General features: G+C 65.4%; 54 protein-coding genes and 1 pseudogene (2 of these 55 running past the window's edge). 33 read left to right on the top strand and 22 right to left on the bottom strand.

Translation table 11 applies throughout. The features are described 5' to 3' along the window. From M3A49_RS05110 to M3A49_RS05100, 3 genes are all read left to right on the top strand, one after another. Positions 1 to 132: the end of an SDR family oxidoreductase gene (locus M3A49_RS05110; protein WP_266227708.1), read on the top strand. 651 nt of this gene lie to the left of the window's left edge; 132 of the gene's 783 nt are visible here — the last part of the coding sequence; the start codon falls outside the window, past its left edge; it ends in the stop codon at positions 130 to 132. 64 nt (positions 133 to 196) lie between these two features. Beyond that, complete coding sequence (locus tag M3A49_RS05105) at positions 197 to 1258, top strand: ABC transporter ATP-binding protein (RefSeq protein ID WP_266227707.1); 1062 nt, start codon at positions 197 to 199, stop codon at positions 1256 to 1258. A 76-nt stretch (positions 1259 to 1334) separates the two neighbouring features. After that, positions 1335 to 2246 (top strand): MurR/RpiR family transcriptional regulator, encoded by a 912-nt coding sequence (locus M3A49_RS05100; RefSeq protein WP_028202741.1) that lies wholly within the window; start codon positions 1335 to 1337, stop codon positions 2244 to 2246. A gap of 3 nt (positions 2247 to 2249) precedes the next feature. Here the strand turns inward: M3A49_RS05100 and M3A49_RS05095 are convergent, their stop codons facing one another. The 3 genes from M3A49_RS05095 to M3A49_RS05085 are packed head-to-tail and all read right to left on the bottom strand — an operon-like array spanning position 2250 to position 5488. Next, positions 2250 to 3698 carry a cytochrome P450 gene (locus M3A49_RS05095; RefSeq protein ID WP_266227706.1) on the bottom strand — a complete coding sequence of 483 codons (1449 nt, stop codon included), beginning with the start codon at positions 3696 to 3698 and terminating at the stop codon, positions 2250 to 2252. Positions 3699 to 3752: 54 nt separating this feature from the next. Next, a complete protein-coding gene (locus M3A49_RS05090; RefSeq protein WP_266227705.1) occupies positions 3753 to 4628 on the bottom strand; it encodes an IclR family transcriptional regulator in 876 nt (291 codons plus the stop codon). Next, on the bottom strand, positions 4616 to 5488 hold the full coding sequence (locus tag M3A49_RS05085; protein ID WP_266227704.1) for an IclR family transcriptional regulator: 873 nt from the start codon (positions 5486 to 5488) through the stop codon (positions 4616 to 4618). Before M3A49_RS05085 ends, M3A49_RS05090 begins: the two co-directional genes overlap by 13 nt. 282 nt (positions 5489 to 5770) lie before the next feature. On the opposite strand from M3A49_RS05085, the gene M3A49_RS05080 reads away from it, so the two are divergent. The 6 genes from M3A49_RS05080 (at position 5771) to M3A49_RS05055 (ending at position 11851) form a co-directional block, all read left to right on the top strand. Further along, positions 5771 to 6730: an MBL fold metallo-hydrolase gene (locus M3A49_RS05080; RefSeq protein WP_266227703.1), complete on the top strand. Its 960-nt coding sequence runs from the start codon at positions 5771 to 5773 to the stop codon at positions 6728 to 6730. Positions 6731 to 6861: 131 nt separating this feature from the next. Next, complete coding sequence (locus M3A49_RS05075) at positions 6862 to 8574, top strand: FAD-dependent oxidoreductase (protein ID WP_266227702.1); 1713 nt, start codon at positions 6862 to 6864, stop codon at positions 8572 to 8574. An 18-nt stretch (positions 8575 to 8592) separates the two neighbouring features. Further along, positions 8593 to 8823, top strand: a complete 231-nt coding sequence (locus M3A49_RS05070) for a DUF2783 domain-containing protein (RefSeq protein WP_028202735.1) — start codon at positions 8593 to 8595, stop codon at positions 8821 to 8823. A gap of 317 nt (positions 8824 to 9140) precedes the next feature. Beyond that, positions 9141 to 10364, top strand: a complete 1224-nt coding sequence (locus M3A49_RS05065; RefSeq protein ID WP_266227701.1) for a cyclic nucleotide-binding domain-containing protein — start codon at positions 9141 to 9143, stop codon at positions 10362 to 10364. Between the two features lie 14 nt (positions 10365 to 10378). Beyond that, complete coding sequence (locus tag M3A49_RS05060; protein ID WP_266227700.1) at positions 10379 to 11182, top strand: flagellar motor protein; 804 nt, start codon at positions 10379 to 10381, stop codon at positions 11180 to 11182. Positions 11183 to 11188: 6 nt separating this feature from the next. Next, positions 11189 to 11851, top strand: coding sequence for an OmpA/MotB family protein (locus tag M3A49_RS05055; RefSeq protein ID WP_266227699.1), 663 nt, complete (start codon positions 11189 to 11191; stop codon positions 11849 to 11851). A gap of 39 nt (positions 11852 to 11890) precedes the next feature. Here the strand turns inward: M3A49_RS05055 and M3A49_RS05050 are convergent, their stop codons facing one another. Continuing rightward, positions 11891 to 12373, bottom strand: coding sequence for an Lrp/AsnC family transcriptional regulator (locus tag M3A49_RS05050; RefSeq protein ID WP_028202732.1), 483 nt, complete (start codon positions 12371 to 12373; stop codon positions 11891 to 11893). Between the two features lie 405 nt (positions 12374 to 12778). On the opposite strand from M3A49_RS05050, the gene M3A49_RS05045 reads away from it, so the two are divergent. Continuing rightward, entirely contained in the window at positions 12779 to 13405 is a 627-nt protein-coding gene (locus M3A49_RS05045) for a LysE family translocator (protein ID WP_266227697.1), read from the top strand. Between the two features lie 15 nt (positions 13406 to 13420). On the opposite strand, the gene M3A49_RS05040 is transcribed toward M3A49_RS05045, so the two are convergent. Together M3A49_RS05040 and M3A49_RS05035 are read right to left on the bottom strand one after the other, a co-directional pair. Continuing rightward, positions 13421 to 14527, bottom strand: coding sequence for a DUF2242 domain-containing protein (locus M3A49_RS05040; protein ID WP_266227696.1), 1107 nt, complete (start codon positions 14525 to 14527; stop codon positions 13421 to 13423). 398 nt (positions 14528 to 14925) lie between these two features. Continuing rightward, on the bottom strand, positions 14926 to 16083 hold the full coding sequence (locus M3A49_RS05035; RefSeq protein WP_266227695.1) for a branched-chain amino acid ABC transporter substrate-binding protein: 1158 nt from the start codon (positions 16081 to 16083) through the stop codon (positions 14926 to 14928). A 384-nt stretch (positions 16084 to 16467) separates the two neighbouring features. On the opposite strand from M3A49_RS05035, the gene M3A49_RS05030 reads away from it, so the two are divergent. Then, on the top strand, positions 16468 to 17139 hold the full coding sequence (locus M3A49_RS05030; RefSeq protein WP_266227694.1) for a GntR family transcriptional regulator: 672 nt from the start codon (positions 16468 to 16470) through the stop codon (positions 17137 to 17139). A 97-nt stretch (positions 17140 to 17236) separates the two neighbouring features. Here M3A49_RS05030 and M3A49_RS05025 read toward each other — a convergent pair whose 3' ends face one another. Both M3A49_RS05025 and M3A49_RS05020 read right to left on the bottom strand, forming a co-directional pair. Next, on the bottom strand, positions 17237 to 18592 hold the full coding sequence (locus M3A49_RS05025) for an APC family permease (RefSeq protein WP_266227693.1): 1356 nt from the start codon (positions 18590 to 18592) through the stop codon (positions 17237 to 17239). A 132-nt stretch (positions 18593 to 18724) separates the two neighbouring features. Further along, entirely contained in the window at positions 18725 to 19555 is an 831-nt protein-coding gene (locus M3A49_RS05020) for a carbon-nitrogen hydrolase family protein (RefSeq protein ID WP_266227692.1), read from the bottom strand. A 118-nt stretch (positions 19556 to 19673) separates the two neighbouring features. On the opposite strand from M3A49_RS05020, the gene M3A49_RS05015 reads away from it, so the two are divergent. Continuing rightward, on the top strand, positions 19674 to 20540 hold the full coding sequence (locus M3A49_RS05015) for a helix-turn-helix transcriptional regulator (RefSeq protein WP_266227691.1): 867 nt from the start codon (positions 19674 to 19676) through the stop codon (positions 20538 to 20540). 26 nt (positions 20541 to 20566) lie between these two features. Here the strand turns inward: M3A49_RS05015 and M3A49_RS42495 are convergent, their stop codons facing one another. The 5 genes from M3A49_RS42495 to M3A49_RS04990 form a co-directional block, all read right to left on the bottom strand. After that, positions 20567 to 20983 carry a rubredoxin gene (locus tag M3A49_RS42495; protein WP_323183106.1) on the bottom strand — a complete coding sequence of 139 codons (417 nt, stop codon included), beginning with the start codon at positions 20981 to 20983 and terminating at the stop codon, positions 20567 to 20569. A gap of 40 nt (positions 20984 to 21023) precedes the next feature. Beyond that, positions 21024 to 21152 (bottom strand): hypothetical protein, encoded by a 129-nt coding sequence (locus tag M3A49_RS05005; protein WP_266227690.1) that lies wholly within the window; start codon positions 21150 to 21152, stop codon positions 21024 to 21026. A 266-nt stretch (positions 21153 to 21418) separates the two neighbouring features. After that, positions 21419 to 21976: an FUSC family protein gene (locus M3A49_RS05000; RefSeq protein ID WP_266227689.1), complete on the bottom strand. Its 558-nt coding sequence runs from the start codon at positions 21974 to 21976 to the stop codon at positions 21419 to 21421. A gap of 203 nt (positions 21977 to 22179) precedes the next feature. Further along, the gene (locus M3A49_RS04995; RefSeq protein ID WP_028202725.1) at positions 22180 to 22593 is read right to left on the bottom strand and encodes a DoxX family protein; all 414 of its coding nucleotides are present in this window, start codon (positions 22591 to 22593) and stop codon (positions 22180 to 22182) included. 132 nt (positions 22594 to 22725) lie between these two features. After that, the gene (locus tag M3A49_RS04990) at positions 22726 to 23451 is read right to left on the bottom strand and encodes a pirin family protein (protein ID WP_266227688.1); all 726 of its coding nucleotides are present in this window, start codon (positions 23449 to 23451) and stop codon (positions 22726 to 22728) included. A 126-nt stretch (positions 23452 to 23577) separates the two neighbouring features. On the opposite strand from M3A49_RS04990, the gene M3A49_RS04985 reads away from it, so the two are divergent. The 3 genes from M3A49_RS04985 to ahpF all read left to right on the top strand — a co-directional run bounded on the left by M3A49_RS04985 (position 23578) and on the right by ahpF (position 27152). Further along, positions 23578 to 24486, top strand: a complete 909-nt coding sequence (locus tag M3A49_RS04985; protein ID WP_028202723.1) for a LysR family transcriptional regulator — start codon at positions 23578 to 23580, stop codon at positions 24484 to 24486. Positions 24487 to 24798: 312 nt separating this feature from the next. Beyond that, positions 24799 to 25362, top strand: coding sequence for an alkyl hydroperoxide reductase subunit C (ahpC, locus tag M3A49_RS04980; RefSeq protein ID WP_028202722.1), 564 nt, complete (start codon positions 24799 to 24801; stop codon positions 25360 to 25362). A 188-nt stretch (positions 25363 to 25550) separates the two neighbouring features. Then, a complete protein-coding gene (gene ahpF, locus M3A49_RS04975; RefSeq protein WP_266227687.1) occupies positions 25551 to 27152 on the top strand; it encodes an alkyl hydroperoxide reductase subunit F in 1602 nt (533 codons plus the stop codon). A gap of 75 nt (positions 27153 to 27227) precedes the next feature. On the opposite strand, the gene oxlT (M3A49_RS04970) is transcribed toward ahpF, so the two are convergent. After that, the gene (oxlT, locus tag M3A49_RS04970) at positions 27228 to 28571 is read right to left on the bottom strand and encodes an oxalate/formate MFS antiporter (RefSeq protein ID WP_266227686.1); all 1344 of its coding nucleotides are present in this window, start codon (positions 28569 to 28571) and stop codon (positions 27228 to 27230) included. A gap of 480 nt (positions 28572 to 29051) precedes the next feature. Between oxlT (M3A49_RS04970) and M3A49_RS04965 the strand changes: the two genes are divergently transcribed. Beyond that, positions 29052 to 29315, top strand: a complete 264-nt coding sequence (locus M3A49_RS04965; protein ID WP_266227685.1) for a cupin domain-containing protein — start codon at positions 29052 to 29054, stop codon at positions 29313 to 29315. 13 nt (positions 29316 to 29328) lie between these two features. Here M3A49_RS04965 and M3A49_RS04960 read toward each other — a convergent pair whose 3' ends face one another. The 3 genes from M3A49_RS04960 to mprF all read right to left on the bottom strand — a co-directional run bounded on the left by M3A49_RS04960 (position 29329) and on the right by mprF (position 33557). After that, positions 29329 to 29547, bottom strand: a complete 219-nt coding sequence (locus M3A49_RS04960; RefSeq protein WP_323183105.1) for a HigA family addiction module antitoxin — start codon at positions 29545 to 29547, stop codon at positions 29329 to 29331. A gap of 30 nt (positions 29548 to 29577) precedes the next feature. Then, complete coding sequence (locus M3A49_RS04955; RefSeq protein ID WP_266227839.1) at positions 29578 to 30855, bottom strand: virulence factor family protein; 1278 nt, start codon at positions 30853 to 30855, stop codon at positions 29578 to 29580. Between the two features lie 92 nt (positions 30856 to 30947). Further along, on the bottom strand, positions 30948 to 33557 hold the full coding sequence (gene mprF / locus M3A49_RS04950) for a bifunctional lysylphosphatidylglycerol flippase/synthetase MprF (protein ID WP_266227684.1): 2610 nt from the start codon (positions 33555 to 33557) through the stop codon (positions 30948 to 30950). Between the two features lie 628 nt (positions 33558 to 34185). Here mprF and M3A49_RS04945 point away from each other — a divergent pair. Beyond that, positions 34186 to 35349: a porin gene (locus M3A49_RS04945; RefSeq protein WP_254353622.1), complete on the top strand. Its 1164-nt coding sequence runs from the start codon at positions 34186 to 34188 to the stop codon at positions 35347 to 35349. 115 nt (positions 35350 to 35464) lie between these two features. On the opposite strand, the gene M3A49_RS04940 is transcribed toward M3A49_RS04945, so the two are convergent. After that, complete coding sequence (locus tag M3A49_RS04940) at positions 35465 to 35890, bottom strand: DUF2917 domain-containing protein (protein ID WP_266227683.1); 426 nt, start codon at positions 35888 to 35890, stop codon at positions 35465 to 35467. 558 nt (positions 35891 to 36448) lie between these two features. Between M3A49_RS04940 and M3A49_RS04935 the strand changes: the two genes are divergently transcribed. From M3A49_RS04935 to M3A49_RS04915, 5 genes are all read left to right on the top strand, one after another. After that, positions 36449 to 36685: a hypothetical protein gene (locus tag M3A49_RS04935; RefSeq protein WP_266227682.1), complete on the top strand. Its 237-nt coding sequence runs from the start codon at positions 36449 to 36451 to the stop codon at positions 36683 to 36685. Next, complete coding sequence (locus tag M3A49_RS04930; RefSeq protein ID WP_266227681.1) at positions 36666 to 37394, top strand: GntR family transcriptional regulator; 729 nt, start codon at positions 36666 to 36668, stop codon at positions 37392 to 37394. Before M3A49_RS04935 ends, M3A49_RS04930 begins: the two co-directional genes overlap by 20 nt. Before the next feature lie 462 nt (positions 37395 to 37856). Beyond that, the gene (gene frc / locus M3A49_RS04925; RefSeq protein WP_266227680.1) at positions 37857 to 39104 is read left to right on the top strand and encodes a formyl-CoA transferase; all 1248 of its coding nucleotides are present in this window, start codon (positions 37857 to 37859) and stop codon (positions 39102 to 39104) included. 15 nt (positions 39105 to 39119) lie between these two features. After that, on the top strand, positions 39120 to 39932 hold the full coding sequence (locus M3A49_RS04920; protein WP_266227679.1) for a fumarylacetoacetate hydrolase family protein: 813 nt from the start codon (positions 39120 to 39122) through the stop codon (positions 39930 to 39932). A 51-nt stretch (positions 39933 to 39983) separates the two neighbouring features. Next, positions 39984 to 40958 (top strand): hypothetical protein, encoded by a 975-nt coding sequence (locus M3A49_RS04915; protein WP_266227678.1) that lies wholly within the window; start codon positions 39984 to 39986, stop codon positions 40956 to 40958. Between the two features lie 101 nt (positions 40959 to 41059). Here M3A49_RS04915 and M3A49_RS04910 read toward each other — a convergent pair whose 3' ends face one another. Next, entirely contained in the window at positions 41060 to 42004 is a 945-nt protein-coding gene (locus M3A49_RS04910; RefSeq protein WP_028202712.1) for a LysR family transcriptional regulator, read from the bottom strand. A 371-nt stretch (positions 42005 to 42375) separates the two neighbouring features. Between M3A49_RS04910 and oxlT (M3A49_RS04905) the strand changes: the two genes are divergently transcribed. Both oxlT (M3A49_RS04905) and M3A49_RS04900 read left to right on the top strand, forming a co-directional pair. Further along, positions 42376 to 43731, top strand: a complete 1356-nt coding sequence (gene oxlT / locus M3A49_RS04905) for an oxalate/formate MFS antiporter (RefSeq protein WP_266227677.1) — start codon at positions 42376 to 42378, stop codon at positions 43729 to 43731. 22 nt (positions 43732 to 43753) lie between these two features. Beyond that, entirely contained in the window at positions 43754 to 44890 is a 1137-nt protein-coding gene (locus M3A49_RS04900) for a LysR family transcriptional regulator (protein ID WP_266227837.1), read from the top strand. Positions 44891 to 45010: 120 nt separating this feature from the next. On the opposite strand, the gene M3A49_RS04895 is transcribed toward M3A49_RS04900, so the two are convergent. From M3A49_RS04895 to gltS, 3 genes are all read right to left on the bottom strand, one after another. Beyond that, the gene (locus tag M3A49_RS04895) at positions 45011 to 45988 is read right to left on the bottom strand and encodes a 2-dehydropantoate 2-reductase (RefSeq protein ID WP_266227676.1); all 978 of its coding nucleotides are present in this window, start codon (positions 45986 to 45988) and stop codon (positions 45011 to 45013) included. Positions 45989 to 46180: 192 nt separating this feature from the next. After that, entirely contained in the window at positions 46181 to 46801 is a 621-nt protein-coding gene (locus M3A49_RS04890) for a LysE family translocator (protein ID WP_266227675.1), read from the bottom strand. Positions 46802 to 46887: 86 nt separating this feature from the next. Next, a complete protein-coding gene (gltS, locus tag M3A49_RS04885) occupies positions 46888 to 48093 on the bottom strand; it encodes a sodium/glutamate symporter (RefSeq protein WP_266227674.1) in 1206 nt (401 codons plus the stop codon). Between the two features lie 260 nt (positions 48094 to 48353). Between gltS and M3A49_RS04880 the strand changes: the two genes are divergently transcribed. The 9 genes and pseudogenes from M3A49_RS04880 to gndA form a co-directional block, all read left to right on the top strand. Further along, a complete protein-coding gene (locus tag M3A49_RS04880) occupies positions 48354 to 49763 on the top strand; it encodes a DUF2252 domain-containing protein (RefSeq protein WP_266227673.1) in 1410 nt (469 codons plus the stop codon). 111 nt (positions 49764 to 49874) lie between these two features. Continuing rightward, positions 49875 to 50768, top strand: a complete 894-nt coding sequence (locus M3A49_RS04875) for a LysR family transcriptional regulator (protein ID WP_266227836.1) — start codon at positions 49875 to 49877, stop codon at positions 50766 to 50768. Between the two features lie 129 nt (positions 50769 to 50897). After that, positions 50898 to 51461, top strand: a pseudogene (locus tag M3A49_RS04870) (amino acid ABC transporter substrate-binding protein); the annotation flags it as partial. Between the two features lie 27 nt (positions 51462 to 51488). Further along, complete coding sequence (locus tag M3A49_RS04865; RefSeq protein WP_266227671.1) at positions 51489 to 52253, top strand: SDR family oxidoreductase; 765 nt, start codon at positions 51489 to 51491, stop codon at positions 52251 to 52253. 86 nt (positions 52254 to 52339) lie between these two features. Then, positions 52340 to 52606, top strand: a complete 267-nt coding sequence (locus M3A49_RS04860) for an oxidoreductase-like domain-containing protein (RefSeq protein WP_266227670.1) — start codon at positions 52340 to 52342, stop codon at positions 52604 to 52606. A gap of 21 nt (positions 52607 to 52627) precedes the next feature. Beyond that, entirely contained in the window at positions 52628 to 53494 is an 867-nt protein-coding gene (locus tag M3A49_RS04855) for an NAD-dependent protein deacetylase (RefSeq protein WP_266227669.1), read from the top strand. 28 nt (positions 53495 to 53522) lie between these two features. Further along, positions 53523 to 54140 carry a pyridoxamine 5'-phosphate oxidase family protein gene (locus M3A49_RS04850; RefSeq protein ID WP_028202701.1) on the top strand — a complete coding sequence of 206 codons (618 nt, stop codon included), beginning with the start codon at positions 53523 to 53525 and terminating at the stop codon, positions 54138 to 54140. 36 nt (positions 54141 to 54176) lie between these two features. Beyond that, positions 54177 to 54791 (top strand): DUF938 domain-containing protein, encoded by a 615-nt coding sequence (locus tag M3A49_RS04845; protein WP_266227668.1) that lies wholly within the window; start codon positions 54177 to 54179, stop codon positions 54789 to 54791. Between the two features lie 121 nt (positions 54792 to 54912). Continuing rightward, positions 54913 to 56144, top strand: the 5' portion of a protein-coding gene (gndA, locus tag M3A49_RS04840; RefSeq protein WP_266227667.1) for an NADP-dependent phosphogluconate dehydrogenase. It continues 178 nt past the right edge of the window; the window shows 1232 of its 1410 coding nt (coding positions 1-1232); it begins with the start codon at positions 54913 to 54915; the stop codon falls past the right edge of the window.

Here is a 56144-nt window from a genome sequence, read left to right as displayed (position 1 = left end):
ATTGCCGACGCCGTGCAGTTTCTCGCCTCGCCGCAGGCGCGCGTGATCACGGGCGTGGCACTACCCGTGGACGCGGGCCTCATGGCGGGCAACCGGATGATGGCGAACGAGCTGACGCTCGATCCGTTCTGAGGCGCGCACCCGGCCGCGCACCCGACATTTCGACCTGAAGAGACTTCACGCAAACGAGGACAGCATGGCAGCGGTACAACTGAACGGAATCTACAAGCGCTATGGCGACACCCAGGTCGTGCACGGCGTCGACCTCGATATCGAAGACGGCGAATTCGTCGTGCTCGTCGGCCCCTCGGGTTGCGGCAAGACCACGGTGATGCGCATGATCGCCGGCCTCGAAGACATCTCCGGCGGCGACCTGACCATCGGCGGCACGCGGGCGAACACGCTGCCGCCGCAGCAGCGCAACATCTCGATGGTGTTCCAGAGCTACGCGCTCTACCCGCATCTCTCGGTGTACGACAACATCGCGTTCGGTCCGCGCATTCGCAAGGAGCGCGAGAATGGTTTCAAGCCGCGCATCGAAGCTGCCGCGAAAATGCTCAACCTGTCGGGCTACCTGGAGCGCCTGCCGCGCGCGCTCTCGGGCGGCCAGCGCCAGCGGGTCGCCATGGGCCGCGCCGTGGTGCGCGAGCCCGCGCTGTTCCTCTTCGACGAGCCGCTTTCGAACCTCGACGCCAAGCTGCGCGTGCAGATGCGCACCGAAATCAAGGCGCTGCACCAGCGCCTGCGCAACACGGTGGTGTACGTCACGCACGACCAGATCGAGGCGATGACGATGGCGGACCGCATCGTCGTGATGAACGCGGGGCGCATCGAACAAATCGGCCGCCCGCTCGACCTTTACGACAAACCGGGCAACCTGTTCGTGGCGAGCTTCCTCGGCTCGCCTTCAATGAACTTCGCCGTTGGCACGGTGATGAGCGACGCGCGCGGCACGGCGCTCGTGCTCGAAGACGGCGTGCGTATCGCGCTTCCGGAAGGCAAGGCCCAGGCGGGCGCGCGCGTGACGCTCGGCGTGCGGCCCGAGCACATCGAGGCGGGCGGCGACGTGCCGTTCAACGTCGACGTGATCGAGCCGACTGGCGCGGAGACCCACTTGTACGGGAAAATAGGCGACACGACATGGTGCGTCACCACGCGCGCGCGCCCCGACGTTTCTCCGGGCCAGCGCATGACGCTAGGTTTGCCTTTGGCGCACCTGCATCTGTTCGATACTGAAAGCGGCAAGCGGCTCGATTGAAGCGGAAGCACGCATCGAAACTGGATAGCGGGCCCTCATGTGAGCAGACCCTAGTATCTTCCACGGGAAAAACAGCTTGCCGGTCTCCAACCTGATCCATCACATCCGCAATGTCGCGGAGTCGCTGCGTCCCGCCGAGCGCAAGGTCGCAGAGATGGTGCTTGCCGACATCGACTTCGCCATGCGCGCGAGCATCACCGAGCTCGCGTTGCGTGCGGACGTGTCCGAGCCCTCCGTCACGCGCTTTTGCCGGGCGGTGGGCGCGCACGGCCTGCGCGACTTCAAGATGCGGCTCGCGCAGAGCGCGGCGGGCAACGTGCCTTTCGCGCTCGCCACGGAGATGACGGGCGGCGAGGCGAGCGGCGCCGGGTGGGCCGGCGAGGTCGGCACCTTGCTCGACAAGGTGACGGAGTCGGTCGTGCAGGGCGTGACCCATGCGCGTGCTTCGCTCGATACGGCTGTGTTCGAGGCTGCCGTCGCGGCGCTGTCCAGCGCGCGGCGAGTATACTTTTTCGGCGTGGGCGCGGGGTCGGGGCTCGTTGCGCAAGACGCGGCGCTGCGCCTGCTGCGACTCGACATCGCCGCGAGTGCGTTCACGGATGCGCATTTGCAGCGCCTCTACGCGGCGCTGCTCGAACCGGGCGACGTGGCGTTCGCGATCTCGCAGTCGGGGCGCAGCGTGGAAGTGAACGAGAGCATTCAGATCGCCAAGGAGCGCGGCGCGACGACCATCGCGCTCACGAGTGCGGGTTCGCGTCTTGCGTGGGTGGTAGATATTCCACTGTTGCTGCGCGTGCCCGCCGCGAGCGATGCGCACGCGCCCGCCGTGGTGCGCATCGCGCATCTCGCGGTGCTCGATGCGCTCGCGCTGGGCGTGTCGCTCGGCCTCGGGCCCAAGGCGCTAGCCAAGATGCGCGACGCGCAGGCGCGCAGCGACGGCGCGCCCGACGATGCTTCCACGGTCGGCACACCCGAGGACGGCCGTTGACGCTTAGGCGAATGCGGCGCCTTCGCGCGGCTTGAGCTTTATCGGCATCGTATCCGGCACCATCGTAAACGCCTGCACTTCCTGAATCTTCGCAGGATCGATCGCCAGTTCGATCGTAAACGACTGCATCAGCATCGAGAGCGCGAGACGCATTTCCACCGTCGCGAGATGGCGGCCGGGACATACACGCGGTCCTGCGCCGAACTGCAGATAAGCGCGCACGTCATGGGCTTTTCCATCATCGGCTTCGCGTTCGCCGCGTTTCATCCAGCGCCACGGATCGTAGCGCTGCGGATCGGCAAAATGCCTGGCGTCGAGCATGGCAGGGCGCGCGACGAAGAACATGCGCGTGCCCTTCGGCAACGCCACGTTGTCCACCACCACGTCTTCCAGCGGCTCGAAGGAATGCACCGACGCCACCGGGCGCAGACGCGTGGCCTCGATACAGATCGCCTCGAAAATATCGAGGTCTTTCAACGTCGCGTAGTCGGGGCAGACCGTCGAACTGCCGAGCACGCGGGAGGCTTCGTCGCCGAGATGCTGCTGCAAAGCCGTATCCGCGGCGAGATAGGGCAGCGTCCACGCGATGGAATCGGCGGTCGTGTCTTCGCCCGCGATCAGGAGCGTGAGCACATTTGCACGGATCTGCGCGTCGCTGATGGACGTCCCGCCTGGCGCCTGCTGCTGCGCGAGCATCGCTTCGAGCAGATTGCGCGGCGCATCCGCTGGGTCGTCGCGCATGCGCTCGCGAGCGCGCGCCATCATCGCGCTCACATAGCGGTGCACTTCCTCGAGCGAGCGCTCGAGCTTGCGGTCCGCCGGCAGCTTGACATATCGCCAGTACGGAAAGAGCGCATTGGTGCGCCTCATCACGCCCGGCAGGATGCGCTCCAGGTGTTCCTGAATCACGCCGTGATCGCGCTCCAGCGTGCGCGGATCTTCGCCGAACGCGAGCGCGCTCGTCACGTCCACCGTGTAACGCTTGAGGTCGTCGGTCATCTCGACGGTTTCGCCGCGCTCGGCCGCACGTTGCCAGCGAGTGTGAAGGCGCTGCGTGATATCGGCCAGCGTGGGGTAGAACGCCTTGATGTTGGGTATCGAGAGCGCCTGCATCACGAGCTTGCGCTGCGGTTCCCACGCAACGCCTTCTGCCGAGAAAAGGCCGTTGAAGCCCATCTCCTCGAACACCGCTTCGATCGGCTGATAGCGGCGGAAGCGATGCGGGCGCTCGCGCATGATCTGCTGGATCAGCTCGGTATCGGTCCAGATCGTGATGGGGATGCCGCCCACCTGGAAGCGGTAGGGCGCGCCGAGTTCGGCGGCCCATTGCTCGAGGATCAAATGCAGACGCGGCGGCGAAAGCTGCAGCAGATTGCCGACGAGCGGCAGGCCGCGTGGGCACGGCAGGTCGGCGATCTGGCGCAACGCTTGTCCGGCGGATGCCGTGCTCATAGGCAGGTTCTCATTGGGTGGGCGTGCCGTTCTTGTATCACGCGAGGGAGGCGATTATAGCGGCGCGGCGGCCGCGCCTTCCATATAACCGAAGCGCCGCGAGAGGCGTTCCGCGGCGGCGATCAGCAGTTGCGCCGCCGTGCCTTCGCGGGCGATGTCGAGGCTGCCCGAAGGCCCCATCACCGCGAGCACGAGGCACACGCTGCCGGTGTGGTCGAACACGGGCGCGGTCACGGTGCTGATGCCGGGAATGGGCTTGTCGAGCGCCGTGTCCACGCCTTCGGCGCGAATGGCGGCGAGCCGCGCGAGGTAGGCGGGCGTGGCGCCCTCGCGCGGCTTCGCGCCCGCAAGCCGCAGTTCATCCTGAGCGAGGAGGGCTGCGCGCACGTCGTCGTCGACCCATGCGGCGAACACGCGTCCGATCGACGTGTTCACGAGCGACATCACCGTGCCGGGGCGCAGGCTCACATGCAGCGGCAACGCCGATTCTTCGAGACGCACGACGGTCGGACCGAGCGGCCCCGGCACCGCGAGCGCGACGCTCATCGCGGTGCCGGCGGCGAGGCCCACCAGCTCGGCATCGGCTTCGCGAACCGGCGAAAGACGCGCAAGGCCGATCAGGCCGAGTTCGAGACTGAGCGGTCCCGCTTCGTAGCGGCCCGCCGCGTCGCGCGCGAGCAGGCCGATCTTCTGCAGGCTCACGAGGTGCGGGAAGGCCTTGGCGGGCGCCATTCCCGCGGCTGCGGCGAGGTCGCGCAACGGCAAGGGCGTGCCCGCCGCGACGAGCGCGGCGAGCAGCTCGCCCGTGACATCGAGCGACTGGATGCCGCGTTGCGGCTTGTCGGCTTCGGCTGCAATGCCGGCTGCGGCGTCATCGCCGGCGGCTTGCGTTGCGTCGTCGCGCGGCGGCTTGGAACTTACTCGGGGCATGTCGGTGTCGATGAAAAAGCGGCGGCGGTGATCCCGGCAGCAGCGTCGCGCAGCGCTCGCACGACGGCGCCGTTCGCTCGCACGTCCAGCACTCCGCTTGCGCCGATAGCGGTGAGCGTGAGGCTCGGTTCGCGCCCAGGGCCGAGAACGGGCACGCACACGCTGCTTACGCCGGGGCTGGGCGCGTCGATGGCGAGTTCGTAGCCGCGCGCGCGGATGGCGTCGAGCGAGGCGAGGAACGCGGCATCGGGCGTGCTTTCCTGGGGCGCGCCCGCGGCACTGGCCACGTGGCTGGTGCCGCGCCACACCGGCTGCGCGGTTTGTGTGGCCCATGCGGCTTCGAGCGCTTCGGGCCCGAGGAACGCGCAGAACACGCGGCCCGTGGCCGTGGCGCGCAGCGACATCACCGTGCCGACATGCAGGTTCACGTGCAACGGCAGGCTCGCGTGCTCGTAGCGCACGATAGTCGGCCCCTGCGGCCCGGCAATGCATAGCGCGACGCTGCAGTTGAGCGCCTGCGCGAGCGCGGCGGCGCGCGGCACGGCCTCGCGCAGCGCGGGTTGCTGCGCGAGATGCAGCAGGCCGAGGCGCAGCGCGAGCGGGCCGGGCTCATAGCGCCCCGAAAGCGCGTCGCGCTTGATGAGTCCGAGGCGTGTCAGGCTCACGAGATAGGCGTGCGCCTGGCTCGACGGAATGTCGCCCTTCGCCGCGAGATCGGTGGCGCCAAGCGGCGCGCGCGCGTCGGCGAGGGCGCGCAGCAGGCGTCCGCCTACCTCCACGCTCTGAATGCCACGCTGCGTGCGGGCCGCCGTCGCGCTGCTTTCCGGCGCGGCCGCGGCGCTGTCGTTGCGACGTCTCATTGCGCTTTTCTCTGGCTGAAAAAGGGTCCATGTTAACTGAACAGCGGCAGCCGTTGGCAACCGCCGGGCTGCGGCGCTCTCTGCATAGAAATTAATCTATAGCAATATGATTCGCTATTGACAAATAAAAACGGGAAGACCATCATGGCCTCACCCCGGCACAACAGCGGTCCATTTCAATTTCAAGCGGGGCGAGACAACCCGGGCTGGCGCCCAATGCGCCCGGCCCCGCGCGCTTCGCCCTGCCCCGGCTTCAAGAGCCCCTCGATACGGAGACTCAACATGGCAAAGGCGTTCGCATCCCAGGCCGACCTCGAAGAAAAGAAGGTCACGTTCACGCAGCTCTCTGAAAACGCATACGCGTACACCACGGAAGGCGACCCCAACTCGGGAGTCATCATCGGCGACGACGGCGTGCTGATCGTCGACACCACGGCCACGCCCGCCATGGCGCAGGACCTCATCGCGAAGATCCGCACCGTCACCGACAAGCCCATCAAATACGTCGTGCTCTCGCACTATCACGCGGTGCGCGTGCTGGGCGCTTCGGCGTACTTCAAGGAAGGCGCGCAGCAGATCATCGCGAGCCGCGGCACGTATGAAATGATCGTCGAGCGCGGCGAAGCCGACATGAAGTCGGAAATCGAGCGCTTCCCGCGCCTGTTCGCGGGCGTCGAAACGGTGCCGGGCCTCACGTGGCCCACGCTCGTGTTCGAGAAGGAAATCACGCTGTTCCTCGGCAAGCTCGAAGTGAAGATCGCGCATCTCGGCTCGGGTCACACGAAGGGCGACACCGTGGTGTGGCTGCCGCAGCAGAAGGTGCTGTTCTCGGGCGACCTCGTCGAATACGACGCTGCGTGCTATTGCGGCGACGCCCAGCTCGCCGACTGGCCCGCCACGCTCGAAGCGCTGCGCTCGCTGGGCGCCGAGAAGCTCGTGCCGGGCCGCGGCCCCGCGCTGCTCAACCCCGCGGAAGTCAACAAGGGTCTCGACTACACGAAGGACTTCGTGACCACACTGCTCGCGCAAGGCCGCGCCGCCGTGGAACAGAAGCTCGACCTGAAGGGCGCGATGTCGCTCACGCGCGAGGCGATGGACCCGAAGTTCGGCCACGTGTTCATCTACGAGCACTGCCTGCCGTTCGACGTGACGCGCGCTTATGACGAGGCGAGCGGCATTACGCATCCGCGCATCTGGACGGCGCAGCGCGACAAGGAGATGTGGGACGCGCTGCAGGAATGAAGACTGCGTCGGGAAAGACGTGGAGCCTTGCCTGGGATCGCAGTAGGCGCTAAAGCGCCAACTGCGATCGACAGCGGCATGGGACCAGAGTAAGGCGCTAAAGCGCCAACCCTGGTCGACAGGAGACAAGAATGATCGACTATCAGACGCTGACCTTCGACTACGCGCGATGCAGCGAACAAACTCCGGACGCCGCCGCGTGCGTGCGTCCGGTCGTGGTGGTCGGCGCGGGGCCGGTGGGCCTCGCGACGGCCATCGACCTCGCGCGGCAAGGTGTGCCGGTGGTGCTCGTGGACGACGACTGCACGCTTTCCACGGGCTCGCGCGCCATCTGCTTTTCCAAGCGCTCGCTCGATATCTTCGACCGCCTCGGCTGCGGCGATCGCATGGTCGAAAAGGGCGTGAGCTGGAACGTGGGCAAGGTGTTCCGCAAGGACGAACTCGTCTACACGTTCAACCTGCTGCCCGAGAGCGGCCATCATCGGCCGGCTTTCGTGAATCTTCAGCAGTACTACGTGGAAGGCTACCTGCTCGAACGTGCGCAGGCATTGCCCAACCTCGAAATCCGCTGGAAAAGCAAGGTCACGGGCGTCGCGCAGCACGGCACGCCGGGCGCCGCCGATGCGCACGTCGCGCTCGAAATCGAAACGCCCGACGGCCCGTATACGCTGCTCGCGCGCTACGTGGTGGCCGCCGACGGTTCGCGCAGCCCGCTGCGCAAGCTGCTCGGCCTCGACAGCCACGGCCGCACGTTCAAGGACCGCTTCCTCATCGCCGACGTGAAGATGGAAGCCGACTTCCCCACCGAACGCTGGTTCTGGTTCGATCCGCCGTTCCATCCGAACCAGTCGGTGTTGCTGCATCGCCAGCCCGACAACGTCTGGCGCATCGACTTCCAGCTCGGCTGGGACGCCGACCCGGTGCTCGAGAAAACGCCCGAGCGCGTGATTCCGCGCGTGCGTGCGCTGCTCGGGCCCGACGTGAAGTTCGAGCTGGAGTGGGTGAGCATCTACACGTTCTCGTGTCTGCGCATGGACAGCTTCCGCCAGGGCAACGTGCTGTTCGCGGGCGACTCGGCGCATCTGGTTTCGCCGTTCGGCGCACGCGGTGCGAATAGCGGCTTCCAGGACGGCGAGAACCTCGCGTGGAAGCTCGCGATGGTGTTGGAGAACCATGCGCCCGACGCGCTGCTCGACACCTACGCGAGCGAGCGCGAATACGCAGCCGACGAAAACATCCGCAACTCCACGCGCTCGACCGACTTCATCACGCCGAAAAGCGCGGTGAGCCGCGTGTTCCGTGACGCCGTGCTCACGCTCGCTCGCGAGCACGCATTTGCGCGGCAACTCGTGAACAGCGGCCGGCTTTCCGTGCCGGCGGTGCTGCGCGAATCGACCTTGAACACGCCCGACGAAGAGACGTTCGACGGCCAGATGGAGCCGGGGGCTTCGTGCGCAGACGCGCCGGTGCGCAACGCAGCGGGTCACGAGAGCTGGCTGCTCGCGCATCTGGGCGACCAGTTCGCGGGGCTCGTTTTCAGCCGTGCGGGCTCGGCATTCGATACCGCGACGCTCGACACGCTGCAGGCGCTTTCGCACTGTCCGGTGCCGCTCAAGTTCGTGGTGATGCTCGAAGGCGATGCGGCTGTGCCCGCGGGTCTGCCAGCATCGACGGTGGTGTTGCGCGACATGCAAGGGCTGGCGGCGCAGCGCTACGGCGCGCAGGACGGCGCGTTCTATCTGATTCGTCCGGACCAGCACGTGAGCGCGCGCTGGCGGCGCGCCGATGCGGCGCGCGTGGAGCGTGCGCTCAAGCGAGCGCTTTGCGTGCAAGGCACGGCATAAAGGAACGAGGAGACAACCATGCTGAACACCCAACCGAATCTGGCAAGACCGGACGACTTTTACGAAGCGCTGATCGACATGCATCGCGATCTCGACGAGGCGCAGAGTCAATCGGCCAATGCGCAGCTGATCCTGCTGCTCGCGAACCACATAGGCGAGCACGAAACGCTGCTGCAAGCGCTTCGCTTCGCGCGCGCGGGCGTGAGTGCGCCGGCGAGCAACGGTGCGACGGGAAAACTTGCGGCATGAAAGACTGAAAGAGACTGATAGCGTTGACACATGCGGCCAGTGCGAACTGGCCGCATTCATTTGCCACACGCCATTTATCGCCCATTTGCAGCACTTCTCGCGCAAGCAATCGTTTGCGTTTGCAAAGCGCGCATGACACCCCGGCGCACAGGCTCGCGCCAACGGCTTTCGGCATGCTTTCCACGCGTGCCATCTATGCAAGCTGATTCAAGAACGCCTTGGGAAACGCCGTAAACGCGGCTCATAGCACTCACTTCGCACACGCATAAGATAGTCAGACAAATGCGGGCGATGGAATCGTTTTCCGGGGATAGAACTTGAATCGCAGTCAAACATGGTCGCGTACGGCGGCGCCGGGCGAGATCATTTATTCGGAAGGCTTTGCAGGCGAGCGATTGATCTTCGTGATCGCCGACGGCAAGGTCGAAATATCCACCCGCTGCGACGACAAGAAAGTCGTGATGGCCACGCTCGGACGCGGCGAATTTTTCGGCGAGACCGCACTGCTCGCCGCGGAACCGCGACCGAACACGGCGAAGGCGCTCAGCTTTTGCCAGCTGACCGTCGTGCCGGCGAGCCTCATCGAAGAGGAACTCGAACGCGTCACGCCGATGCTGCGCCACGTGGTGCGCACGCTCACGCGGCGCGTCAAGGCGAAGGACGACCTGCTCGCCACCTACACCCATGCCGACTTCATGCCGGGCGTACTGTCGTACGCGCACGTGCTCGCGCTGATCGCAGGCGCGGGCGATCGCGCCGAAAGCAGCGATACCTGGTCGCGGCACGGCGCGAGCGGCGCCGAAGTGAGCGTGCCGCTCGCCGACGTCGTGCAGAAATGCCGTGCCGTGGCCGGCCATTCGCGTCCGCATGTGATGGCCATGCTCCGGCGCATGGAAAAGCTCAATCTCGTCGCGATGCAAAGCGGGCAGGCCACGCACCTCGCCAATAACGCGGCAGCGGCAGAAGGCGCATTGGGCCGCCAGGTGGTGACGTTCGACCCCGTGCGCATCGTGGAGCGCGCGACGCAGGTCGCGGACAGCGATCTCGATGTGTCGATCAACAGCGAACTCGAACTGATCGAACTGGGCGATCTCGAAGCGCTGATCGGCGTGGAGCGCAAGGTCATTCTCAACAAGCTCTCGCACGCCGAAATCGCCGACGAGGTCTTTGCGTTCCGCAAGTCGAAGGTGCTCAACTTCGTCGAGCAAAAGGGCGTGGCGTATTTCTCGAAGCGCACGAACCGCGGCTCGGGCGAACTCAAGGCGCTCGACGATCTGTTGTTTGTCGATCAGCGCACGCTGTTCGAAGCCGTGAGCGCGCTCGATACCTACGATCTCGCGAAACTGCTCGCCTCGATCGAGGATCCGGCCGTATCCGAGCGCCTGCTCTCGGTGATGGCGGACGCACGCAAGAACGAAGTGTCGTGGGTCATGCGCCGCGACATCAAGATCGATCCCGTGGAAGTCGAGGACATCGAACAGCGCCTGCTTGAAGCGGTGCGTGCACTCAAGACGCCTGGCGCGCGCCAGGCGGATCGCTGAGTTGGGAGACACGCATGGATCTGCTTACCCTGATCGGTATCGCCATTGGCGCGCTCGCTATCGTCGCGGGCTTCTCGCTCGAAGGCGGCCATTTCGTCACGCTGCTCCAGCCCGAGGCGCTGGCCATCGTGCTGGGCGGCACGCTCGGCGCCGTGATGATCCAGAACACGTGGGCGCGCTTCTTCGACGCCGTGAAGCATTTGCGCACGGCCTTCGTGAAAGCGCCGCGCGTAGACGAAGCGAGCCTGGCCGCCGTGCTGGAGTGGGGCGATCAGGCCAAGCTCAATGGTCTGCTAGCCTTCGAGTCGATGGATCTGCAAGGCATTCATCCGTTCGCGCGGCGCGGGCTCGAACTGCTTGCGAGCGGTGTTTCGACCGCCGTGCTCGAAGATGCGCTCCAGCGCGAACTCGAAGCCTCCGGGCGCAAGCACATGGCGGCGGCGCGTGTGTGGCAGCAGGCGGGCGGCTATGCGCCTACATTCGGCATTCTCGGCTCGGTGCTCGGCCTGATCCAGGTCACGGGGCATCTGATCGAGCCTGCCGAACTCGGGCCCGGCATTGCCGTGGCCTTCGTCGCCACGCTTTACGGCCTTGCTTTCGCGAACCTCGTTTTTCTGCCGCTATATGGCAAGATGCGTGCGCATATCGAAAGCGAACTGCGCCTGCGCAAGCTCTATCTCGACGGCCTGCTTGCCATTTCGCGCAAGGAGTCGCCCCACACGATCGCCACGCGCCTCGCTGGCGAGGTGGGCGGCAAGAGCGGCGGTTTGCAGGGCGAAGCGAACGTGTGGGCGCTGGACACGACGCGCGCGAGTTGACCGCCCATGCCTGCCGATAAAGACCTGCCGCTCACGGCCCAATTCGACCACGACGAGGACGAAGGCGGCGAATCGAGTTCCGGCCGTTGGCTCCTTTCCTACGCGGACCTGATCACGACGCTGATGGTGCTGTTCCTCGCGCTCTATGCGATACAGCTCGCAAAGCATAAGGAATCCGAAGTACGCTCGGCGGCGCAACCTGCGAGCATTGCGGCAGCGGTCGGGAAAATGGCCGCCGTCGATCAGGCGCTGCTCGCCGCGCTCGAAACGCTGCGCGAGCGCGGCGAAATCACGATCGTGCCGGCGGCGCGCGGCGTGGAGATCGGTATCAACGCGAAGATTCTGTTCAGCGCGGGCGATGCCACACTGCTGCCCGAATCGCTTGGCGTGCTGGGCCGTATCGCCGAGGTGCTGCGCGCGGCGCCGGCGGGCAATATCCTCGTGGAAGGGCACACCGACAGCACGCCGATCTCGAACGCGAAATTCGCATCGAACTGGGAGCTCTCTTCGGCGCGCGCGGGCGCGGTGGTGCGCTATCTGGTCGAGCGCGGCATCGAGCCTCACCGGCTCGCCGCGATTGGCCGCGCCGACAACTTCCCGCTCGTGGCAGGCAACGACCCCGCGAGCCGCGCGCTGAACCGGCGCGTGACGTTGATCGTGCAGCGCTGACGCTCGCGCTCTTCGCGTGATCGCCAAGGCAAACGCGCGTCACACCTGCATGGACGGCACATCTTTCATGCAGCGCAAGGCGAACATCGACCGGCTGTGGCGAATGCTCGAGATGCGATAGAGCTTCTCGCGCAGGAAGCGCTCGTAGCCGGCGGTGCCGTCCACCGCCACCTTGATCCAGTAGTCGTACTCGCCGGAGACGAGATAGGCCTCCAGCACTTCGGGCAGCGCCGCAAGTTCGGCGCCGAAGCGCGCGAGCGCGTCGTCTTCGTGGCGGTCGAGCGTCACTTCCAGAATCACGATGTCGGCGTAGCCCAGCTTTTGCTGGTTCACGAGCGCGACATAGCCGTCGATATAGCCATCGGCTTCGAGCTGGCGCGTGCGGTTCCAGCACGCGGTGGTGGACATACCAACCTGCTCGGCCAGTTCGGCGTTCGAAAGTCGGGCGTTCTTTTGCAGGGCGCTGAGGATCTTGCGGTCCTGGTTGTCGAGCGCTTTGGGCGGGCGTTCACGAGGGCTCATGGCAAAAAAGAATCTTGTACAGGTAGAGGCGATTGTAGCGGAAGAAGATTCTGTCTATTGACGGTTTCCGCCTGAAAACCGGGAGCCTATACCGGCGATTCCCCGGTATATTTTCCACATGCCTTCTTGCCTGGCACGACCCACGCGGCCACCTCCCCGCAGTGGGGAGCGCCGCCGCAGCCACGAGCCGCGGTGGTCCGTCAGGGCCGTTTCCGTTGCACCCTGCGGCGGCTACCGGGCGTTGCGCGCGTTCACCACGCAGCCAGCAATGTCCGGTCAGGCAGATGGCATTTGAAAACCGCGCTTTCGCGCGGTTTTTTGTTGCCCGTTTTCGATACCCGCTTTCAATACCCTTCGCTACCTCGAGCGCCGTTCGTTACAACGTTTCTGTAAGCACGCCCCGCAATGTCGATCCAGCTGTATCTATCTTTTCTCGCCGCCGCGCTCGTCCTTGTCTACACGCCCGGTCCCGTCAACGTGCTCACCATGAGCCAGGCGCTCCACGCCGGCTGGCGCCGCGCGCTGCCCTGCGTCTGGGGCGGCACGCTCGCGGTGCTGCTCCAGCTCGCGCTGACGGCGCTGTGCCTCAATTCGCTGTTGCTCATTAGTGAGCATTCACTTACGTTGTTGCGCTGGCTGGGCGCGGCCTATCTGGTCTGGCTGGGCTGCAAGCAGTGGCGCAGCCGCTCTTTGACGGACACGGATGTGCCTGCCGAAGCCGAAGGTGCGAGCCGTCGCGATCTGTTCTGGCGCGGATTCGCGACCTCGGGGCTCAACCCGAAGACCTTGTTGTTCTTCCCTTCGTTTTTCCCGCAGTTCATGAGCGCCGATGCGCCCTGGAGCGCCAACCGTCAGTATTGGCTGCTGGCGGCGACGTTCGCGCTGCTGTTTGCGGGCGGCGTGGCGTCGATGGCGCTGTTTTCGCACCGGCTGCGCCACGTGCTGCAGCGGCCGAGGCGCATGCGCGCCGTGAATCGCCTGATGGGCAGCCTGCTCGTGGGACTGGGCGCGATGATGGCCGGCTTGCGCTGAGCGCGCAGGCGGCGCTTAAGGCGAGGGAGTGGAAGCGGCCGGCGCTGCAATCGGCGTGGCTGCGGCAACTGCCGGCGTTGCCGATTCCGCTGCCACGCTCTGGGTGCCGGAAGTCGTTGAGGCCGACGCGAGCGTTTGTGCCGTCGCCACGCTAGCCGACGCCGCCACGGCCGCAGACGCCGCCACGGGCGTCGCGGCATTGTGAGTGGTCACACTCGCCGCGAGCCCCGCAGCCTGTGGGTTTGCCGCAACCGTCGCTGGCACGCCGATGATCGCCGTCGCAGCCGCAGCGCCGTGGTCGACCGGTGCGGAGGCACTCGGAGCAGAAGCGGCGGGAGCGGGCGTCGCCGTGGCAGGCGCAGACGCAGGTGCAGGTGCAACCGATGGCGCTGTCACGACCGGCGCCGCCGGCAGCGTGCTGCCATGCAACACCGCCGCACCCGTCGCCGCGGCCGCTGCTGCGGCGGCCGGCGCGGCCGACCCCACCGTGGTCGCGGCGGGCGCGGCGCTTGCCGTGACCGGCTCGATAGGCGGCGGCAACGGCGAAATCTTGATCGCGCCGGCGCCCGGCACCGGCTCACTGCGCGCCGAAGCGTTCAAATACTTCCCCACCAGATCGAAGAATCGTGAATAAAACGGGCCAGATTGGATCGTCTCGCTCGAAATCTTCACCATTTCGTCGCTGTTCGAGCGAATAGGCAGAGAGACCGACCCCAGAATCGAGAGCCCGACGCTTGCCGAGGTATCGCTCTTCTTGAGCGCGTAGCCGTTCTGCACGGCGTTCACATACACCATGCTCGTATTGGTCGCGTCGCCCGGCGTGCAGACCACGTGCACCTCCACGACGATGTGTTGATCCATCGTCGGCTGGAAGTTCTTCGTGGCGTCGACGGTGTCGTTGCGCGTCATTGTCGTCATGTAGCCCTGGCTCAGCAGCGCGCGGCGCGACGACTCGCAGGCGTCAGCGCTCGCGTAACTGAAGCTGCGCGAGAACTGGCTGGGCGCCGTACTCAGCAACTGATCTTCCTGGAATCCGGGCTTGGGCGAGGAGCACGCGCCGAGCGCAGCGGCGAGCGTCACCGTGGTTACGGCGAGGACGGCGCTGCGAAGCGGGGCGGACAAACGAGGGACGACTTTCGGAAAACGGGACATATTCAGAGCAAACAGGGCAGCAATGCGGCATTGCATCGGACGGGATGCATTGTAGTTCGGTTCCGCTGCGCACGACCGAACGCTCGTTTTTTCGAGGGATTTCGAAAGCCGGACGAAGGCGTCTCGAAGCTTACATCCCACATGACGAAAAAAACGGGCTTCCGCCCAACGCGAAAGCCCGTGTCAACCCGGCGCCCGGGGCAGCGGGCGGAGAAGAGAACTCGCTGCCGTGCGCCGCAGCCGGGTACCGCCGGCTGTTCCTGTGCGCAATGCGCAAAATCGTCGGGCCACACTGGCCGCCGCGCCCGCAACGCGGCGTCAGTGTGGGCTCACTTTATCGGTTCACTTCGTCGACTGACTTCATCGACTTACTTCGTGCCGACCGTCGTGAGCGGCTGCCACTTGCCGTTCACGACCTTGTAGACCGTCACGCCGCCATATTTGAGGTCGCCGTACTGGTCGTAGCCCAGCTCGTTCGTGGTCACGCCCTTCATGTTGGTGGTCTTGAGCGAGGCGAGGTAGATGTGCGGATCGGTCGAGTTCGCCTTCTTCATGGCGGCAAACACGGCGCGCGTGCCGTCGTACGCGTACGGCGAGTACAGCTCGACCGGCTTGTTGAAGCGCTTCGTGTAGTGCTCGACGTAGCGCTTGCCGCCCGGCATCTGGTCGAGCGGGCTGCCGCCCGACGAAGCGAGCGCGCCTTCGGCCGCCGGACCGGCGATCTTGATGAGCTCGTCCGAATGCATCATGTCGGGGCCGATCAGCGTGGCCTTGATCGCGAGCGACTTCATTTGCTTGAGCATCGGCGCGGCCTGGGTGTCGGCGCCGCCGTAGAAGATCGCGTCGGCGTCGGCCGACTTGATGTGCGTGAGGATCGAGCGGAAGTCCACGGCCTTGTCGTTCGTGAACTCCTGCGCGACCACCGTGCCGCCCGCCGCCTTCACGGCCTTGCCGAACTCTTCGGCCACGCCTTGACCGTAGGCCGTGCGGTCGTCGATCACGGCGAAGCGCTTGAACTTCAGATCCTTCACCACGTACTCGCCGAGCACGCTGCCTTGCTGCGCGTCGGACGTGACGAGGCGGAACGTGGTGGGCAGGCCCTGGCGCGTATAGGTGGGCGCGGTGGCCGTGGCGATTTCGGGGATGCCGGCCTTCGCGTAGATCGGCGCGGCGGGAATGCTGGTGCCCGAGTTGAAGTGGCCGATCACGGCCGAAACGCCGTCGTCCACGAGCTTCTGCGCGACGGTCGTGCCGGTGCGCGGGTCGGCCTGGTCGTCGTAGGCGTCGAGCACGAAGCGCACCGGTTTGCCGCCGATGGTCGGGTTCGTGGCGTTCTCGTCGTCGATCGCCATTTGCACGCCGCTGCGGAAGTCCGCGCCGTAGTGAGCCTGGCCGCCCGTGAGCGGGGCGGCGAAGCCGATCTTGACGTCCGTGGCCTGGGCGAGCGCGCCGGCGCTCCACAGGGCCGCGACAGCAGCAAGAACAACGGGCGCGCGCAGGCGCAGCTGGTGTTTGCTTGGGTTCATTCTGGTTCTCTCCTCAGCGGTCTACGTTTTTCATGGGCGCAGCCGGGCCCGCACCGCGTTCGGAGCGCGCGGCGTGCCTTTTTGCGCAGGGGTGAAGCAAAAGAAACCGGCCGCCAGATGGCGGTTTGCCGGGCGAAACCGTTGCGCACGCAACAGCCTCGGGACGGCCCGATGGATACGCTAAAATTGCTTGGTTTTCAGATGCTTACAGAAACCTATACAGTCTCCAGACAAGGACACGGCACAGTGGGAATGGCTGGCGGATCCGTACTGCCAGTTTAAATATCCAGAAGCGATTGGATTGTATCCAATTCTGGCAGCAAAAATATTGACGACAACACTTTTTCGTCGGACGGCGTTCGTCCGCCCGGCGCCCACGAGCTCATGACGACAGTGCAGGCCAAGGAAGACCAGCGATCGCTGCCTCAAACGATCCGCGACCAGCTGCGCGACGAGATCTTGCGCGGCGTGCTGCCGCCCGGTGCGCAGCTGCGCCAGGAGAGCCTTGCGGAGCGCTTCGGCGCGAGCCGCATTCCCGTGCGCGAGGCGCTGCGCCAGCTCGAGGCCGAAGGGCTCGTGAGCTATCAGCTCAATCGCGGCGCGGTGGTGATCGCCATGTCCACGCAGGAGATCTGCGAGCTGCTCGACATTCGCGCGGCGCTGGAGACCTACGCGGCGAAGCTCGCGGTGCCGAACATGGTGGCGGGCGACATCGACGTGATGAAGCGCATTCTCGCGGCGTACGACGCCGCTTCGTCGCCCGCGGAGTGGGCCGAATGCAATCGCCAGTTCCATCTGGCGCTGTGCGCGCCCGCGAACAACTCGCGGCTGCGCAAGATGATCGAGGAGTACTGCCTGAGTACGACGAATCGATACACGCATCTGCGCATGTCGCTCGATACGGAGAAGAACGAAGTGCAAAGCGATCACTACGCGATCGTCGATGCTTGCAAGCGGCGCGCCGTGGATGAAGTGGTGGCGCTGATCGAGCGGCATATTCTCGATACCAGGCGCGAAGTGATGGCCGCGGCGCGGCTGGCTGGTCTGGATAACTAAGCGTTTTTTTCGCTGCGCAGGATGGAAAAACGGCGAGCGCCCCGTAAGGGACGCTCGCCGTTTTGCTTGAAGCGGACTTGAGTGTGATGCGCTGTGCTTACACGGCCATTTCCGGCGGCGCCTGGCGGAAGCACCGCGTGATCCAGCCGAGATAAACAAGGCCGAGCACGAACCAGATCACGCCGAGCACGATGGCGGTCTTTTCGAGGCTGCACAGCAGCCAGATGTCGGTCACGGCGCCGATCAGCGGGAACACCAGACCGCCGAGCAACCCGAAGCTACGCGTGCCCGCCGCGCCGCTGAAGTACTGGCGGATCACGCACAGGTTCACCGAAGTGAACGCGAGGAACGCGCCGAAGTTGATGAACGAGGTGGACGTGGCCACGTCGAGTTTCAGCGCGATCAGACCGACGACACCGGCAATCGCGATGTTGATCGCAGGCGTGCGAAAGCGCGGATGAATGTAGCCGAAGATCGACTTGGGCAGCACTTCATCGCGGCCCATCGCATAGAGCAGACGCCCCACGCTGGCCTGCGCCGAGATGCCCGAGGCGAACTGCGCGAGGATCAGGCCCGCGAGGAAAATCGTCACGAAGATATCGCCGCCCACCTTGCGCGCGATTTCGAACGCGGCCGAATCGGGGTCCTTGAAGACGGCGCCCGGATGCGCGAGCTGCAGCGTGTAAGCGGCGATCACGAAGATTGCGCCGCCCACCAGCGCGATCAGCACGATGGCGCGCGGAATGGTCTTTTCGGGCTCGATGGTTTCCTCGGTGAGCGTGGAAACGGCGTCGAAGCCGAGGTATGAATACGCGGCGATCGCAGCACCCGCCATCGTGGCCGAGAGCGGCACGTGCGGCTGGAAGAACGGCTGCGCCGCGATCAGGCCGCCCGGGCCCGCGGCTGCAGAGGCGTAGTGCAAGCACAGGACTACGAACATTGCCGCAATGCCGAGCTGCACGATCATGAGCACGATGTTGAAACGCGCCGCGAGTTCGATGCCAATGACGTTCAGCGCACTCGTGAGCACGATGAACGCGACGATCCAGATCCACGTGGGCACGCTCGGGAACGCCGCGCCAAGATACGCCGCGCCAATCAGCCAGATCACCATCGGCAGGAAGAAGTAATCGAGCAGCGTGGCCCAGCCGATCATGAAGCCCAGATGCGAATTGAAGCTCTTGCGCGTGTACGTGTAGGCCGAACCCGCCACCGGGAAAAGGCGCGCGAGCTTGCCGTAGCTGAACGCCGTGAACACGATTGCGACTAGCGCGATGAGATACGCGAGAGCGGCGGTGTCCTGGCTCGCGCCGGCGAGCACGCCATAGGTGCCGTAGACGATCAGCGGCGCCATATAGGCGAGGCCGAACAGGAGCACGGACGGCAGGCCGAGCGTGCGCTTCAGGTGAGGTTCTTGAGTGCCGCGTTCATGCGACGGCGAGGCTGGCTTCATGATGCAGTTGTCTCCTGGGTGCTGCGGTTCTGGCAGGCGTGGGCGAGCCGGGCGAGCCACGAGAAGCGGCTTGCCGGATCGCTGGTTGCCGGGCTTGTTACCGGGTCTTGCTGCTTGACGCTTGTAAGGGCTTTAGCGCGTGCGCGGGCGGATATTGAGCGAGCGACGGCCTTGCGCGTCGTTCTCGTCCGCGAGATTGAGCGCAATGCGTGCGTCGTGCAGATAGCTGTAGTGCTCGCGGCTTTGCGCGAGCAGCGTGCGATCCACCTTCGCGTGCAGCACCGCGTCTTCGTTCTTCAACTCGCAGAGCACGTCGCCGAACGGGCTCACGAGTGCTGTTTCGCCGGGGAACGTGAGGTTGTCGTCGCCGTTGCCGGTGCGGTTCACGAGCGCGGCGAACATCTGGTTCTCCATCGCGCGCGCGACGATCGCGCGGCGATGCACGGGGCCGAACGGATCCATATTGCCGTTCGTGACGACGAGCATTTCCGCGCCGAGCGAGGCCACGGCGCGCGCCGTTTCGGGAAACTCGATGTCGTAGCAGATCAAGAGACCCACGGTCGTGCCCTTGTATTCGCACACCTCATAGCGGTCGCCAGGCGTGAACACGCCCACGTCCGTGGCCCACAGGTGCGTCTTGCGGTAACGCAGCGCGATGTCGCCGCGTTCGTCGATCAGCACAGTCGTGTTGTAGAAGCGATCGCCGTCGCGCTCGGCGAGGCCCACGGCGACGCCGATCTGGGCCGCGCGTGCGGCGTCGCGCACTTTGGAGAGCGAGGGGCCTTCGAGCGATTCGGCCACGTTGCGCACGTTCTCGCGGGTGGGAAAGCCCGTGAGCGTGGCTTCGGGAAAGACGATGAGATCGCTGCCTTCGCGGCGCCTGGCCGTAGCGTCGAGTACGCGGGCGAGGTTGGGAGCGACTGCGCCGTCCACGATCGGGATCTGCGCGAGTTCGAGTTGCATGCCTGTCTCCATCCTTATGTATTACGTAAAGCACCGCGTGGGCGTCAGGAGCGGCTATTATCTCCACGTTATTTTTGTCGAGAAATTACCCTGCAGGGGTACCCTGATCGGAGGACCCATGGAGCCCCTCACGGAACTGGACTGGCAGGACCGCGCGTTCCATCACCATATCGCGACGCTGATCGACGCCCTCGACGGCCCCGACTTCTGGACCCGCATGACGCGTGTGATCGAGCGCTTCGTCGCGTTCGACAACTGGGTTGCGCTCGTCTTCCGGCGCGATCGCGCGCCGCTCGTGTGCGCCGAGTCGCCCATGCCCGACGGCACCGTGGATCTCTTGTTCCGCGCGTATCTGGAGGGGATGTACCTGCTCGATCCGTTCTATCTGAATGCGAGCGAGAAGCCGCGCGCGGGGCTCGTCACGCTCGCCGAAGTTGCGCCCGACAATTTCAGCATGACGGACTATTACCAGCGCTACTTCAAGAGCAACATCATCGGCGACGAAGTGCAGTTCAATGTGCCGCTGGACGAAGCGCGCACGCTGATTTTCTCGCTAGGCGCAAAGCACCATTACACGGAGCGCGATATTGCGTTGTTCGCGATGTTCGCGCCGTGGGTGGTCGCGCTCATGAAGCAGCGGCTTGCACATGAGACGTTTGCCGAGGGTGTCGCCGAGGCGGTCGCGTCGGATGCGGCTGCAGCCGACAGCGCGGCGCAGCAGGGGCAGTTGAGCGAGGCGGGCTTCGCGAGCCGCATCGAGGCGGTCACGCAGCAAAGCGGACGCGTGCCGCTCACCGCGCGCGAGATCGAAGTGGTGCGCTTGAGCCTGAGCGGCTTTTCCACGCGCGCGATTGCGGAGCGGCTCGAAATTTCGTTCGAGACCGTGCGCGCGCACAAGAAGCATATTTACGCGAAGCTCGGCGTGAGTTCGCAGTCGGAATTGTTTGCGCTCTTCTACGAGCCGCTCGGGCGCGTGGGCGCATGAGCGCCGCGCGCCTTTGGCGGCGCGCGTCAGAACTCGACGAGCGCGAAGTCTTCCTTGCCCACGTCGCAGAGCGGGCAGCGCCAGTCGTCGGCCACGTCGGCCCAGCGGGTGCCGGGAGCGAGGCCGTCGTCAGGGGCGCCTGCCGCTTCGTCATACACCCAGCCGCAGATCACGCAGACCCATTGTTTCAGGCCGTCGTCGGCGCTGGCCGCAGCCGTTGAAGCGCTTGCGGGCGCCTCGGGCGCGGCGCCTTCGGGCGGGGTGTCGAGCGCGACGACGAGCGGCGCTGCGGTGCTCTCGCGTTCAGCGAGCTTGCCTTGCAGCGTGGCGAGCAGCGCGGCGGCTTCGTCGGCGGTGAGGTCGATCCAGTACGGGTCGCCTGCGCCGTCATTCAGGCGAACGGGCGAGAACTGGATTTCGAGGGCGACGCCTTTCTTGTACATAAGCGAAAACGGTTGGCTTGATGCCCCGGACGCGCTGCGCTCACAGGAAGTAGCGGAACAGCAGCGAGGCCGCGATACCGCCAGCGGCGATCAGCGCGAGCATTTGCAGGAGCGTGATGGACTTGCTGGACTTGGCGTTCGAAGCGGCGGGACGGGTGGTGGTGTTCATAGGGTGATCTTGCGGCGGCGTGGGTTGCGGTCTCGATTGCGCCCCTTAAAGTCGCCATGGTCGGCATGACGGCGGCAGAGCGCGGCGGGGGAGTTTCGCACGATTTCGCATCGACGGGGGCATTTGCGCGGCGTCTGCGCGCACGCGCCGCAGATTTCGCCGCCGGCAACCTGCGCCGCACAGCAGCACTGATTATCGCCGCCAATGCGGGCCGGATTCCGGAGCGCGCGGAGATGGTTTATTTCGCAGGCGTTGAGAGAAGCGGCTCACAACTGCAGCCAGCGCCGTTCGATATACGAAAACAGCCAGCTGACCGGCACCGCGCAGGCCATGCCGATGGCGACCTGCGCCACGCGAAAGAGCGCGACATCCCACACCGGCCCGTTCATGGGTACGAGCAGCACGATGGTGGTGGTGATTGCACCCAGCCGCGCGGCGGTGCTGACGCTCAGGCACCAGCAGCCGATGATCACCACGCTCACGGCTACGAGGTAGGCCGCGAGATTTTCCGGGCCGAACGCCGCCGTTGCGAGCCCCACTGCGCCGCCTGCAATCGCGCCGATGAACTGGTCGCGCGACTGCGCGAGCGTATCGGCGTAATCGTGTTGGGTGACGGCAATCGCCGTGATCGCGGCCCAGAACGCCTGTTCGGTGTGGAGCGCGCGGCCGATGCTGTATGCAAGACCTGCCGCGCAGACGGCGCGCAGCGCCATGAGCGTGCCTTGCGCGGCGCGGCTCCTGAGCGGCAGGCGCTTGAGCGCGCCCAGCGCCGATTGCTGGAGCGAAGTGAGATAGGCGTAGAGGTTGTCTTGTGGGTCGTGCATCGCGCGTGATCGGTCGTAAGGAGAACGTGAGGATAAGCGGGCGCGCTGCCAAGCATATCAAGCCGTGTCTGCTGGGTGCAGATTGCCGGACAGGCAATGCATGCGCAACGACTTCGCCACGTGGTGCGGATCGCGCTCCGGACACAAAAAAGGCGCGATGCCATCCAGCATCGCGCCTTTCTGCCGTGAAACAAAACCGTGCGTTACTTCCTGTCGATCGAGATCGCTCCCGGACCCGTTACCGCGAGCGCGAGCAGGCCGCCGGCGATACTGATGTTCTTGTAGAAGTTGATCATGTTCGCCATTTGGTCGGCGCCGGTCATGGTCCAGAAGTGATGGCCGATGAAGGCTGTCGCAACGGTATAGATCGCGAGCAGCACGGCGAGCGGCCGCGTGTAGAAGCCCACGAGCAGCAGGATGCCGACCGCGAACTCCATGATCACGGCGATGGCGGCCGACAGCATCGGCACGGGCGCGCCCACGTGCGCCATGTAGTCGACCGTGCCCGAAAAGCCGGTGATCTTCGACCAGCCGAACAGGATGAACAGGGAAGTCAGCAGGATGCGCGAGACCAGCAGCACGACGTCGTTGCCCGGCCCGAACAGGTTGTATCGCATGGTTTTCTCCGAAGAAGTTTTAAGCAGTTCACTACGTATCAGTTCGCGCTTTGCCGGGCGGCGGCCCGCTTTCAGTGAGCGGACCGCCGCGCGCCGGTCTGCGCAAGCATAACCTCAGGCGCAACGCCGAAGTTAAGACCAAAGCTCCGACACTTCGATATTACGCAGATCGAACACCAGGACCTCGGCATCGTGTCCGTCGCTGAAGCTCAACTCGCGCTCGGAGCGGATGCGCGCGCCGTCGCCTTCGCCCAGTTCCACGCCGTTCAGCTTCACGCTGCCACGCGCCACGTGAACGTAGGCGTAGCGGTCGTCGCCCACTTCGACCTTCGCCGTTTCCGCGCCGTCGAGGCGGCCGGCATACACGCGTGCGTCCTGGCGCAGCAGCAGCGAGTCTTCGGCGCCGTCCGGCGAGAGGATCAGGCGGAGCTTGCCGCGCTTTTCCTCATCGGCGATGTGCTTTTGCTGGTAACGCGGCTGCGCGCCCTTCACGTTCGGTGCAATCCAGATCTGCAGGAAGTGCACCCCTTCGTCGGCCGAGTGGTTGAACTCGCTGTGCGCCACGCCGGTGCCGGCGCTCATCAGTTGCACGTCGCCGGGGACGATCACCGAGCCCGTGCCCATCGAGTCCTTGTGCTCGAGGGCGCCTTCCAGCACGTACGAGAAAATTTCCATGTCGCGGTGCGGGTGCTTGCCAAAGCCGCGCGCCGGGGCCACGCGGTCGTCGTTGATCACGAGCAGGTCCGAGAAGCCCACCTGCTTCGGATCGTAGTAGTTGGCAAACGAAAACGTGTGACGCGAGCTGAGCCAGCCATGTTCACCGCGGCCGCGTTGGTCTGCCTTGCGAAGTTCGATCATTTTGGTCTCTCCGTGTGAATCGTTTCGATTCGGTGATTGGTTGCGATGGAAGAAGTTTAGGTCAATCAAATCGACTTGAATTACCGTAAAATACGACTCACTGTCACATTGAAGTGGACAATCGGAATGCAACTCGACGACATGCGGATCTTCGTGAACACCGTGGATGCGGGCAATTTCACGGCGGCGGCCCATCGGCTGCGGCTTTCCAAGCAGTTCGTGAGCCGGCGCGTGGCGGCGCTGGAGGCCGATCTGGGCGCACGCCTGCTCGTGCGCAACACGCGCAAGCTGGCGGTTACGGACCTCGGCCAGGACTTCTACGAGCGCGCGAAACGGATCCTTGCGGACGTCTCGGAGGCCGAGCAGGCCATGTCGGACCGGCGCAGCGAGCCCCGCGGCCTCCTGAAAGTGAGCGCGCCGATGTCGTTCGGCATGGCGCACCTTTCGCCGCTCGTCGCCGAATTTCTGCGCGAGCATCCGGACGTGCGCTTCGACATGGATCTGAGCGACCGCACCGTCGACGTGATCGGGGAAGGTTTCGACATGGCGCTGCGTATCGGCCGGCTGGCGGATTCCACGCTGGTCGCGCAAAAGCTCATCGACGTGCGCATGATCGCGTGCTGCAGCCCCGGCTACCGGCGCCGGCGGCGCGCGCCGCAAACGCCCGCCGATCTCGCGCAGCACGCCTGCCTGCCGTACGGGCAGCAGGGCCGCGCGCCATGGGAATTCATCGTCGATGGCGTGCGCACGCCTTTCGACGTGCACGGGCCGCTGCGCGCGAACAACGGCGAAGTGATCCGCGACGCCGCCATTGCCGGGCTCGGCATCTGCTATCTCCCGGACTTCATCGTGGCGGGATCGGTTGATGCGGGCCTGCTGGTGGAGGTGCTCGAACCGTTCATGCCGCCGCCCAACGCGCTGCATGCGCTGTACCCGCAGCATCGTGAAGCTTCCGTGACGATTCGCGCGTTCACGCAATACCTGCGCGAGCGGCTTGCGGCGCGTGCGGCAACCGCGCGTGGCGGGGCGCTTTGACGCAGCAAGCCTGCGGCCCTTGCAGAAGCACCGTTGTGCCTGCATCTAACGCGCAGAGCTTCGTGAACGCAACATGACAGCGCGGGCGCGTGAGGCACATTGTCGCAGTTTCGTTGTATGCTCACCGCCCCGAGGGTTGCTCGGGCCGCGCGATGCGGGCGCGGAACCCCATGCTGGCGGGCTTTGACGGACGTTATTGGGGCCGATAGGCAGGGTTAATACCCGCGATCAAAGCAACCAATTTTTCAAACGGACGCGGTTCCCGTAACCTTTGTCCATACCTTTTCCCAACCCAGACCGAGGAAACAACGCATGTCTCTCATTAACACGCAAGTCAAGCCGTTCAAGGCAACCGCATACCACAACGGCAAGTTCGTTCCGGTCTCAGAAGAAAACCTCAAGGGCAAGTGGTCGGTTGTCGTGTTCTACCCGGCCGACTTCACTTTCGTGTGCCCGACGGAACTCGGCGACCTGGCTGACCAGTACGCAGAATTCCAGAAGCTCGGCGTTGAAGTCTACGGTGTGTCGACCGACACGCACTTCACGCACAAGGCATGGCACGACACGTCGGACACGATCGCCAAGATCAAGTACCCGCTGGTCGGCGACCCGACGGGCGCAATCACGCGCAATTTCGACGTGATGATCGAAGAAGAAGGCCTGGCACTGCGCGGCACGTTCGTGATCAACCCGGAAGGCGAGATCAAGCTGTGCGAAATCCACGACAACGGCATCGGCCGTGACGCCAAGGAACTGCTGCGCAAGGTGCAAGCTGCTCAGTACGTGGCATCGCACCCGGGTGAAGTCTGCCCCGCCAAGTGGACGCCGGGCGCTGAAACGCTCAAGCCGTCGCTCGACCTCGTCGGCAAGATCTAAGCGTCACAGTATCAATGCGATCGCCCTGATCGCATGACGCCGAAGTCTGACTAGCTGTATGCCCGGGCCGCGCCCACGCGGCCGCGGCCCGGGTGCCCTGTTCGCCTCTTGACGCCATAGGCGGAACGGCGAAATTGCCAGGCAATACTTAGAATTCCCCCGCTTCTTCTCTAGCCGGAAAAAAAGCCATGCTCGACGCCAACCTCAAAGATCAACTCAAAAGCTACCTCGAAAAAGTCACGCAGTCGATCGAGATCGTTGCGTACCTGGACGATGGCGAGAAGTCGCAAGAACTGCAGCAACTGCTGCAGGACATCGCATCGCTCTCGAATCGCATCGCCTACGAAGAACGCCGTGGCGCCGCAGCCGGCGACGCGCGTACCCCTTCGTTCGACATCAAGCGCGCGAACTCCGACGTGAAGGTCACGTTCGCGGGCATCCCGATGGGCCACGAATTCACGTCGCTCGTGCTGGCGCTGCTCCAGGTGGGCGGCCACCCCGTCAAGCTCGAGAACGACACCATCGAACAGGTGAAGGCGCTCGACGGCGTGTTCTCGTTCGAAGTCTATATGTCGCTCTCGTGCCAGAACTGCCCGGAAGTCGTGCAGTCGATCAACGCGATGGCCGCGCTGAACCCGAACGTGCAGATCGTCACCATCGACGGCGCGCTGTATCAGGACGAAGTCGAGAAGCGCCAGATCATGGCCGTGCCGACCCTCTACCTGAACGGCGAAGTGTTCGGCCAGGGCCGCATGGGCGTGGAAGAGATTCTCGCGAAGCTCGACACCGGCGCATCGTCGCGCGCCGCCGAGAAGCTGAACCAGAAGGATGTTTTCGACATGCTCATTGTCGGCGGCGGCCCCGCAGGCGCTGCGGCTGCGATTTACGCTGCGCGCAAGGGCATTCGCACCGGCGTGCTCGCCGAGCGCTTCGGCGGCCAGGTGCTCGACACGATGTCGATCGAGAACTTCGTCTCGGTCACGGAAACGGAAGGGCCGAAGTTCGCCACGGCGCTGGAGCAGCACGTGCGCGCTTATGACGTCGACATCATGAATCTGCAGCGCGCCGAAGCGCTCGTGCCCACGGGCAACGGCTTCGAAGTGCGCACGCAAAGCGGCGCGACGCTGCGCGCGAAGAGCGTAGTGCTCGCCACGGGTGCGCGCTGGCGCAACGTCGATGTGCCGGGCGAGCAGCAGTACAAAAACAAGGGCGTGGCCTACTGCCCGCACTGCGACGGTCCGCTCTTCAAGGGCAAGCGCGTCGCGGTGATCGGCGGCGGCAACTCGGGCGTGGAAGCGGCGATCGACCTGGCCGGTATCGTGAGCCATGTCACGCTGCTCGAATTCGGCGCGCAACTGCGTGCGGATGAAGTGCTGCAACGCAAGCTGCGCAGCCTGCCGAACGTCACGGTGCACGTGAACGCGCAAACCACGGAGATTTCCGGCGACGGCCAGAAGGTCACGGGTCTCGCCTGGCTCGAACGCACGTCGGGCGAGAAGCATCAGCTCGAACTCGAAGGCGTGTTCGTGCAGATCGGCCTCGTGCCGAACACCGAGTTCCTCAAGGGCACGGTCGCGCTGTCGAAGCACGGCGAGATCGAAGTGGACGCGAAGGGCCAGACGTCGGTGCCGGGCGTGTTCGCCGCGGGCGACGTGACGACCGTGCCGTTCAAGCAGATCGTGATCGCCGTGGGGGAAGGTGCGAAGGCATCGCTCGGCGCATTCGATTACCTGATCCGCTCCTCCGTGGAGCAGGAAGAGGACGCGAAGGCGGCGCCGGTGGTTGCCTGAGCAAAGGTTTAGAGCAGTCTCTCTTTACGCCGGCTCACGCCGGCGTTTTTTTATGGTTTCGCGAGATAAGACGGGTCAGTCCTGGACGAGCGGGCTGCCATACGGGAAGTCGGCCGCCGGTTCCGCATGCTTTTGCCGATGGGCCTGGCGCAACGGCTTGAGCACGAATACCGCGAGCAGGGCGGAGACCGCCGCCATGCCCGAAGCGAGCATGAATACTGCGTGCCAGCTGCCGGTTGCCGCGGTGATGACACTCGTGAACGGCACCAGCAGCGCCGCCGTGCCCTTCGCGGTGTAGAGCAGACCCGCGTTGGTCGCGGCGAACTTCGGTCCGAAGGTGTCGCCGCAGGTAGCGGGAAAGAGGCTGTAGATTTCGCCCCACGCGAAGAACACGATGCCCGTGAGCACGACGAACGCCATCGGGCTGTGACCGTATTGCGAAAGCAGCACGATGCCGATCGCCTCGATGCCGAACGCGACGAACATCGTGTTCTCGCGGCCAATGCGGTCCGATACCCAGCCAAAGAACGGCCGTGTGAGACCGTTGAGCACGCGGTCGATGGTGAGCGCGAACGTGAGCGCGGGCAGCGTGAGGCCGAGCAGCGAAACGGGCGAGTCGTGCAGGCCGAAATCCTTCGCGATGGGGCCGAGCTGCGCGGTCGCCATCAGACCGCCTGCGGCCATCATCACGAACATGGCGTACATCACCCAGAAGATGGGCGACGCAACCACCTCGCGCGGGCTCGCGTTGTAGACGGCGCTCGCGCCCTGCGCAAGCTGCTTCGCCGCGTGTCCCATTTGCCCGATGGCGCGCTTCGCCGCGGCGACGCCGTGCGAGGCGGGCGCGCTGAGTGCGAAGCCGAGCACGAGCACGACGATCCCTTGCCCCAGACCGAACCAGAGGAAGGTGGACTCGTATCCGCTGCTCTTGATCATGTTGGCGATCGGCACGACGGTCGCCGCCGACCCCGCACCAAAGCCCGCCGCCGTGATGCCGGCCGCGAGCCCACGCCGGTTCGGAAACCATTTGAGCGCATTGCCGACACACGTGCCATAGACGGCTCCCGCACCGAGCCCGCCGATTGCGGCCGCGATATAGAGCACGGGCAGCGTCGCGGCGACCGAATTGAGCACCCAGGCAACCGCGCACAACAGCCCGCCGGCCACGACCACTGGACGCGGCCCGTACTTGTCGACGAGCCAGCCTTCCACGGGCACGAGCCAGGTTTCGGTGACGACGAAGATCGTGAACGCGACCTGAATCGCGGCGCGCCCCCAGTGGTACTTCTCGTTGATCGGATTGACGAACAGCGTCCAGCCGTACTGCATGTTGGCGATCATCGCCATGCAGATGACGCCGAACACGAGTTGCGTCCACGGCGACGCGAATCGCGACGCCCCTCCTTGCCGATGCTCCATGTGTGTCTCCGGTTTCTTCGAATGAATGGCCATCTACGAGGGGCGGAATTCGCCCGGGTCGCAGTCACGATTTCTGTCGTTTAGCTGACAGTAGTTTACACAATATGTAATATATCAATGAAGTCAAGCGGAAGACATCTCAGGGCTTCTACTAGCTCTCGGTATTGATGAGTATGGTTTTTGAAAGCTTTCGGCCGATGCTGCCGGTGCCAGAAAAAAAAGCCCGCGGGCTAGGCCGGGCGGGCTGAGGCATGCGCGAGATAGCGGAAATCGCGACATGTGATGTCGTTATAGTCGAAAGCTTTTGGTAATGTAAGGGGAGATTTTTCTAAAACCTTTCAAATTGATTGGAATGAAAGGTTTGTTGCCATTTTTGCGCACGAGTCGGCGGCCAGGCAGGAAGCGAGGTCGAGCAGCGTCCTGGTACGCGTGCCAAACTGGCTGCCGGCGGCGCGACGCCGTCGATCGAGGAGACGAATCATGCAGCGCGAAACATTCATCCGCAGCCTGGCCGACGAAGGCTTTCCCGAGCCCGTCGTCGTGACGCGCGAAGCCGGCGTCATGGAGGTCCATTCGCATCCGTTCGAAGCGAAGGCACTGGTCATCGAGGGCGAACTGCACATCCGCGTGGGCGACGAGGAGCGGCTCTACAAGGCCGGCGACGTGTTTCATCTCGCCGCCAACCTGCCGCACGCCGAGCGCTACGGGCCGCAGGGCGTGCAGTATCTGGTGGGGAGGAAGTGAGGGGCGGGGACGCCTATGCCGCGAGGGGCCGAAGTTCCGAGAGATCGGCGTTTCTTGCGGCCTCCTCCAGATCGTAGTCGCTCTGGAGGTTCATCCAGAACTGCGGTGAGGTGCCGAATACGATCGACAGACGCAGTGCGGTGTCAGCGGTCACGCTGCGCGCGCCATGCACGATTTCGTTGATGCGCCGCGGCGGCACTTTCATGGCTCGCGCCAGCGCGTTCTGGCTCATCTAGCGAGTACGGAAAAGCGACGCTCCCCCTCACCCCCGCGCCGCGATCTCCTTCTTCCAGCCCGCGATGATCTTCCCCGCGAGCGCGTTGTAGTCGCCGTCGAAGTGGTGATCGCCGTTCGTCTTCACGACGTCGATGCCGGTATTCACGAGCGCTGGGCACAGCGTGTCTTTCTCGCCCGCGCCATACACGCATTGCACGATCGAAGGCGGCACCTTCGCGAGTTCCGGGCGCACCTGCAGCGCCTTGTCGCTGGCGGGCATGCCGAGCCAGCCCGTCACGCGGACCTGGAAGTCGGCGTCCGGCGCGAAGCCGAGCAGCGACATGTACGACACCTTCGCGCGCAACGCGTCGGGCAGACGGTTGTAGGCGAATGGCATCACGTCCGCGCCAAACGAGTAGCCCACCAGCGCGATGTGCTGCGCATGCCAGCGCGAGCCGTAGGTCTTCAGCACGCGGGCGAGATCGTGGCTTGTTTGCTCGGGCGTCTTTTCGCTCCAGAAGTAGCGCAGCGCGTCCCAGCCGATCACCGAAATACCCTGCTTTTGCAGCGCTTCAGCAATCGTCTTGTCGAGATCGCGCCAGCCGCCGTCGCCCGAGATCACCACCGCGAGCATGTCGGTGGGGTGCGCCGCGGGCAGTTCGACGAGCGGCAGGTCCGACACGTCCTCTTCGCTCTCCGTCACGACGCGCAGGTGACTCGAGGTGAGCGCAACGATCTTGTCGGCGTCGGCAACGCTGGCGGCGAAGGCACGCGGTGCGCCAGAACTGGTTGCGCGCGCATCTTTCGTCGTCACACCCTTCTCGAAGAAACCGGGCAGGCCATTGCCGCGCGAGAGCGTGGGGTCCGCCGGGCAGGGGGCGAAGCGCACGTCGAGCTTCGCGGCAGGGTCGAGCGACACGGCGCCCGCCATCGTGTTCGCGGGCGCCTGCGAGAGCATGCGCTGTGCGATGAGTGCACCTTCGCCGCTGCCGATGGCGATCGGCGCGTAGTACTCGCTGGACCCCAGCTGGCGTTCGAGCTGGTGGCTCAGCGCTTCTGCGTCGCTGTAGAGCTTGTGGCAGGTCTCGTTCTTCACGGCGGCGAGGTTCTGCGCATAGCGCTCCGTATCCACGCCGACGACGAGAGCGCCATGCTGCGCGAGCGCGTCGGCGCGCGTCTGGTCGGCGGCGCTCCAGTGCGGGTCCGCCGAGAACAGCACGGTGAAGCCGCGCATCGTGCCACTCGGTTTCGTCACCGCGACTTCGCCATAACGGCCGCCGGAAACGTGCATCGTCGCGGCGGAAGCGGGCGTCGAGGCGGGCATCGAAGCGGCGTTGGCGTGAGCCGTGAAAAACGCGAGCACGGCGGCGCCCGCTGCCGTGCCTGCAATGCGCGGCAGCCTGGGAATACGGAATGTCATGAGCGCCAGCCTCCTGCCAGCAGCGATAGATCGGCGAGGGTGATGAACACGCTGATCGAGCCCGAGGCGGCCAGATAGCGTGGTTCCCAGCGCGGCGCGAACTTGTTCTTGAAGCCGCGCAGCCCCCGGAAGTTATAGAAACGGCCGCCGAAGCGCCAGATGAAGCCCGCGAGCCGGTGCCATGACGAAGCGAGCGGCGAGGGACCCATGCCCGAGAGCGGCGCCATGCCGAGCGAGAGCGACTGGTAGCCGGCGGCCTTCAGATGCAGCGCGAGCTGCGTGAACAGATACTCCATCGCGTAGGGCGACGCGCCCGGCAAATGGCGCATGACGCCCACCGTTGCGTCGGTGTTCAGATCGGTCGTCATGAAAGTGACGAAGGCGAGCGGCTCGTCGTTCTGGCGGATGAGCAACACGGACTGCGCGGCGAGATAGTCGTCGTCGAATGCGGCCACCGAAAAGCTCTTTTCGCGCGCTTCGCGGTCCTGCAGCCAGGCGTCGGAGATCGCGCGCAGCACTGGCAGGCTCGCGCCCATTTGCGTGGGCTCGATATGTTCGATCGAAAAGCCATCGCGTTCGCCGCGTTTGAGCGCGTAGCGCAGGTGCGCGCGCTGCGGACCCTTGAGGTCGAATTCCTGCAGCATCACGCGCGCTTCCTCGCCGAGCTTCATCAGCGTGAGGCCGGCGTCGAGATAGAGCGGCAGCGCGTCGGCGCGCACCTGGTAGAACGCCGCGCGGCCGTTGTGCGCATGGGCGAGTGTGACGAATTCGCGGATCAGCGCGGGCCACTCTTCGCGCGGGCCGACCGGGTCGTGCAGCGCCGCCCACGTGCGGCCGCGCTTCGCGTACATGAGGAAAGCCTTGCGCGAGGCGGAAAACAGGAAGCTCTTGTCGCCCATCAGCGCGAGGCCCGCGTCGCTGCGCTCCTGCGCGCGCACGATACGTGCGGCCTCTTCGAGGTCTTCGCTCGGGGGCATCACGAAGCGACCCGCGGCGGGGCGCAGCAATTGCCACAGCGCGAGCGCGGCGGCGAACACGCCGGCGCCGAGCGTGGCGCGCAGTGCGCGCGGGGCGCGGCTGTGGAAGGCGAATTGCCACCAGAGACTTTGCGAGTACTGCACGTCGCGGAAGGCGAACAGCAGCACCCACACGGCGAGCGCGATTACGCAGCCGACCGAAGCGAGCCAGGCCGGCGTGAAGCGCTCGGAGAACATCGACGAGTGGCGATTGAAGCGCTTGCGCGTGCCGAGGAGCAGCACGATCAGCACGCACAGTACGCCCGCTTCGACGAAGGCGAGGCCTTTGGCGAGCGAGAGCGCGAGGTTGGCCATGGCGATCACGAGCGCGAGCCACCAGGCGGCGTCCAGGCGCCGCAGCAGACCGCGCGCGACGAAGAGGAGCAACACGCCGAAGAGGCTGCCCATCAGCTGCGAGCTTTCGAGCACCCAGAGCGGGACGATGGTTTGCAGCAGCGCGATGCGCTTGGAGAACGCGGGTGTGGCGCCCGAGATCACGAGCATGCTGCCGGTCACGAAGGTCACGATGGCGAGGAACAGCGGCGCGAGCTGCGAGACGCCGTCGGCGCCGCGCTTCGCAAAGCGTGCGCTGAGCGGTGTCTTGAGCGCGCGGCCCTCGAATACGGCGAGCACCGCCGCGGCGAGCGCGAGCGGCGCGCCGAAGTAGATCGCGCGATAGGCGAGCAGCGCAGCAAGCACCTTGGAGGTGGGCACGCTCGGGCCGAGCGCGTAGACCATCGCGGCTTCGAACACGCCGATGCCGCCGGGCGTGTGGCCGATCAGGCCGAGCAGCATGGCGGCGCAATATACGGTGAGGAAGTCGGTGAAGCCGAGGAGCGCATGCGGCATGACCGACCACAGCGCGAGCCCGGCGCCGACCACGTCGAGCGCGGCCAGCAGCAGCTGCGCGACGAGGTCGCGCCGTGCCGGCACCGAAAAGCGCAGCCAGGCGCGGCCGAACGGCTCGACCTCGCGCGCGCCTGGCGGGCAAAGGACGACCAGCACCGCGCCGCAGCCGAGCACCACGCCGCCGATCAGGCGCAGCTCGTCGGGCGAGAGATGCAGCAGACCGGAGAGTGTGCCGGCGGCGCCGACCATGCCGAGCGCGGTCATGAGCACGAGGGCGAGGGCGAGCGTGACGCTCGTGAACACCGTCATGCGGCCGATCTGCGCGGCGGTGACGCCCGCGCCGCCATACACGCGGCAGCGCACGGCGCCGCCCGTGAGGGCGCCGAAGCCGGTGACGTTGCCGAGCGCCGAGCCAGCGATCGCGCCGGCCCACAGCGCGCCGCGCGAGACGCGTGCGCCGAGGTAACGCAGGCCCACGGCGTCGCGACCGACCAGGGCGACGAAGCTCACGGCCGTGGCGGCGAGCGCGCCGACCCATTGCGCCGGCGTGAGCGTCCAGAGCTGGCGGATCACCGAGTGGTAGTCGACCGTGCGCGAGAGGTGCTGGAACACGACCAGCAGCAGCGCGCAGATGCCGAGTGCGAACACCGGCGCGACAAAGCGCGGCAGGTGCAGGGCACCGGCGCGGTGGCGCAGCGCCCCGAGGGCGCGCGCCGCGCGCGAAGAATGCGATTGAGACATGGATCGGTCTGGTGGCTCTCTGCGATGTCGCCGTTTCGACTGTTACAGCTTCCCCGGCGGTGACATCGTGTGTATTCGCGTTTTGCGTTCACGTTCTTTCGAGGCCGGTTCTCGCGCACCTCGCGCCGCGAACCGGAAAATCGAGCCGAATCGTAATCGTTCGGAAAGGACTAGTTAAGCTCAGCAAACGCATAGGACTACCCGGCGGTTGACGCCCCGGTGCAAGAAACTGCTATTGGGTGCGGATCAATTGGGTGCGAAAGCGCGTCATAACTAATGGATTTAATTGGGGAATAATCTTTTGATGATTAATGTTTGCAAAGCCTAATTAACAAGTGAATTGAACGGCAAGGTAATCGTTAAGTTATGAGTAATGAGCGGGCGCTGATCGCTTGCATGAACCATGCGACGATCGGGCCGTTTCGCCGAAACCCTTGCGTGGCGGGCGTTACAGGCAGTCGCCTCGAGCGTTGTTGCGCAGCCGGAGCTCATGTTTCAGTTGTTAGCCAGGCGCTTCCTGAAATCGCTGTCACTAATTCGAGACAGCTTGTTTAATCCTTTTACAATGCTCGGCGGGAGAGTTAGTCTGCTTTGGTCAAGAGTTGTTTTACTGGGCCGGGAGAATGACGTGAAAAGACTAGCCTTGACTTCCCTTTCGCTGGCCGCGCTCGGGGTTGCCGGCACGGCTCAGGCACAGACCAGCGTGACGCTGTACGGCACGATCGACACCTCGATCACCTACGTCAATCACGCCGACGGCAGCAAGAACCTCTGGACGCTCGGCAACAGCAGCTTCGGCAATCTCTCCGGCTCGCGATGGGGTTTGAAAGGCGCCGAAGATCTCGGCGGCGGCCTCAAGGCGATCTTCCAGTTGGAAAGCGGCTTCAACCCGTCCACGGGCGCGCTCGCGCAGGGCGGCAGGCTGTTCGGCCGACAGGCATACGTGGGCTTGACGGCCGAGCAGTACGGGTCGCTCACGCTCGGGCGGCAGTATGACCCGCTCATCGACCTCGTGCAGGGCATCACGGCGGACAACTATTTCGGCTCCGTGTTCGCAACGCCCGGCGACGTCGACAACTACGACAACAGCTTCCGCGTGAACAACGCCGTCAAGTACACCACGCCCGTATGGAGCGGCCTCCAGGCTGCGGCGATGTACTCGTTTGGCGGCATTGCGGGCTCGACAGGCGCCGAACAGTCGTACTCGGCGGCGGTCAACTACACCAACGGTCCGCTCGCGCTCGCAGGCGGCTACTTCTACGCAGCGAACAGCCAGGCCGTGAACGGCATCCGCACCGGCGGCTGGACGAGCACCTCGGACGGCACCTTCGACGGCCCGATCAACTCCGGCTACGCCACGGCACACTCGCTCACCATTGCGCGCGCGGCGGCGCAGTATCAGCTCGGCCAGTTCACCTTCGGCCTCGGCTATAGCAACGCGCGCTACTCGCCTGATGCGAGTTCGGTGTTCCGCGAGACGCAAAAGTACAACACCGGCCAGGGCTTCATGAACTATCAGCTGAGCCCCGCGCTGCTGCTCGGCATCGGCTACAGCTACACGCACGCCAATGGCGATACGTCGGCGAATTACAATCAGGTGTCGCTCGGCGCGGATTACAGCCTTTCGAAGCGCACGGACCTTTACATGACGGCGGCCTGGCAGCATGCGAGCGGCGATACCGGCAACGGCACGGGGGGCTCGATGCCGGCCGAGGCGTCGGTCGGTTCGTACGGTTACGCGGGGACGTCGAACCAGACCATCGTGAACCTCGGGCTGCGGCACAAGTTCTGAATTCGCGCCTCGATATACGACGCCGGATGCGCCAGTTGGGGCGGCGCATCCGGCGTTTTGGCGTTTGCGGCTCTGGCTTCGGCTCAAAGCGCGTCAAGCGCAAGGGCTTCGCGCATCACGCCTCGCGTGAGCGCCGCAGCGTGAGCAGCGCAAGCCAGGCGGCGAGGCGCTCCATACCGCGCCGTACGCCCGCAAACGGCGGCTGCCAAGCGCTCGTGATGCTCACGCGCGCCGGCAAGGCGGCCTCGGTGCTGAGCCAGATGCGCTCGCCACGCTCGAGCCGAAGCGTCTCACCCGGTTGCAGCCAGTGGTCGTAGGGCGAGCGGGCGCGCGTGACCCACACCTGGGCCACCTGAACCCGCAGCGTGGCCGACGCATTCACGCGCCAGGTGAGTGTGCGCATGGGCGGCACGGCGAAGTGGATCGATTGTGCGGGCAACGGATCGTCGAAGCGGTCGGTTGCGTCCGCAACGGCGTGCGGTGCGGGTTGTGGGGCGGGTTGTGAAGCGGTCAGTGAAGCTGCCTGAAAAGCGTCATCCATCGTTTTCTCCAGTTTTTGGAGCCGACGAACGGAGCGCTGTCACCCAGAAAAACAAAAAGCCCCGTCGATGCCGGCGGGGCTTGTGATATGCGTGACGACAGACTGCTAGTACGCACACCATCCCCGTGGGCTACCCGTATGGGTTTTCCACGGATGATTCATCGTGTTTGCGATGACGAGGCGGGTGGAGGAAGTGTGCATGGGTCGAGTGTGCGGGGTGCCTTGCAGCGCTGTCAACCTGAAATGCTTAAATGGCTTTGGCAGCCGTAGTTAGTGTTGCGCGCGAGTCTCGTTTGCACCTTTGCATGAGGCGATCGTGCCCTTCGCAGGCATAGCCCCTTGCGGGCAGGACCGGTTTCTCACTAGGATTGGTTGTTTTTCATGGATATCCGGTCGACCGTGCCCACAATGTGGGAGCGCACCCCTGATAAGCGCGCGAAGCATCGAAGTGTTGTAGGGAAACGACTGCATCTGATATATCACATACAAAATATTGCTTTTTGTCGCGACGCAGCATATGATTGAGTTATTCGATTACTCAATCATGCGGAGCTTCAAATGGATTTCGTTTCTCTCGCACTGTTCGGTGCAGCGGTCGTGGGTCTGGGTGCAGCTGCTACGGTCATGATCGCGAGGTGGCTGCCGCAGTCTGCCATTGAGCAGGCCGCGCAGCATGGCCGGTACGCTGGTTTGGGCGAAGCACCGCGCGCCTGGGCCGTTCGTCGTGCACAATTCGGTCCGCGAATCCGTCCGCAGGTCGGAAAAGAGGTAATCAATGTCGTCAGAACAAACTGAAGTTGTAGCAAGCCGGGAAGCGGCGCCGCTCAAGCTGGCGCTGCAGCCCATCAACGCCACACTGAGCCTGCGCGATCAGGCTTATGCCATGCTGCGCCAGGCCATTGCCGACGCCGACATCTACCAGTCGCGCGAGGAAATCCGGCTCGACGAGCGCGTGCTGAGCGAATCGCTCGGCGTGAGCCGCACGCCGGTGCGCGAGGCCATGACGCTGCTCGAGCAGGAAGGCTTCCTGCGCATGGTGCCGCGCCGCGGCATTTATATCGTGCGCAAGAGCAAGCGCGAGATCGTGGAGATGATCCAGATGTGGGCCGCGCTCGAAAGCATGGCCGCGCGCCTTGCCACGATCCACGCCACCGACGAGGAAATCGCGCGGCTGCGCCACATGTTCGACGACTTCCGCGACAGCACGCCCGCCGAACACATCGCCGAGTACTCGGACGCCAACATCGCGTTCCACCAGGCGATCGTCGAGCTTTCGCGCTCGCAGATCATCCTCGACACCATCAAGAACATCTTTGTGCACGTGCGCGCCATTCGCCGCATGACGATTTCGCAGAGCGACCGGGCTTCGCGCTCGATCGTCGACCATCTGCGCATTATCGAGGCGCTGGAGAAGCGCGACACCGAGCTGGCGGAAAAGCTTGTGCGCCAGCATTCGCTCGATCTAGCGGTCTACGTCGACAAGAACTGCGATTTCCTGGATTGAGGCGGCAGCTAGCGCTGCGAACTCAACGCAAAACGGGAGACCTTCGGGTCTCCCGTTTTGCGTTTACGTCCCATCACGCCCATTCATCACGCGTCGGCTGAACGCCTCCGTCAGCCGACTTTATGCGCATCAACCCCTGGCATCCCTGACCAAATCACGGCGCCCGACAGCCATCCATTACACGGAATCTGGCATATCAGACGCAGCAAATGCTCGGGGTTTTCCCTTGTGTGCACCGCGTCAACACCGTCGGACTTGCGCCACAACCATGGTGGATAAGGCTTCGGCGCGATTCTAGTGGCATTCCCGATGGGCAATTCCCCTCTTGCTTCGTACTGATATATCACATACCGTATTGCTCAAGGACGCAGATGACGCGCCATCGCGCGAAACGCCTCTGCCCACGCAACCCCACCGATTTTCGAAAACTCGCCCGGCCACGATTAGATAAGGAGACATGACATGGGCAAGGCATTGAATGGCGTGCGCATCCTCGATTTCACGCACGTGCAGTCGGGACCCACCTGCACGCAACTGCTCGCCTGGTTCGGCGCGGACGTGATCAAGGTAGAGCGCGTAGGCGCCGGCGACATCACGCGGGAGCAGTTGCGCGACTTGCCGGACGCGGACAGCCTCTACTTCACGATGCTCAACGGCAACAAGCGTTCGCTCACGCTCGACACGAAGAACCCGCAAGGCAAGCGCGTGCTGGAGCGGCTCATTCGCGACTGCGACGTACTGGTCGAAAACTTCGCGCCGGGCGCGCTCGAGCGCATGGGCTTCAACTGGGAACGGATACAGACACTGAACCCGCGCATGATCGTCGCCTCGGTGAAGGGCTTCGGCCCCGGCCCGTACGAGGACTGCAAGGTCTACGAGAACGTCGCGCAGTGCGTAGGCGGCGCGGCGTCGACGACGGGCTTCAACGACGGCCCGCCGGTCGTCTCCGGCGCGCAGATCGGTGACAGCGGCACGGGCCTGCATCTCGCGCTCGGCATCGTCACGGCGCTCTATCAGCGCACGCACACGGGGCGCGGCCAGAAGGTGCTCGCGGCCATGCAGGACGGCGTGCTCAACCTGTGCCGCGTGAAGCTGCGCGACCAGCAGCGGCTCGAGCGCACCGGCGTCATGAAGGAGTACCCGCAGTATCCCAACGACGGCTTCGGCGAGGCGGTGCCGCGCGCCGGCAATGCGTCGGGCGGCGGCCAGCCGGGCTGGATTCTCAAGTGCAAGGGTTGGGAGACCGATCCGAACGCTTATATCTATTTCATCGCGCAGGCGCCCGTATGGGACCGCATCTGCAAGCTGATTGGGCGCGAGGAGTGGATCGACGACCCGGACTACGCCACGCCGAATGCGCGCCTGCCGCGCCTGAAGGCGATCTTCGACGAGATCGAGCACTGGACCATGCATCGCACGAAGTTCGACGCGATGGCCGTGCTCAACCGCTACGACATTCCGTGCGGCCCGATTCTCTCGATGAAGGAGATCGCCAGCGACGAATCGCTGCGCGCGAGCGGCACGATCGTCGAGGTGGATCACCCGGTGCGCGGCAAGTACCTCACGGTGGGCAACCCGATCAAGCTCTCGGACAGCCCGACCGAAGTCACGCGCTCGCCGATGCTGGGCGAACACACCGACGAAGTGCTCGCCGAATTCGGCTACACGAAGGACGAGATCCACTCGCTGCGCGCTTCTGGCGCCGTTTGAAACCAGGGAGAAAACATGGAAACGTGGATGCGTTTGATGGCGAGCGACGGCAGCATCGTGTTCGGCCGCGTCGAGAACGGTTACCTGCACGAATACGAAGGGCTCGATCAGCCAGTGCCCACCGGCGCGGTACTGTCTCTGCGCGCGCTCACGCCGCTCGCGCCCTGTGCGCCCGGCAAGGTCGTTGCGCTCTGGAACAATTTTCACGCGCTCGCCGCGAAACTCGAAAAGCCGGTGCCCTCGCACCCGCTTTTTCTCATCAAGCCGGCGGCTTCGGTGATCGGCTCTGCGGAATTGATTCGGCGTCCTGCCCACTATGCGGGAAAAATCGTCTTCGAAGGCGAGCTCGGCATCGTGGTCGGCAAGCGCTGCCGCGATGCGAGCGTCGAAGAAGCCGGGTCGGCGATCTTCGGCTACACGATCGTCAACGACGTCACGGCTGCGGGCCTCATCACCGAGAATCCGCACTTCCCGCAATGGTGCCGCGCCAAAGGTTTCGATACGTTCTGTTGTCTGGGCCCGGCGATCGTTTCGGGGTTCGACTGGCAGCGCGCACGGGTCGTCACGAAACTCGATGGTGTGGAGCGGCAGAATTATCCGCTCGACGACATGGTGTTTTCGCCGGCACAGCAGGTGAGCCTCATTTCGCAGGACCTGACGCTCGAACCGGGCGACGTGATTGCGTGCGGCACCTCCCTCGGCGTAGGCTCGATCGTTGATGGCGCAACGGTCGAAGTCACCATTGAAGGGATCGGTACGTTGAGCAATGCGCTGGGCGCCGCGTCGGCGCAAATCGAGTCGCTCGCTGCCGTAGAGGGCGCGGCTTGACGGCGTAAAACCAAAGACGCGCGCGGCAGCAATGCCGCGCGAGGAGGAGAGATGCCGGAGCAACTGGCTGGCGGCCTGGCGTGGCTGGGCGCTGGCGCGCTGTTCGCGTGGCTCGGCTGTGCATTTGCACAATTGGCCGCGCTTGCGCCGGTGCGTGCGTGGCCGTCGTCGCGTTCTCGCGCCGCGCCGCGCTGCGCCAGGCGTGCTGGTGCGCCGCACAAGCATCGACTCGCCTTTGCCGTTTCGTTCGCATTGCTACTGACCGTGCCGCCCGGCGTGATCGCGGCGGCCTGGATGCATGCGCCCGACGCCACGGTCGCGGTCGAAGCCGGCGTACTGGGCGGTTTGTGCCTTGCGAGCCGGCGTGACCTCACGCGGCGCGCGCGGACGGCGGCGCTGCTGGGTGGTGTAGCGGGCGCGAGTGCATTGATCGGCGCGTTCGTTGGCTACGTGTTGCAGCCTGGGCGTAGTCCTGGCGAGCGTATGGCGCTGCTCGTCGCGGCGGCGACCGGCGCACTGCTGATCGGCGGCGCGCTGAGTCTGTTCAGCCGTGGCGCGCAAGCGAGTGGCGCGGTGCGCAGACGCGTGCCGTTCGGCCGCGGCGACCGCGTCATGCATGTCATCGCGCTGCTGCTAGGCGCGGCGCTCGGCTATGGATTCCTGAGCGCGCGTGCGTCGCCCGAATTCGAAATCTCCGTGCTGGTCGCGGCGAGCGTGTTGTGCGCCGCGCTGGGCGCGCGGCTCATGAGCGGCGCCCGGCGACCGCGGCTCGCGCGCACGGGCGCCATCGAGGCGGCACCGCCCCGCGAGCCCTTCAGCGCGACATTCAATGCAAGCTTTGTGGGTGTGCCGGACGAGTTGCTGGTCGCGGCCTGTGGCGGCGGCGCGTTCGAACCCGCCTGGCTGGCCGCGAGCGACACGCCGCACGGCGGCGCGGGGCGCGCGGGTCATCACGCGTCGCAGGACTTGCCACGGCGGCGGCGCAGCCGGGGCGGCGCGCTGCGTCAGCGGCAAGGGCCGCATTGACGTCGTATCGACCATCTGCGGGACAGGGAAAAACAACAGAACGCGCAACACGACGCGAACGATTAGTCAGGCCTGATGGTTTGCGGCGAAACCATCAAACCTTACTTATGCAAACTCGATTCCGACACTTTTGTAATGTTCTCGATGAGCGCCGCGCCTTCCTCCATGAGGAAGCGCTTGAACGCGAGCGCGACGGGCGGCAGCCGCTTGTTTTTCCGGTGCACGACGTACCAGTTGAGCATGACCGGGAAGCCTTCGACGTCGAGCACGGTGAGGTGACCGACCTGCAATTCGAGGCTGATGGTGTGCGCCGAAAGAAAGGCGATGCCCATGCCCGCGATCACGGCCTGCTTGATCGTCTCGGTGCTCTGGATCTCCATGGCGATCTTGAGGTTCGTGATCTTCCCGGCGAAGCCTTCTTCCATCGAGTTCCATGTGTCCGAGCCGCGCTCGCGCACGATGAACGCCTCGTTGGCGAGCGTGCTGAGCTTGATGGCGCGCTTGTTGGCGAGCGGATGCGTGGGCGCCGCAACGATCACGTACGGGTGGGGCGCAAACGGCTCGTTGATGGCATCGGTCGCGTGGGGCGGTCGCACCATCACGGCGAGATCGGTCTGGTTGGTGGCCAGCTGCTGGAGCAGCTGCTCGCGGTTGTGCACGGAGAGATTGAGCGCGACGCCCTTGTAGCGGCGCGTGAACTCGGCCAGCAGGCGCGGAAAGAAGTAGTCGCCGGCGCTAATGACGGCGACGTTGAGCTTGCCGCCCGAGACGCCCTTTAGCTGGCCCATCGCCTCGTCCACTTCGTGGAACTGCTGCATGATCGAGCGGCTGTAGTGAAGCATCTCCGTGCCCGCGGGCGTGAGATAGATCTTCTTGCCGAGCTGCTCGAAGAGCGGCAGGCCTGCGTGATCTTCGAGCTGCCGAACCTGCGTAGAAACGGCCGGCTGGGTGAGATGCAGCTCTTCCGCAGCACGCGAAAAACTGAGGTGGCGCGCCACGGTCTCGAAGACCTTGAGCTGGCGCAGCGTGGCGTTTCGCATCGTCATGGCCGAACCATAAAGGATACTGAATCCACATAATAACAAACTTTAATTGTGAGTAATTCAGCAATCACCCTAGCATAAGTTGAAAGGAGTCCGAATGCCGCGCAAAACGCTCGAAGCTACGTTCGGGTTAACGCTCGGAAATACGATTTCATAAGGGACAACACGTAGAAAAGCCCTTGTTTCACGATGTTTCAGGGGCCTGACGTAATGCCAGGGTGAATGAGGATTGACGAGTTGTCATTCGGATTTTTGATTCAGCCGGCGAATAAAAAACACAGCGTGGCGAAGTGAAAAGTTAAAACCATAAGCCTTAATTTATGCAGACCCGTAATTATGCAGGCTGCAATGAATAGATAGCGGAGACAAGCGATATGAATGCAATCGGTCAGAGGAGCGAGAGCGGTCCGTTCTGGACGAACCGCTGGTTTCAACTGGTGGTGGGCATGCTATGCATGGCGCTCGTTGCCAATCTGCAATACGCATGGACGCTGTTCGTCGCGCCGATGAACTCGCGCCACCACTGGGGCCAGGCGGAGATTCAACTGGCGTTCTCGATTTTCATTCTGACCGAGACCTGGCTCGTGCCGGTGGAAGGCTGGCTCGTCGACAAGTTCGGCCCGCGTCCGGTCGTGGCGGCCGGCGCGGTTTGCGCAGGCCTCGCCTGGGTGATCAACTCCTACGTCACGACGCTGCCGATGCTCTACGTGTCGGCCGTGATCGCGGGCATCGGCGCGGGCGGCGTGTACGGCACCTGCGTGGGTAACGCGCTCAAGTGGTTCCCGGACCGCCGCGGCCTCGCCGCGGGCCTCACGGCCGCGGGCTTCGGCGCCGGCGCCGCCGTGACGGTGATTCCGATTGCGAACATGATCACGCGCTCCGGCTACGAGCACACGTTCTTCTTCTTCGGCGTCCTTCAGGGCGTGTCGATTCTCGTGCTCTCGTTCCTGCTCGTGAAGCCCGTGACGCGCCCCGTCGCCGTGGCAGGCCGCCGTCTCGTCTCGCGCGTCGACTACACGCCGGGGCAGATGATCAAGCAGCCGGTATTCTGGGTGATCTACATCTGCTTCGTCGCGGTGGCCGCCGGCGGCCTGATGGCAACGGCGCAGATCGGCCCGATCGCCAAGGACTGGGGCCTCGCCCGCATTCCGATGACGGTGTTCGGCATGACGCTGCCGCTCCTCACGCTCACGCTGTCGATCGACAACATCTGCAACGGCTTTACGCGTCCGCTGTGCGGCTTCATCTCCGATAAGATCGGCCGTGAGAACGCGATGTTCCTGATCTTCGTGGGCGAAGGGCTCGCGCTGCTCGGCATGATGCAGTTCGGCACGAATCCGTATGCGTTCATGACCTTCGCGGCGCTCATCTTCCTGTTCTGGGGCGAGATCTTCTCGATCTTCCCGGCCATCTGCGCGGACACCTTCGGCAGCAAGTACGCCGCCTCGAATGCCGGCACGCTGTACACCGCCAAGGGCACGGCAGCGCTGCTCGTGCCGGTGGCCTCGGTGCTGTCTGCCACGGGCGGCTGGAGCGCGGTGTTCATCGCGGCGGCCGTCATTACGATTGCGGCGGGCGTGAGCGCCAAGTTCTTCCTCGCGCCGATGCGCAAGCGTCTGATCGAGCAGAGCAGCGAAGCCAGCAGTGACGCGAGCAACGAGTCCAACGTCACGCTGGCCACGAATACCGGCGCAGGGTTGCCGCACTGGTCCAACCAAAGCGGCGAATGAGGCGCGCGGGCCCGCCATGTCGATGAACGTATCGCTCCAGCAACTCAAGGTGTTCGTCGCGGTGGCGCGGGCGCGCAGCTTCACGCGCGCCGCGCGCGAGTTCGGGCTCACGCAGTCGGCGGTGAGCCGCTGCGTGCGCGAACTGGAGGAAGCGGTCGAACTCAAACTATTTGACCGCACCACGCGCCAGGTCGAGCTCACGCTTGCGGGCAGCGGCTTCGAGCGGCGCATCGGCCGCTTGCTCGACGAGATCGATATGGCGCTCAACGAGGGTCGCGACGCGCATCAGGCACATAGCGGCGTGGTGCTCGTGGCGAGCAACCCGGTGCTCTCGTCGACCTGGGTGCCCGCCGCGCTCGCGCGCTGCGCAGCGGCTTTTCCTTCGCTCACGCTGCAACTGCAGGACTTGCCGCAGGCGGCCGTGCTGCAGGCGGTCGAGCAGGGCGAGGCCGACTTCGGCGTGATCGCGGAAAGCGTGCCGTTGGCGAGCGGCAACCTCGATGTGCAGCCGCTCTCGGCCACGCCGCTTTGCGCGCTCTTGCCCGCCCACCATCCGCTTGCGCTCCAGGGGGCGCTGCGATGGGACGATCTCGCGCGCGAACCGCTCGTCACGCTCAATCGCGACGCCGGTTGCCGCGGCGCGGTGATGCGGGCGCTGGACGGTCTGCGGCCTGAGGGGAGGCCGCTGCAGGAGTTCGCGCACGTGGCGGGCGTGGCGCGCATGGCGCAGCTCGGCATGGGCATCGGCGTGTTGCCGGTGTGCGTGGACGGCGCGCGCGGGGGGCATGCGCATCGTGTGGGCGACGTTGCGCACGCAACGTGTCACTGGCCAGCGCCCGCGGGGGCGCTCGTTACGCGCTTGCTGCATCCCGTCGTCAACGTGACGACGATGCTCGTGCGGCGTCGCCATCGTTCGCTGCGGCCCTGTGCTCAGGCCGCGTGGTCGCAGTTCATGCCGGACGGGGCAGTCGCGGACGGGGCAGTGGCGGACGGTTCTGACGCAGAGGCCTCATCGCCGGATAGCGACGCGCTGCCGGAAACGTCCATCGACGGCTCGCCGATGCGTGGCTCGAACGGCGCGCCGATGCGCGTCGCGTTGCGCGGCGCCGATACGCCGCCGCCGCTTCAGGTGACCCGGACCCACGCCCGCATCGAATAACGCGCGTTTCCTTCTTCTGGAAAGCAAAACGGATCGCTCGAAGCGATCCGTTTTTGTTTTTCCAGCACCGAGAACCGACGCAGAAAAAAAGGCGGCGCACGCGCCGCCCTTCATCGTGTCTTACGCCGGCTGCATCGCCATCCGCTCACGCTGCTTGACCAAGGCAAGCACGGTGTCGATGGCCGGCGTCGGCTCGCCAACCAGGCTGCCCATTTCCTGCACGACGGTGATCAGCGGATCGATCTCCATCGGCCGGCCGGTTTCGAGGTCGACGAGCATCGAGGTCTTGTGCGCGCCCACCGCGCCCGCGCCGTCGATGCGACGTTCCACATCCACGCGAAAGTTCACGCCGAACCGCTCGGCAATGCGCTTGCCCTCGAGCATCATCGTGCGCGCTACGGCACGCGTGGCCGGGTCGCTGGTGATGACGTCGAGCGTGGCGTGGGTGAGTGCGCTGATCGGGTTGAAGCAGAGATTGCCCCACAGCTTGAGCCAGATTTCGTCGCGGATGTTCTCGCGGATCGGCGCATCGAACCCGGCGGCCTGCATGGCTTCATGAAGCTGGACGATGCGCGGCGTGCGCTCGCCCGAAGGCTCGCCAATCGGAAACTTCTTGCCGTACACGTGGCGGATCACGCCAGGCGCGTCGATTTCGGCGGCCGGATAGAGCACGCAGCCAATCGCACGCTCCGGCGTGAGACGGTTCCATTGCGAGCCGTCCGGGTCGATGCTTTCGAGCCGCGTGCCCGCGAACTTGCCGCCATGCTGGTAGAAGTACCAGTAGGGAATGCCGTTGGTGCCCGTGACGATGGCCGTGTGCTTGCCAAGGAGCGGCTGCATCGCGTCGATCACGCCCGCCACCGAATGTGCCTTGAGCGTAATGATGACGACGTCCTGCACGCCCAGTTCGCGCGGATCGGACGTGCAGCGCACCTTCGCCACGTACTCCTCACCGTCCATCAGCAGGCGCGCGCCGTTCTCGCGCATGGCGGCCAGATGCGGGCCGCGGGCGACGAAGCTCACCTCGGCGCCTGCGCGTGCGAGTTGCACGCCCATCATGCCTCCAATGGCGCCCGCTCCAAAGATGCAGATCTTCATGTTGAAACCCCAATGACGTTGAAAACCGCTTGTCCGCAGGGCGATGCGCGAGCGTCGGGGAAAAGCTGCCCGCTCGCCGCGACCCCGGACGATGGTTTGAGCATAGGGGGCGCTGTCGATTAACGACAGTTAAAGTTTCTCGCGAAAATCATCAAGAGATACTTATGGATGAAGGGCGCGTGACGAGGCTGTTCAGGCGCGCCGCACGAGCAGAAAACTCACGCCGATCAGGCCGAGAAATGTGCCGCAGGTGCGATTGAACCAGCGGCGCACGGCGGTGCGTGTGAGCCAGCGGCCGAGGTACATGCCGGCGAGCGAGTAGAGCGCGATGGCCACGCATTCGAGCACGAGAAAGCTTGCACCGAGCACGCCGAACTGCGGCGCGATGGGCCTGGCCACATCGACGAATTGCGGCAGGAAGGCCGTGAAAACGAGAATCGCCTTGGGGTTACCCGCCGCCACGAGGCACTCGCGCCACGCGAGGCGCGCGAGCGAGGCGTCGCTATCCGTGCTCTCGCCGATGGGGTTGGCGTCGCTGCGCCAAAGCTGCACCGCGAGCCACACGAGGTAAGCGGCGCCCGCGAGCTTGATGACGAAGAAGACCGCCTCGGAAGCGCGCAGCACCGCGGCAAGACCCGTGGCCGTGAGCGCGATCATGGCGGCGAACGAAACGAGCCGGCCTGTGCCGCCGAGGAACGCGCGCAGGAAACCGTGCCGCGCGGCCACGTTGATGGAGAGGAGATTGTTCGGCCCCGGCGCCATGTTCAGCGCGAAGCAGGCGGGCAGAAAGAAGAGCCAGGCGGTGAGGGACATGATGACGCTCGAAGAACGTTAGCGCCGTGCGCGGCGCGCCGTGATTCGCGCCATTCTAGCGCGCCTGGCGCGTTCCGCCTTGCCGCTCAATGGAAAACCGGCAGCATGAGAAAGAGCTTGATGGTGATGGCGTTGGCAATGTCGATGAAGAACGCGGCCACCATCGGCACCACGAGAAACGCCAGATGGGAATGGCCGAAGCGCGCGGTGACCGCCTGCATGTTCGCAATCGCCGTGGGCGTTGCACCGAGGCCGAAGCCGCAGTGCCCCGCCGAAAGCACGACGGCGTCGTAGTTCGCGCCCATCACGCGGAACGTTACGAAGATCGCGTAGACCACCATGAGCAGCGTTTGCGCGGCGAGGATCGTGAACACGGGCAGCGCGAGTGCGGCAAGGTCCCACAGGCGCAGCGTCATGAGCGCCATGGCGAGAAAGAGCGCGAGACTCACGTTGCCGATCAGCGCGACGGCGTGCTCGGCCACCGGCCGCCCGAGGAGCGAGAGCCCATTGGCGAGCAGCACGCCGACGAACAGCACGCACACGAAGGTGGGCAGTTCGAACGCGGTGCCCGCGATCAGCCCGGAGAGCGCCTCGCCCCCGGCGAGGCTGATGGCGATGAGCGTGACCGTGTTGATGAATGCGCCCGGTGTGGTGGGCTGCTCGGCTTTCGGCTCCTCGAATGCATAGGGGTCGGGCGTTGCTGCGCCGGGCGTTGCATCGCCGGCCTGTGCGCCGATGCGCTTCATGAGGTGCTGCGCAACGGGTCCGCCGAGTATGCCGCCCATGATCAGCCCGAACGTGGCGCATGCAATGGCCGCTTCGGTGGCGGACTGCAGCCCATGATGCTCGGTGAACACCGCGCCCCAAGCGGCGCCCGTGCCATGGCCGCCCGCGAGCGCCACCGAGCCGCCCAGCAGCCCGTACAGCGGATCGACGCCGAACGCCATGGCGAGCGCGATGCCCAACGCGTTTTGCAGTGCGAGAAGCGCGACCACGACGGCGAGAAAGCGCACGAGTACGGGGCCGCCGTGTTTCAGGTTGGCGAGGTTCGCATTGAGGCCGATGGTGGCGAAGAACGCTTGCATGAGCGGCGCCTGCAGCGAGGTGTCGAACACCACGTCCCTATGCGCGAAGCTGTGCACGCCGAACACGATCAGCGCGGCGACGATGCCGCCCGCCACGGGTTCGGGTATCGTCCATTTGCGCAGGATCGGCACGGCGGCGACGAGCCACTGGCCGACCAGCAGCACGAGCGACGCGACGACGAGCGTTCCGTAGACTTTGACGTTCATGGCGGGTGTCCGGCGGGGCAATGAGGGGGCCAGGCTGGCCGCGCATCTTTCGCGCACGGTACACCAGGCGCTTGCGCGTTGCGCGCATGGTGCGCAGCCAGGCGCCGGTTCCGGCCACTTTGCTTGCACGAATCGGGGCCCCACGCTTAAATAGGCAGGCATTCACGGGCGAAAGGCCGACGCGCATGCAGGACGAATATCCCTCCGCATTTCCCGGATCGCCACGATGGCGCGAGACCGTACAAGAACCGGAGAAGGTCATGAATGGGAGCACCGTTGCTGATCGCGAGGCGGCCGGGCGTGCCGCGCGCGAGCGCTCGAAACGTTCGAGCCACAAGGAAACCGGCACCATCAAGCGCGATCCGCTCGCATTGCTGCGCTCGAGCAGCGAAGGCCGCGTGCCGAACCTCGTGCAGCTGCGCTACGGGCGCATGATCGTCTCGCCCTTCACGTTCTTTCGCGGCAGCGCGATCCTCCAGGCGCACGACCTCGCGGGCGTGCCCAACACCGGCATGACGATGGAGATTTGCGGCGACGCGCATCTGCTGAACTTCGGCGCCTTCGCCACGCCCGAGCGTCAGCTCGTGTTCGATCTCAACGACTTCGACGAGGTCGCGCCCGGCCCGTGGGAGTGGGATGTGAAGCGCCTCGTGGCGAGCTTCGTCGTGGCGGCGCGGCACATGCGCTACTCGCGCGGCGTGGCCGAGGAACTGGTGATGACGGCCGTGACCAGCTATCGCGACCGCCTGCGCCAGTACGCGGAGTACGGCGCGCTCGATCTCTGGTACGACAAAATCACCTTCGACCGTATGGTCGAAACCGCGCTCACGCCCGAAGGCCGTCGCCTGATCCGGCGTGGCATGGAGAAGGCCGCGAACCGCACGCACGAGAACCTGCTCGAAAAGCTCGCGGAGCGCGACGGCGACCACTGGACGATTCACGACGCCCCGCCCGCGCTCTTTCACGTGCACGGCGTCAACACGCTGTTCGAACCCGAAGACGACTGGTTCACGCTTGGCGACTGGCGCACGTTGATCGAGCCCATGTACGAGGACTACGCGAAGACGCTCGCGCCCGACAGGCGCGAACTGCTCGATCACTTCGCGATTCAGGACCTGGTGTTCAAGGTGGTGGGCGTGGGCAGCGTGGGCACGCGCTGCCTCGTGATGCTGCTCGTCGATCATCACGAGAAGCCGCTCTTCCTGCAGGTGAAAGAGGCGCGTCGCTCGGTCGTTTCGCAGTACTTCAAGTCGCCTTCGATCAAGCACGAAGGCGCGCGGGTCGTCCATGGCCAGCGGCTGCTGCAGGCGGCGAGCGATATCTTCCTTGGCTGGACCACGGGGCCCAACGGGCGTCATTTCTACGTGCGCCAGTTGCGCGACATGAAGCTCTCGGTCGATCTCCAGTTGCTCGACAGCACGCTGCTCTGCGGCTATGCACGTTTGTGCGGCTGGGCGCTCGCGCGCGCGCATGCGAAGTCGGGCAGCGCCGCCATCGAAATCTCTTCGTACATTGGCCGCAGCGACCAGTTCGCGGAGGCGCTCATGGGCTACGCCTTCAGCTATGCCGACCAGGTGGAGCGCGATTACGACGTGTTCCTCAAGGCCGCGCGCAGCGGCGCGATCGTCGCGCGCAGCGACGACGACATGGCCGCCGATTTCCGCGTTTGAGCAGAGCCTGAGTCGACCTGCAGGCGAAGCGCGCAGCCGAACGCGCTATCCTTGCGCTTTTCTTTCATCGCGCCGCGCATGAGCCTCGTACGCATGCCCGGCATGCGCCCCATGCGTCTACGTCATATCGAAGTCTTTCACGCGATCATGCGCACCGGCTCGCTCTCCAAGGCGGCCGAGCTGCTATGCGTTTCGCAGCCCGCGGTCAGCAAGGTGCTCGCGCATGCGGAGCGCAGCGCGGGCCTCAAGCTCTTCAGCCGCGCGCACGGCCGCCTGCAGCCTACGCGCGAGGCCGAATTGCTGTTCGCCGAAACGCAGAAGCTGCAATCGAACCTCGACAGCATTCGCGATCTCGCGCGCAATCTCGCGCTGCGCCCGCAAGGGCTGCTGCGCATCGGCTGTCTGCCAAGCCTCGGCATGAGCCTGATCCCGGCTGCCGTGCAGACGTTTCGCGCGGGCTACCCCGAGGTGTCGCTCAGGATCCAGACGCGCCACACGGCGGAACTGCTCAACGCGCTGCTCACGCGCGAACTCGATCTGGGCGTCGCGCTCAATCCGCCCGCGCGGCCGGGCATCGCCGCGGTCGAACTGGCGCGCACGGCCGTGGTCTGCGTCGGGCCGCCCGACGACCCGACGCCGGAACACGCGCCGCTCGCGTTGCGCGATCTGGTCGACGGCGAGTGGATCAGCATCGGCAATGTCGATCCGCTTGGCGAGGCGATCGGCAACCTGCTCGAAGCCGAAGGCGTGGACGACCGGCTCGCGGCCGTCGAGGCGCAGACGTGGCACGTCGCGCGCGCACTCGCGGCGCGCGGCATCGGCCGCGTGCTGCTCGACGAACTCAGCGCGCGCGGGGCGGGCGAGCCGGTGGCGATCCGGCGCGTCGAACCGGCGCTCACGGTCGGCGTGTTCGCCATGTGGCGCGAAGGCGGCATGGACTCGCAGGCAGGCAACGCGTTCGCGGACGTGCTGCGCGGCTGCCTCGCCGCTACGTGCACGGCGTGAGCGCCTGGACACGGGAGCAAAGGCCGCCAAGGCCGCATCACGCGAGCCGGCACGGGCCGCCGGTACAATCGCGCGCAGGAGAGGAGCGGCGCTGCGAGCGCGCGCCATGCGAACGAATGAGAGATCGAAGGCGTGCGCATGCTCGTGAAGCGTGGCTCGCCGGTCCTGGACTTCGGCGATCTCGCGGGCCGTACGGTGGTCACGACCGCGGGCACGTCGGAAGAGCGCCTGCTGCGCCGCTGGAACATGGAGCGCGCGATGAACATGCGCATCGTCGTCGCGAAGACTCACGGCGACTCCGTCGAAGCCGTGCGCTCGGGACGCGCCGTTGCCTTCGTGATGGACGAGCCGTTGCTGCACGCCACGCTCGCGACCGGCTACATGGCGGGCGAAACGCCGGGTGCGCCCGTCGCGCAAAGTGCGCGTAACCTGAACGACGCGCGCGCTTACGCGATCGTCGGCAGCCCGGCCAGGTCGGAAGTGTACGGCTGCATGTTCCGGCGCGGCGACACCGCCTTCAAGCGCATTGCCGACGACACCATCGCGAGGATGGAGCGCTCGGGCGAGGCGCTCGCGCTTTACCGGCGCTGGTTCGAGTCGCCCATTCCGCCTGCGGGCGTGAACCTCGACTATCCGATGTCGGAGCCGATGAAGGCGCTTTTCGCGAATCCCAACGACCAGCCGCTCGATTGAAGGCTCAACCGAAACAAAGAGGCAACGGTGAGTGATACGCAACAATGCAAGATCGCCCTGGTGACGGGCGCGGGCAGCGGCATTGGCCGCGCGTGCGCGCAAAGGCTGCTGGCCAACGGCTTTGCCGTCGTGCTGGCGGGCCGCCGGGCCGCGCCGCTCGAAGCGCTCGCCGACGAGGCCCGCGCGCGCGGCGAAGAGGCGCTGGCGGCGCCTTGCGACGTGACCGACGCGGCGGCCGTCGAGGCGCTCTTCGAGACGATCCGCGCGCGCTTCGGCCGGCTCGACCTGCTCTTCAACAACGCGGGCCGCAACGCGCCGGCCGTGGACATCGACGAGCTTTCCGTGGACGACTGGCGCGCCGTGGTCGATACGAACCTCACCGGCGTGTTCCTGTGCACGCGCGCGGCGTTCGGGCTCATGAAGCGGCAGACGCCGCGAGGCGGGCGCATCATCAATAACGGCTCGATTTCGGCGCACGCGCCGCGGCCGTTCAGCGCCGCCTACACGGCCACCAAGCACGCCATCACGGGCCTCACGAAGACCGTTTCGCTCGATGGCCGGCGCTACGACATTGCGTGCGGGCAGATCGACATCGGCAACGCGGCGACCGAGATGGCCGAGCGCATGGCGCGCGGCGTGCCTCAGGCGAACGGCGAAATTGCCGTCGAGCCGCTGATGGACGTGGAACTCGTGGCCGACGCACTGCTGCACATGGCGCAACTGCCGCTCGAAGCGAATATCCAGTTCATGACGATCATGGCGACGAAGATGCCGTTCGTGGGGCGCGGCTGAGCGTGCAGGCCGGGCGGGCGCTGCCGCACGCTCGGCCGCCGCGTCCCGTATACTGGCCGCTGAACCACCACGACGCCCGAGCGCCCATGTCTTTGCCCCCGCGTCCGGACGATGATCCGCGTCCCCAGCCGCCCGAATGCCCCGATCACGACGACTGCTGCCATAGCGGTTGCGACCCCTGCATCTTCGATCTGTACGACGAGGAGTTCGGCCGGTATCGCGCCGCGCTGGCCGCGTGGGAAGCGCGCGAAGCCGGACGGCAGGCACAGGCGCAGGCGAAAGCGCCGCGCAAGCAAGCCGCAAAACCGGCTTCGCCATCGGCCGCGCCGTTGCCGGACAAGCCCTCGCGCTGAACTGCATTGCTCCCCGCCGCCATGACCGAATCCATCCTCGTTCCCGACGCTCCCGCCCTCGACGCCGCCGCGCTCGACGCGCTGCAGGCGTTCGTCGAGCGTCATCCGCGCCTGTTCGTGCTGACGGGCGCGGGCATCAGCACGGATTCGGGCATTCCGGGTTACCGCGACGAGAACGGCGCCTGGAAACGCTCGCCGCCCATCACGCTGCAGGAATTCCTCGGCTCCGAGAGCATGCGGCGCCGTTACTGGGCGCGCAGCCTGATCGGCTGGCCCACGGTGGGTCTCGCGCAGCCCAACGGCGCGCACCACGCGCTCGCGCGCCTCGGTGCGGCGGGCTATGCGCGCACGCTCGTCACGCAGAACGTGGATGGCCTGCATCAGCGCGCGGGCAGCCGCGACGTGATCGAGCTGCACGGCAGCATCGCGCACGTGCATTGCCTCGACTGCGGCGCGCAGTATTCGCGCGCCTCGATTCAGCCGGAACTCGAAGCGCGCAACCCGGCCGTCGTGGGCGCGAGCGCGGAACCCGCCGCCGACGGCGACGCCCATCTCGACTTCGACGGCGCCAACGCCTTCCACGTGCCCGCGTGCGCGGCGTGCGGCGGCATGCTCAAGCCTTCGGTGGTGTTCTTCGGCGAGAACGTGCCGCGCGAGCGCGTGGCGAGCGCCTCGAACGCGCTCGACGAGGCCGACGCCGTGCTCGTGGTCGGCTCCTCGCTCATGGTGTATTCGGGCTACCGCTTCTGCGCCTGGGCGCAGCAGCGCGGCAAACCCGTGGCCGCGATCAACATGGGCAAGACGCGCGCCGACCCGCTCCTCGCACTCAAATTCGAAGCCCCTTGCGCCGCCGTGCTCGACGCGCTGGGCGCGCGCCTCGTCCCCTGACACTCCACGTCCCCACGGAACCGACGACATGCTGACCACGCTAGCCGACCTCGAAGCGCACTACGGCACGCCGCACGAACGCGCGTTGCGCAAAGAAATCGATCACGTCAACGCGGATTACCGGCGCTTCATCGAAAGCTCGCCGTTCGTCGTGCTCGCCACGGGCGGTCCGGAAGGTCTCGACTGCTCGCCGCGCGGCGACGCACCCGGCTTCGTGCGCATTCTCGACGAGCACACGCTCGCGTTGCCCGACCGTCCGGGCAACAATCGCGTGGACAGCCTGCGCAACGTGGTCGCCTCGTCGCAGGTGGGGCTGCTGTTCATGGTGCCGGGCGTGGGCGAGATGCTGCGCGTGAACGGGCGCGGCCGCGTGAGCACCGACCCCGCGCTCGTCGCGAGTTTCGCCGTGGATGGCAAGCCGCCGCGCTCGGTGCTCGTGATCGACGTGGAAAGCGTGTACTTCCATTGCTCCAAGGCCATCGTGCGCTCGAAGCTGTGGGACCCGTCGCGCCACGTCGAACGCTCGCACCTGCCGAGCGCGGGCGAGATGCTGCGCCGCGTAAATGAGGAGCAATATGGCGAGACGTTCGACGCCGAGACTTACGAAGCCGGTCTCGCCCAACGCATCAAGACCACGCTGTACTGAGTGAATGCCGACTGATCGCTGAGAGACCGCAAGACGATGAACGACCCGCAAGCCGCCCAACGCCTTTGCGCGCCCGCCGCCGAGCGCAACGCCGTGCCGATCCTGGCGGTGCTGCGCGGCGCGCTGCCCGCGCGGGGCACCGTGCTCGAAATCGCGAGCGGCACCGGCCAGCATGCCGTCCACTTCGCGGCCGCGTTTCCCGACCTCGCGTGGCAGCCGAGCGACGCCGACGCGCGCGCCCGCGCCTCGATCGACGCCTGGCGCGAGCACTCGGGTCTCGCCAATTTGCGCGCGCCGCTCGACCTCGACGTGCGCCGCGAGCCCTGGCCGATCGATGCGGTGGCCGCCATCGTCTGCGTCAACATGATTCACATCGCGCCGTGGGCAGCGGCGCAGGCGCTCATGAAAGGCGCGGGCGCGCGCGTTGCTACGGGCGGGGCACTCGTGCTCTACGGGCCGTACCGGCGCGAAGGCGCACACACGGCGCCGAGCAACGAGGCTTTCGACGCCGACTTGCGCGCGCGCGACCCGTCCTGGGGCGTGCGCGACATGGAGGAAGTGGAGGCGCTGGCGCAGGCACAAGGCTTCGCGTGCGAAGCGCGCGTGCCGATGCCGGCGAACAATTTCAGCCTGGTGTTCCGAAAACAGTAAGCGAGGTCGGCAAACGTCCGCCGCACATGCGCGCGTTCGCGCAGCGCCGCTACGTTTCCCTTATGCTTGCACGGTTGGCGCCCCGTTGCGGCGCCGTCAATGAATGAAGTGGAGAAACAACATGAGCAAACAGCCAATCGGCGTGGTGGGTCTGGCCGTGATGGGTAGCAATCTGGCGCTCAACATCGAAAGCCGCGGCCACGCGGTCTCGGTGTTCAATCGCAGCCGCGCCCGAACCGACGAGCTGATCGCTGAGTATCCGGATCGCAAGCTCGTGCCGGCGTACACGCTCGAAGAGTTCGTGGATTCGCTGGAAAAGCCGCGCCGCATCCTGATGATGGTGAAGGCCGGCGCGCCCACCGACGACACCATCGCCGCGCTCAAGCCGCTGCTGGAGAAGGGCGACATCCTGATCGACGGCGGCAACACGCATTTCACCGATACCATCCGCCGCAACCAGGAACTCGCGAAGTCGGGCCTGCACTTCATCGGCACGGGCGTGTCGGGCGGCGAGGAAGGCGCGCTCAAGGGCCCGTCGATCATGCCGGGCGGCCAGCGCGATGCTTACGATCTGGTTGCACCGATCCTCACTGAAATCGCCGCGAAGGCGCCGGACGGCGAGCCGTGCGTGGCCTACATGGGCCCGGACGGCGCGGGCCACTTCGTGAAAATGGTGCACAACGGCATCGAGTACGGCGACATGCAGCTGATCGCCGAAAGCTACGCGGTGCTCAAGCAGGTGCTCGGCCTCTCGAACGAGGAACTGGGCAAGGTCTACACCGAGTGGAACGAAGGCGAGCTCGACAGCTACCTGATCGAGATCACCTCGAAGATCTTCGGCAAGAAGGACGAGGAAACGGGCAAGGATCTCGTCGACGTGATTCTCGACCGCGCCGCGCAAAAGGGCACCGGCAAGTGGACGAGCCAGAACGCGCTGGACCTCGGCGCGCCGCTGCCGCTCATCACCGAAGCCGTGTTCGCGCGCGTGCTCTCGTCGCTCAAGACGCAGCGCGTGGCCGCGAGCAAGGTGCTTTCGGGCCCGGACGCGAAGCCGTTCTCGGGCGACCGCAAGGCGTTCATCGAGTCGGTGCGCCGCGCGCTGTACTTCTCGAAGGTGATTTCGTACGCGCAAGGCTTCGCGCAACTGCGCATGGCTTCCGACGAGTACAAGTGGGACTTCCAGTACGGCACGATCGCCAAGATCTTCCGCGCGGGCTGCATCATCCGCGCGCGCTTCCTGCAGAAGATCATGGACGCCTACGCGAAGAACCCGCAGCTCGACAACCTGCTGCTCGACCCCTATTTCCGTGACATCGCGGCCAACTATCAGTCGGCGCTGCGCGACGTGGTGAT

It is taken from the genome of Paraburkholderia sp. CNPSo 3076 (assembly GCF_026343935.1).
GTDB classification, from domain to species: Bacteria; Pseudomonadota; Gammaproteobacteria; order Burkholderiales; family Burkholderiaceae; genus Paraburkholderia; species Paraburkholderia nodosa.
Note: the sequence above shows the minus strand (reverse complement) of the source record. Positions and strands in the feature narration are given on the sequence as shown.

Bases quoted from the DNA above. Each gene is read 5' to 3' on its own strand.
- gltS (WP_266227674.1), bottom strand. From the start codon at position 48,093: ATGAACGTCAAAGTCTACGGAACGCTCGTCGTCGCGTCGCTCGTGCTG.
- M3A49_RS05075 (WP_266227702.1), top strand. From the start codon at position 6,862: ATGATCGACTATCAGACGCTGACCTTCGACTACGCGCGATGCAGCGAA.
- M3A49_RS04860 (WP_266227670.1), top strand. From the start codon at position 52,340: ATGTCTTTGCCCCCGCGTCCGGACGATGATCCGCGTCCCCAGCCGCCC.
- ahpF (WP_266227687.1), top strand. From the start codon at position 25,551: ATGCTCGACGCCAACCTCAAAGATCAACTCAAAAGCTACCTCGAAAAA.
- M3A49_RS04900 (WP_266227837.1), top strand. From the start codon at position 43,754: ATGAACGTATCGCTCCAGCAACTCAAGGTGTTCGTCGCGGTGGCGCGG.
- M3A49_RS05045 (WP_266227697.1), top strand. From the start codon at position 12,779: ATGTCGATCCAGCTGTATCTATCTTTTCTCGCCGCCGCGCTCGTCCTT.
- M3A49_RS05025 (WP_266227693.1), bottom strand. From the start codon at position 18,592: ATGAAGCCAGCCTCGCCGTCGCATGAACGCGGCACTCAAGAACCTCAC.
- M3A49_RS04845 (WP_266227668.1), top strand. From the start codon at position 54,177: ATGAACGACCCGCAAGCCGCCCAACGCCTTTGCGCGCCCGCCGCCGAG.
- M3A49_RS04880 (WP_266227673.1), top strand. From the start codon at position 48,354: ATGAATGGGAGCACCGTTGCTGATCGCGAGGCGGCCGGGCGTGCCGCG.
- M3A49_RS04995 (WP_028202725.1), bottom strand. From the start codon at position 22,593: ATGCGATACAACCTGTTCGGGCCGGGCAACGACGTCGTGCTGCTGGTC.
- M3A49_RS04940 (WP_266227683.1), bottom strand. From the start codon at position 35,890: ATGGATGACGCTTTTCAGGCAGCTTCACTGACCGCTTCACAACCCGCC.
- M3A49_RS04910 (WP_028202712.1), bottom strand. From the start codon at position 42,004: ATGACGATGCGAAACGCCACGCTGCGCCAGCTCAAGGTCTTCGAGACC.
- M3A49_RS04855 (WP_266227669.1), top strand. From the start codon at position 52,628: ATGACCGAATCCATCCTCGTTCCCGACGCTCCCGCCCTCGACGCCGCC.
- M3A49_RS05055 (WP_266227699.1), top strand. From the start codon at position 11,189: ATGCCTGCCGATAAAGACCTGCCGCTCACGGCCCAATTCGACCACGAC.
- oxlT (WP_266227677.1), top strand. From the start codon at position 42,376: ATGAATGCAATCGGTCAGAGGAGCGAGAGCGGTCCGTTCTGGACGAAC.
- oxlT (WP_266227686.1), bottom strand. From the start codon at position 28,571: ATGGAGCATCGGCAAGGAGGGGCGTCGCGATTCGCGTCGCCGTGGACG.
- M3A49_RS04990 (WP_266227688.1), bottom strand. From the start codon at position 23,451: ATGATCGAACTTCGCAAGGCAGACCAACGCGGCCGCGGTGAACATGGC.
- M3A49_RS05015 (WP_266227691.1), top strand. From the start codon at position 19,674: ATGGAGCCCCTCACGGAACTGGACTGGCAGGACCGCGCGTTCCATCAC.
- M3A49_RS05060 (WP_266227700.1), top strand. From the start codon at position 10,379: ATGGATCTGCTTACCCTGATCGGTATCGCCATTGGCGCGCTCGCTATC.
- M3A49_RS04895 (WP_266227676.1), bottom strand. From the start codon at position 45,988: ATGAAGATCTGCATCTTTGGAGCGGGCGCCATTGGAGGCATGATGGGC.
- M3A49_RS04965 (WP_266227685.1), top strand. From the start codon at position 29,052: ATGCAGCGCGAAACATTCATCCGCAGCCTGGCCGACGAAGGCTTTCCC.
- M3A49_RS05070 (WP_028202735.1), top strand. From the start codon at position 8,593: ATGCTGAACACCCAACCGAATCTGGCAAGACCGGACGACTTTTACGAA.
- M3A49_RS05080 (WP_266227703.1), top strand. From the start codon at position 5,771: ATGGCAAAGGCGTTCGCATCCCAGGCCGACCTCGAAGAAAAGAAGGTC.
- M3A49_RS04960 (WP_323183105.1), bottom strand. From the start codon at position 29,547: ATGAGCCAGAACGCGCTGGCGCGAGCCATGAAAGTGCCGCCGCGGCGC.
- M3A49_RS04920 (WP_266227679.1), top strand. From the start codon at position 39,120: ATGGAAACGTGGATGCGTTTGATGGCGAGCGACGGCAGCATCGTGTTC.
- M3A49_RS04875 (WP_266227836.1), top strand. From the start codon at position 49,875: ATGCGTCTACGTCATATCGAAGTCTTTCACGCGATCATGCGCACCGGC.
- M3A49_RS04955 (WP_266227839.1), bottom strand. From the start codon at position 30,855: ATGCCCGCCTCGACGCCCGCTTCCGCCGCGACGATGCACGTTTCCGGC.
- mprF (WP_266227684.1), bottom strand. From the start codon at position 33,557: ATGTCTCAATCGCATTCTTCGCGCGCGGCGCGCGCCCTCGGGGCGCTG.
- M3A49_RS05030 (WP_266227694.1), top strand. From the start codon at position 16,468: ATGACGACAGTGCAGGCCAAGGAAGACCAGCGATCGCTGCCTCAAACG.
- ahpC (WP_028202722.1), top strand. From the start codon at position 24,799: ATGTCTCTCATTAACACGCAAGTCAAGCCGTTCAAGGCAACCGCATAC.
- M3A49_RS04890 (WP_266227675.1), bottom strand. From the start codon at position 46,801: ATGTCCCTCACCGCCTGGCTCTTCTTTCTGCCCGCCTGCTTCGCGCTG.
- M3A49_RS04850 (WP_028202701.1), top strand. From the start codon at position 53,523: ATGCTGACCACGCTAGCCGACCTCGAAGCGCACTACGGCACGCCGCAC.
- M3A49_RS05105 (WP_266227707.1), top strand. From the start codon at position 197: ATGGCAGCGGTACAACTGAACGGAATCTACAAGCGCTATGGCGACACC.
- M3A49_RS04935 (WP_266227682.1), top strand. From the start codon at position 36,449: ATGGATTTCGTTTCTCTCGCACTGTTCGGTGCAGCGGTCGTGGGTCTG.
- M3A49_RS05000 (WP_266227689.1), bottom strand. From the start codon at position 21,976: ATGCACGACCCACAAGACAACCTCTACGCCTATCTCACTTCGCTCCAG.
- M3A49_RS42495 (WP_323183106.1), bottom strand. From the start codon at position 20,983: ATGTACAAGAAAGGCGTCGCCCTCGAAATCCAGTTCTCGCCCGTTCGC.
- frc (WP_266227680.1), top strand. From the start codon at position 37,857: ATGGGCAAGGCATTGAATGGCGTGCGCATCCTCGATTTCACGCACGTG.
- M3A49_RS05090 (WP_266227705.1), bottom strand. From the start codon at position 4,628: ATGCCCCGAGTAAGTTCCAAGCCGCCGCGCGACGACGCAACGCAAGCC.
- M3A49_RS05085 (WP_266227704.1), bottom strand. From the start codon at position 5,488: ATGAGACGTCGCAACGACAGCGCCGCGGCCGCGCCGGAAAGCAGCGCG.
- M3A49_RS05095 (WP_266227706.1), bottom strand. From the start codon at position 3,698: ATGAGCACGGCATCCGCCGGACAAGCGTTGCGCCAGATCGCCGACCTG.
- M3A49_RS05050 (WP_028202732.1), bottom strand. From the start codon at position 12,373: ATGAGCCCTCGTGAACGCCCGCCCAAAGCGCTCGACAACCAGGACCGC.
- M3A49_RS05035 (WP_266227695.1), bottom strand. From the start codon at position 16,083: ATGAACCCAAGCAAACACCAGCTGCGCCTGCGCGCGCCCGTTGTTCTT.
- M3A49_RS04915 (WP_266227678.1), top strand. From the start codon at position 39,984: ATGCCGGAGCAACTGGCTGGCGGCCTGGCGTGGCTGGGCGCTGGCGCG.
- M3A49_RS04930 (WP_266227681.1), top strand. From the start codon at position 36,666: ATGTCGTCAGAACAAACTGAAGTTGTAGCAAGCCGGGAAGCGGCGCCG.
- M3A49_RS04985 (WP_028202723.1), top strand. From the start codon at position 23,578: ATGCAACTCGACGACATGCGGATCTTCGTGAACACCGTGGATGCGGGC.
- M3A49_RS05020 (WP_266227692.1), bottom strand. From the start codon at position 19,555: ATGCAACTCGAACTCGCGCAGATCCCGATCGTGGACGGCGCAGTCGCT.
- M3A49_RS05005 (WP_266227690.1), bottom strand. From the start codon at position 21,152: ATGAACACCACCACCCGTCCCGCCGCTTCGAACGCCAAGTCCAGCAAG.